The sequence below is a fragment of the Sulfitobacter sp. BSw21498 genome, assembly GCF_006064855.1.
GTDB lineage: Bacteria > Pseudomonadota > Alphaproteobacteria > Rhodobacterales > Rhodobacteraceae > Sulfitobacter.
This window is the reverse complement of the sequence record NZ_CP040753.1, coordinates 2,802,604-2,859,837: the sequence shown is the minus strand read 5'-3', so window position 1 is coordinate 2,859,837 and position 57,234 is coordinate 2,802,604. Positions and strand designations below refer to the sequence as shown.

54 protein-coding genes (2 of these 54 cut by a window edge) are annotated in these 57,234 nt (G+C 59.6%); 27 read left to right on the top strand and 27 right to left on the bottom strand.

What is annotated here, in order from left to right:
- The 4 genes in view from E5180_RS13815 to puuE are tightly spaced (at most 59 nt apart) and all read right to left on the bottom strand, a layout consistent with a single transcriptional unit that may run on beyond the window.
- Positions 1-964, bottom strand: partial view of a uracil-xanthine permease family protein gene (locus tag E5180_RS13815; protein ID WP_138924893.1) — the 5' portion only. Its footprint begins 479 nt before the window's first position; only the first 964 of its 1,443 coding nucleotides appear in the window; the start codon lies at positions 962-964; its stop codon lies off the left edge, out of view.
- 59 nt (positions 965-1,023) lie between these two features.
- Entirely contained in the window at positions 1,024-1,524 is a 501-nt protein-coding gene (locus tag E5180_RS13810) for an ureidoglycolate lyase (protein WP_254700486.1), read from the bottom strand.
- Positions 1,521-2,336, bottom strand: coding sequence for a bifunctional allantoicase/(S)-ureidoglycine aminohydrolase (locus E5180_RS13805; protein WP_138924892.1), 816 nt, complete (start codon positions 2,334-2,336; stop codon positions 1,521-1,523). The genes E5180_RS13810 and E5180_RS13805 overlap by 4 nt, the downstream gene beginning before the upstream one ends.
- Entirely contained in the window at positions 2,333-3,745 is a 1,413-nt protein-coding gene (gene puuE, locus E5180_RS13800) for an allantoinase PuuE (protein WP_138924891.1), read from the bottom strand. Before puuE ends, E5180_RS13805 begins: the two co-directional genes overlap by 4 nt.
- A gap of 595 nt (positions 3,746-4,340) precedes the next feature.
- On the opposite strand from puuE, the gene uraH reads away from it, so the two are divergent.
- The 3 genes from uraH to E5180_RS13785 all read left to right on the top strand — a co-directional run bounded on the left by uraH (position 4,341) and on the right by E5180_RS13785 (position 8,184).
- Positions 4,341-4,700, top strand: a complete 360-nt coding sequence (gene uraH / locus E5180_RS13795) for a hydroxyisourate hydrolase (RefSeq protein ID WP_138924890.1) — start codon at positions 4,341-4,343, stop codon at positions 4,698-4,700.
- A gap of 93 nt (positions 4,701-4,793) precedes the next feature.
- Positions 4,794-5,795 (top strand): deoxyribose-phosphate aldolase, encoded by a 1,002-nt coding sequence (gene deoC, locus E5180_RS13790; RefSeq protein ID WP_138924889.1) that lies wholly within the window; start codon positions 4,794-4,796, stop codon positions 5,793-5,795.
- Positions 5,796-5,844: 49 nt separating this feature from the next.
- A complete protein-coding gene (locus E5180_RS13785) occupies positions 5,845-8,184 on the top strand; it encodes an aldehyde dehydrogenase family protein (RefSeq protein ID WP_138924888.1) in 2,340 nt (779 codons plus the stop codon).
- An 81-nt stretch (positions 8,185-8,265) separates the two neighbouring features.
- Here E5180_RS13785 and E5180_RS13780 read toward each other — a convergent pair whose 3' ends face one another.
- The 7 genes from E5180_RS13780 to E5180_RS13750 form a co-directional block, all read right to left on the bottom strand.
- Complete coding sequence (locus E5180_RS13780) at positions 8,266-9,591, bottom strand: M16 family metallopeptidase (protein ID WP_138924887.1); 1,326 nt, start codon at positions 9,589-9,591, stop codon at positions 8,266-8,268.
- Positions 9,588-10,931 (bottom strand): M16 family metallopeptidase, encoded by a 1,344-nt coding sequence (locus E5180_RS13775; RefSeq protein ID WP_138924886.1) that lies wholly within the window; start codon positions 10,929-10,931, stop codon positions 9,588-9,590. Before E5180_RS13775 ends, E5180_RS13780 begins: the two co-directional genes overlap by 4 nt.
- A 92-nt stretch (positions 10,932-11,023) precedes the next feature.
- A complete protein-coding gene (locus tag E5180_RS13770; protein ID WP_138924885.1) occupies positions 11,024-11,527 on the bottom strand; it encodes a DUF3035 domain-containing protein in 504 nt (167 codons plus the stop codon).
- Between the two features lie 62 nt (positions 11,528-11,589).
- Positions 11,590-12,099 (bottom strand): signal peptidase II, encoded by a 510-nt coding sequence (lspA, locus tag E5180_RS13765; protein ID WP_138924884.1) that lies wholly within the window; start codon positions 12,097-12,099, stop codon positions 11,590-11,592.
- 18 nt (positions 12,100-12,117) lie between these two features.
- A complete protein-coding gene (gene purH, locus E5180_RS13760) occupies positions 12,118-13,704 on the bottom strand; it encodes a bifunctional phosphoribosylaminoimidazolecarboxamide formyltransferase/IMP cyclohydrolase (RefSeq protein ID WP_138924883.1) in 1,587 nt (528 codons plus the stop codon).
- A gap of 17 nt (positions 13,705-13,721) precedes the next feature.
- Positions 13,722-15,470, bottom strand: a complete 1,749-nt coding sequence (locus E5180_RS13755; RefSeq protein WP_138924882.1) for a heparinase II/III family protein — start codon at positions 15,468-15,470, stop codon at positions 13,722-13,724.
- 123 nt (positions 15,471-15,593) lie between these two features.
- The gene (locus tag E5180_RS13750; protein WP_138924881.1) at positions 15,594-16,865 is read right to left on the bottom strand and encodes an RsmB/NOP family class I SAM-dependent RNA methyltransferase; all 1,272 of its coding nucleotides are present in this window, start codon (positions 16,863-16,865) and stop codon (positions 15,594-15,596) included.
- A gap of 90 nt (positions 16,866-16,955) precedes the next feature.
- On the opposite strand from E5180_RS13750, the gene E5180_RS16055 reads away from it, so the two are divergent.
- A complete protein-coding gene (locus E5180_RS16055) occupies positions 16,956-17,234 on the top strand; it encodes a DUF1674 domain-containing protein (RefSeq protein ID WP_093734096.1) in 279 nt (92 codons plus the stop codon).
- A gap of 72 nt (positions 17,235-17,306) precedes the next feature.
- Here the strand turns inward: E5180_RS16055 and E5180_RS13740 are convergent, their stop codons facing one another.
- A complete protein-coding gene (locus tag E5180_RS13740) occupies positions 17,307-17,663 on the bottom strand; it encodes a dihydrodipicolinate reductase (RefSeq protein WP_138924880.1) in 357 nt (118 codons plus the stop codon).
- 90 nt (positions 17,664-17,753) lie between these two features.
- Positions 17,754-18,569, bottom strand: a complete 816-nt coding sequence (gene dapB, locus E5180_RS13735) for a 4-hydroxy-tetrahydrodipicolinate reductase (protein WP_138924879.1) — start codon at positions 18,567-18,569, stop codon at positions 17,754-17,756.
- Positions 18,570-18,648: 79 nt separating this feature from the next.
- Here dapB and rbfA point away from each other — a divergent pair, with 79 nt between their 5' ends.
- From rbfA to pnp, 8 genes are all read left to right on the top strand, one after another.
- The gene (rbfA, locus tag E5180_RS13730) at positions 18,649-19,068 is read left to right on the top strand and encodes a 30S ribosome-binding factor RbfA (RefSeq protein ID WP_138924878.1); all 420 of its coding nucleotides are present in this window, start codon (positions 18,649-18,651) and stop codon (positions 19,066-19,068) included.
- A complete protein-coding gene (locus E5180_RS13725) occupies positions 19,065-19,811 on the top strand; it encodes a phosphodiester glycosidase family protein (protein ID WP_138924877.1) in 747 nt (248 codons plus the stop codon). Before rbfA ends, E5180_RS13725 begins: the two co-directional genes overlap by 4 nt.
- Before the next feature lie 117 nt (positions 19,812-19,928).
- Positions 19,929-20,846 (top strand): tRNA pseudouridine(55) synthase TruB, encoded by a 918-nt coding sequence (truB, locus tag E5180_RS13720; RefSeq protein WP_138924876.1) that lies wholly within the window; start codon positions 19,929-19,931, stop codon positions 20,844-20,846.
- Positions 20,843-21,352, top strand: coding sequence for a DUF1643 domain-containing protein (locus E5180_RS13715; RefSeq protein ID WP_138924875.1), 510 nt, complete (start codon positions 20,843-20,845; stop codon positions 21,350-21,352). The genes truB and E5180_RS13715 overlap by 4 nt, the downstream gene beginning before the upstream one ends.
- A 108-nt stretch (positions 21,353-21,460) precedes the next feature.
- Positions 21,461-22,414, top strand: coding sequence for a calcium-binding protein (locus E5180_RS13710; protein WP_138924874.1), 954 nt, complete (start codon positions 21,461-21,463; stop codon positions 22,412-22,414).
- Between the two features lie 204 nt (positions 22,415-22,618).
- Positions 22,619-22,888: a 30S ribosomal protein S15 gene (rpsO, locus tag E5180_RS13705; protein WP_093731948.1), complete on the top strand. Its 270-nt coding sequence runs from the start codon at positions 22,619-22,621 to the stop codon at positions 22,886-22,888.
- Positions 22,889-22,982: 94 nt separating this feature from the next.
- On the top strand, positions 22,983-23,456 hold the full coding sequence (locus E5180_RS13700; protein WP_138924873.1) for a GNAT family N-acetyltransferase: 474 nt from the start codon (positions 22,983-22,985) through the stop codon (positions 23,454-23,456).
- A 217-nt stretch (positions 23,457-23,673) separates the two neighbouring features.
- Positions 23,674-25,809 (top strand): polyribonucleotide nucleotidyltransferase, encoded by a 2,136-nt coding sequence (pnp, locus tag E5180_RS13695; RefSeq protein ID WP_138924872.1) that lies wholly within the window; start codon positions 23,674-23,676, stop codon positions 25,807-25,809.
- An 85-nt stretch (positions 25,810-25,894) separates the two neighbouring features.
- Here pnp and E5180_RS13690 read toward each other — a convergent pair whose 3' ends face one another.
- The 8 genes from E5180_RS13690 to E5180_RS13655 form a co-directional block, all read right to left on the bottom strand.
- Positions 25,895-31,633 carry a DUF11 domain-containing protein gene (locus tag E5180_RS13690; RefSeq protein ID WP_138924871.1) on the bottom strand — a complete coding sequence of 1,913 codons (5,739 nt, stop codon included), beginning with the start codon at positions 31,631-31,633 and terminating at the stop codon, positions 25,895-25,897.
- Between the two features lie 91 nt (positions 31,634-31,724).
- Entirely contained in the window at positions 31,725-34,376 is a 2,652-nt protein-coding gene (locus tag E5180_RS13685; RefSeq protein ID WP_254700485.1) for an NEW3 domain-containing protein, read from the bottom strand.
- Positions 34,377-34,433: 57 nt separating this feature from the next.
- Positions 34,434-34,943: a hypothetical protein gene (locus E5180_RS13680; protein ID WP_138924870.1), complete on the bottom strand. Its 510-nt coding sequence runs from the start codon at positions 34,941-34,943 to the stop codon at positions 34,434-34,436.
- A 368-nt stretch (positions 34,944-35,311) separates the two neighbouring features.
- A complete protein-coding gene (locus E5180_RS13675; RefSeq protein ID WP_138924869.1) occupies positions 35,312-35,830 on the bottom strand; it encodes a DUF6505 family protein in 519 nt (172 codons plus the stop codon).
- Entirely contained in the window at positions 35,827-36,528 is a 702-nt protein-coding gene (locus E5180_RS13670) for a biotin/lipoate--protein ligase family protein (protein WP_138924868.1), read from the bottom strand. Before E5180_RS13670 ends, E5180_RS13675 begins: the two co-directional genes overlap by 4 nt.
- Positions 36,525-37,592 carry an Mrp/NBP35 family ATP-binding protein gene (locus E5180_RS13665; RefSeq protein ID WP_138924867.1) on the bottom strand — a complete coding sequence of 356 codons (1,068 nt, stop codon included), beginning with the start codon at positions 37,590-37,592 and terminating at the stop codon, positions 36,525-36,527. The genes E5180_RS13670 and E5180_RS13665 overlap by 4 nt, the downstream gene beginning before the upstream one ends.
- Positions 37,589-37,789: a DUF6494 family protein gene (locus E5180_RS13660; protein ID WP_093731957.1), complete on the bottom strand. Its 201-nt coding sequence runs from the start codon at positions 37,787-37,789 to the stop codon at positions 37,589-37,591. The genes E5180_RS13665 and E5180_RS13660 overlap by 4 nt, the downstream gene beginning before the upstream one ends.
- 36 nt (positions 37,790-37,825) lie before the next feature.
- Positions 37,826-39,778 (bottom strand): 4Fe-4S binding protein, encoded by a 1,953-nt coding sequence (locus E5180_RS13655; RefSeq protein WP_138924866.1) that lies wholly within the window; start codon positions 39,776-39,778, stop codon positions 37,826-37,828.
- A 366-nt stretch (positions 39,779-40,144) separates the two neighbouring features.
- Here E5180_RS13655 and E5180_RS13650 point away from each other — a divergent pair, with 366 nt between their 5' ends.
- The 11 genes from E5180_RS13650 to E5180_RS13605 all read left to right on the top strand — a co-directional run bounded on the left by E5180_RS13650 (position 40,145) and on the right by E5180_RS13605 (position 49,559).
- Positions 40,145-40,681 carry a DUF3305 domain-containing protein gene (locus E5180_RS13650; RefSeq protein WP_138924865.1) on the top strand — a complete coding sequence of 179 codons (537 nt, stop codon included), beginning with the start codon at positions 40,145-40,147 and terminating at the stop codon, positions 40,679-40,681.
- Positions 40,678-41,292 carry a DUF3306 domain-containing protein gene (locus E5180_RS13645; RefSeq protein WP_093731960.1) on the top strand — a complete coding sequence of 205 codons (615 nt, stop codon included), beginning with the start codon at positions 40,678-40,680 and terminating at the stop codon, positions 41,290-41,292. Before E5180_RS13650 ends, E5180_RS13645 begins: the two co-directional genes overlap by 4 nt.
- Positions 41,289-41,897 carry a TorD/DmsD family molecular chaperone gene (locus E5180_RS13640; protein ID WP_138924864.1) on the top strand — a complete coding sequence of 203 codons (609 nt, stop codon included), beginning with the start codon at positions 41,289-41,291 and terminating at the stop codon, positions 41,895-41,897. The genes E5180_RS13645 and E5180_RS13640 overlap by 4 nt, the downstream gene beginning before the upstream one ends.
- A 58-nt stretch (positions 41,898-41,955) precedes the next feature.
- On the top strand, positions 41,956-42,144 hold the full coding sequence (locus tag E5180_RS13635; RefSeq protein WP_093731962.1) for a twin-arginine translocation signal domain-containing protein: 189 nt from the start codon (positions 41,956-41,958) through the stop codon (positions 42,142-42,144).
- 98 nt (positions 42,145-42,242) lie between these two features.
- A complete protein-coding gene (locus E5180_RS13630; protein WP_138924863.1) occupies positions 42,243-45,221 on the top strand; it encodes a formate dehydrogenase subunit alpha in 2,979 nt (992 codons plus the stop codon).
- Between the two features lie 13 nt (positions 45,222-45,234).
- Positions 45,235-45,828, top strand: coding sequence for a formate dehydrogenase FDH3 subunit beta (gene fdh3B / locus E5180_RS13625; RefSeq protein ID WP_138924862.1), 594 nt, complete (start codon positions 45,235-45,237; stop codon positions 45,826-45,828).
- An 87-nt stretch (positions 45,829-45,915) separates the two neighbouring features.
- On the top strand, positions 45,916-47,118 hold the full coding sequence (locus E5180_RS13620; RefSeq protein ID WP_138925227.1) for a formate dehydrogenase subunit gamma: 1,203 nt from the start codon (positions 45,916-45,918) through the stop codon (positions 47,116-47,118).
- Positions 47,119-47,175: 57 nt separating this feature from the next.
- The gene (locus E5180_RS16015; protein ID WP_302664628.1) at positions 47,176-47,307 is read left to right on the top strand and encodes a hypothetical protein; all 132 of its coding nucleotides are present in this window, start codon (positions 47,176-47,178) and stop codon (positions 47,305-47,307) included.
- Between the two features lie 40 nt (positions 47,308-47,347).
- Complete coding sequence (locus tag E5180_RS13615; RefSeq protein WP_138924861.1) at positions 47,348-48,052, top strand: ABC transporter permease; 705 nt, start codon at positions 47,348-47,350, stop codon at positions 48,050-48,052.
- The gene (locus E5180_RS13610; protein WP_138924860.1) at positions 48,046-48,762 is read left to right on the top strand and encodes an ABC transporter ATP-binding protein; all 717 of its coding nucleotides are present in this window, start codon (positions 48,046-48,048) and stop codon (positions 48,760-48,762) included. Before E5180_RS13615 ends, E5180_RS13610 begins: the two co-directional genes overlap by 7 nt.
- Positions 48,759-49,559, top strand: a complete 801-nt coding sequence (locus E5180_RS13605) for a substrate-binding domain-containing protein (protein WP_138924859.1) — start codon at positions 48,759-48,761, stop codon at positions 49,557-49,559. Before E5180_RS13610 ends, E5180_RS13605 begins: the two co-directional genes overlap by 4 nt.
- A 100-nt stretch (positions 49,560-49,659) precedes the next feature.
- Here E5180_RS13605 and E5180_RS13600 read toward each other — a convergent pair whose 3' ends face one another.
- Positions 49,660-50,313, bottom strand: coding sequence for a peroxiredoxin (locus E5180_RS13600; protein ID WP_138924858.1), 654 nt, complete (start codon positions 50,311-50,313; stop codon positions 49,660-49,662).
- 164 nt (positions 50,314-50,477) lie between these two features.
- Between E5180_RS13600 and E5180_RS13595 the strand changes: the two genes are divergently transcribed.
- Positions 50,478-51,917, top strand: coding sequence for an aldehyde dehydrogenase family protein (locus E5180_RS13595; protein ID WP_138924857.1), 1,440 nt, complete (start codon positions 50,478-50,480; stop codon positions 51,915-51,917).
- Between the two features lie 75 nt (positions 51,918-51,992).
- Here the strand turns inward: E5180_RS13595 and E5180_RS13590 are convergent, their stop codons facing one another.
- Positions 51,993-52,640: a pseudouridine synthase gene (locus E5180_RS13590; RefSeq protein WP_138924856.1), complete on the bottom strand. Its 648-nt coding sequence runs from the start codon at positions 52,638-52,640 to the stop codon at positions 51,993-51,995.
- A 59-nt stretch (positions 52,641-52,699) separates the two neighbouring features.
- Here E5180_RS13590 and E5180_RS13585 point away from each other — a divergent pair, with 59 nt between their 5' ends.
- Positions 52,700-53,110 (top strand): nuclear transport factor 2 family protein, encoded by a 411-nt coding sequence (locus E5180_RS13585; RefSeq protein ID WP_138924855.1) that lies wholly within the window; start codon positions 52,700-52,702, stop codon positions 53,108-53,110.
- 53 nt (positions 53,111-53,163) lie between these two features.
- On the opposite strand, the gene rarD is transcribed toward E5180_RS13585, so the two are convergent.
- From rarD to E5180_RS13565, 4 genes are all read right to left on the bottom strand, one after another.
- The gene (gene rarD, locus E5180_RS13580; protein ID WP_138924854.1) at positions 53,164-54,090 is read right to left on the bottom strand and encodes an EamA family transporter RarD; all 927 of its coding nucleotides are present in this window, start codon (positions 54,088-54,090) and stop codon (positions 53,164-53,166) included.
- Positions 54,091-54,186: 96 nt separating this feature from the next.
- Entirely contained in the window at positions 54,187-54,810 is a 624-nt protein-coding gene (locus tag E5180_RS13575) for a LysE family translocator (protein ID WP_138924853.1), read from the bottom strand.
- 35 nt (positions 54,811-54,845) lie between these two features.
- A complete protein-coding gene (locus tag E5180_RS13570) occupies positions 54,846-55,301 on the bottom strand; it encodes a GAF domain-containing protein (protein ID WP_138924852.1) in 456 nt (151 codons plus the stop codon).
- A gap of 76 nt (positions 55,302-55,377) precedes the next feature.
- Positions 55,378-56,550, bottom strand: coding sequence for a thiolase family protein (locus E5180_RS13565; protein ID WP_138924851.1), 1,173 nt, complete (start codon positions 56,548-56,550; stop codon positions 55,378-55,380).
- An 87-nt stretch (positions 56,551-56,637) separates the two neighbouring features.
- Here E5180_RS13565 and E5180_RS13560 point away from each other — a divergent pair, with 87 nt between their 5' ends.
- Both E5180_RS13560 and E5180_RS13555 read left to right on the top strand, forming a co-directional pair.
- Positions 56,638-56,979, top strand: a complete 342-nt coding sequence (locus E5180_RS13560) for an STAS domain-containing protein (RefSeq protein WP_138924850.1) — start codon at positions 56,638-56,640, stop codon at positions 56,977-56,979.
- Positions 56,980-57,005: 26 nt separating this feature from the next.
- Positions 57,006-57,234, top strand: partial view of an ATP-binding protein gene (locus tag E5180_RS13555; RefSeq protein WP_254700484.1) — the 5' portion only. Its footprint extends 221 nt past the window's final position; only the first 229 of its 450 coding nucleotides appear in the window; its start codon is at positions 57,006-57,008; its stop codon lies beyond the right edge, outside the window.

Sequence of the window (57,234 nt, the reverse complement as noted above, 5' to 3'; positions counted from 1 at the left end):
TGTTGGGCAGGCCACCAAAGATGCCCGCAATAGCTGACCCGATCCCGTCGGCATAGGTCGCGCCCTGAATTTCGCTATCCGTCGCTTCGCGGCCCGCGCCGCCTTTGGTGATCCCTGCGACGTCGCCCACGGTTTCAATCGCCGAAATGAACGCCATCAAGCAAAAGCCGATGATCGCTGCGGCCGAAAATTCGAACCCGTATTTCAGCGGGTTGGGCAGTGCAAAGGCGGCGGACCGTGACCATGACCCGCTGATATCCCCAAAGCTGAGCATCCCGACGGCCAGTGCATAGACGTAGCCTACGATCAATCCGATCAGCACCGCGGAAATGGACAGCATCCCGCGGGTGAAAAACTTGACCCCCAGCGTAACAAAGATCACCACCAGCGCGGCTGACCAGTTCAGCAGGCTGCCATAGGCCGGCGTGCCAATTGCCGGCACCCCACCTGCGGCGTATTGAATGCCGACCTTGACTAAAGCCAGACCGATCATCGTGACCACCAGCCCGGTAACAAGCGGCGGCAATGCAAAGCGGATCTTGCCAATAAACAGCCCCAGAAACGCGTGGAACATGCCCCCGATCACCACGCCGCCAAACAAGGCAGCCAGTCCGTCGACACCTTTGCCCGCCACCAGCGGGATCATGATGGGGATGAACGCAAAGGATGTGCCTTGCACAATCGGCAGCCCTGCCCCGACCGGCCCGAGCGTCAGCGTTTGCAACAGCGTCGCGACACCGGCAAACAGCATCGACATCTGGATCAGGTACAGCAGTTCGGGAAAGTCAGGCGAGTTCGACCCGAAGCCAAAGCCCGCCGCACCCGCGATGATGATGGCGGGGGTGACATTTGACACAAACATCGCCAGCACATGCTGAACACCCAAGGGAATGGCGCGATGCAGCGGCGGCATGTAATTGGGGTCGCGCAGTTGTTCCGGCGTGCCGATGGCGTGGCGTGTCATAATCAATGTCCCTTGTTGATCGCTGGCCGCAGTTTGTGCGGTCCTTTTAGGCGCGGGGTTTACCCCTTGATCACATAAGGCGGGTCCAGCGGGTATTCGTCAAGGTTCGCGCTTGTGCCGATGCGGTCCACAACCGCGAATAGCCCTGGCTCTGCCAAAGGCGTAAGCACGCCGTGCCATGTCCCGCGGCGAAAGTTCACGCCCTGATGAGGCGCGGTAACAAAGGCCAGCGGCGTGCCGGGGGCATCGCCTTTGTCCGGTGCGACAATGACAAGAAACGGCTGACCAGACAGCGGGAGGAACGCCTGCGATCCTTCGGGGTGACGTTCAAGCAGGTCCAACCGGTAAGGCAAGCTACGTGCCTGCGCGTTAAAAATGCTGATGCCCGCGCGCCCCTCCGGCCCGAAATCAAGCGCTGCCAGATCATGATGCCGTCCGCATAGCCCTGCGTTGATGATACGGTCCGGTGTACCAGAGGCGTCCAGCACCTCTCCGAAGGGGGCGAAGGCGGCGGCGGTCAGCGGCTGAACGGCGATCTCGCGCATGGCAGCGCCGGTCATAGCGACAGCGGCATGTGGCGGTTCACATCCTTATACAGGAGATAGCGGAACGGCTCATCGCCCGTCGCGATACAGGCCTGCGGACAAAAAGCGCGTAACCACATGAAATCGCCCGCTTCTACCGGCACCCAGTCGCGGTTCAGCAAATAATCCGCCGTGCCTTGAATGACATAGAGCCCGTGTTCCATCACATGGGTTTCCGCAAACGGAATGCGACCGCCCGGCTGGAAGGTCACGATATTGACGTGCATGTCGTGGCGCAGGTCACTGGGATCGGCAAAACGCTGGGTTGCCCAAGCCCCATCGGTATCGGGCATGGCAATAGGCGCGACATCCTTGTCATGGGTGACGAACGCATCTGGCGCATCGATCCCTTGGGCAGGGACATACCGTTTGCGCACCCAATGGAGACCACACGGCGTATCGCCGGTGTTCCACAGCGTCCACGGGGTAGCAGGGGGAATATACGCGTAGGACCCCGCCACCAGATCGTGGGCGTCGCCATCCAGCGTCAGCCGCGCCGTCCCCGTCGCCACAAACAAGACCGCCTGCGCCTGTGCGTCCGGCTCGGGGGTGTCGCTGCCACCATTGAGGGCAAGTTCTATCGCGTATTGCGCAAAGGTTTCGGCAAATCCGGTCAGCGGCCGCGCCAATACCCAAGCGCGTGTATTCTTCCAACCCGGCAACAGGCTGGTCACGATATCGCGCTGCACCGAGGCGGGGATCACCGCATAGGCATCGGTGAAAACAGCTGTGCTTTCGGGCGACACGGATTGATCCGGCAGACCGCCGGGGGGGAAGGCATAGGTCATAGCATATCCTCTAGCCGCAGACGTGCGATCCGTTCGACCTGCGCGCATGCGGTGGTAAATTCATCTTCGGTTGCATTGGCGATACGGGTTTCGAACTGGCGCAAGATGCCGTCCTTGTCGTGATCCTTGACCGCGATGATAAACGGAAACCCGTGTTTGGCGACGTATTGGCTGTTCAACGTCTCGAACCGCGTACGCTCGGCGTCGGTCAGTGCGTCCAGCCCGGCGCTGGCTTGCTCCTGTGTGCTTTCCGCCGTCAGCCGTTTGGCCGCCGCCAGCTTGCCCGCCAGATCGGGGTGCGCGGTCAGCACGCCCAAGCGTTCCGCCCGCGTCGCCGACCGGAACATCCGCGCCAGTGCATTGTGAATCCCCGCGACAGAGTTATGCGCAGGCCCGAGTTCAAGCTCGAAGGCGCGTTCCGCGATCCACGGCGAATGTTCGAACACGCCACCGAATTTGGCGACAAAGCTGGCGCGGTCCATTTGATCCAGACGCAGGCGCGGCTGCGGCGGATGGGTCGCGCGCCAATGGTCTGCGATATCGATGCGGCGCGGCGTCCAGACGCCCTCGAACCCTTTGATATAGTCGATAAAGCGTTTCAGCGCCTGTATCCGCCCCGGGCGCCCGATCAAGCGACAGTGCAAGCCGACCGACATCATTTTGCCCTGACCTGCGCTGCCTTCGGCATAAAGCGCATCGAAGGTATCGCACAGGTAGGTGTAGAACTGTTCGCCCGAGTTAAAGCCCTGCGGCGTGGCAAACCGCATGTCGTTGCAGTCAAGCGTATAGGGTATGATCAGTTGATCGCGGCCCGCCACCTGTGTCCAGTAGGGCAGATCATCGTCGTATGTGTCAGAGATATAATCGAATTCGCCTGTCTCGGCTGCCAGCGCCACCGTGTTCACAGAGCTGCGTCCTGTGTACCAGCCGCGGGGAGCGTGACCGACGACTTCGCGGTGGAGACGGATGGCCTCGTCCATGTTAGCGCTTTCGACCTCGGCGGTGTGATCCTTGTAGTCGATCCACTTCAGCCCGTGGCTTGCGATCTCCCAGTCGGCTTGGGTCATTGCCTCTACCTGCTGGGGGGACCGCGCCAAGGCGGTGGCGACACCATAGACGGTGACGGGAATATTGGCACCGGTGAACAGGCGGTGCAGCCGCCAGAACCCCGCTCGCGCGCCGTAGTCGTAGATAGATTCCATATTCCAGTGACGCTGCCCCGGCCAAGGGGCGGCCCCGACGATCTCGGACAAGAATGCCTCTGATGCGGCGTCCCCGTGGAGCAGACAGTTTTCGCCGCCCTCTTCGTAATTCAGCACAAATTGTACAGCGATCCGCGCCCCTCCCGGCCATTGAGCGTCAGGCGGTGTCGGGCCGTAGCCGTGAAAATCACGAGGGTAACGTGTCATGAGATCGTCCTTTGGTCAGCGCCCGCCTGCAAAGGGAAACCTCGCACTGTGGGCCGATTGTTTTGTTCAACCTACAGTTTTCTGGCACTGATTTTTCGCAATGTACAGCCAGCCACCCCCTTACAGAAGGTTGGCTGGCTGCCAGATCGGCTCGAGTGGCCCTGCTCTCTTATACCGAAAGTTCTAAGGCGCTGGCCGGCCTGAAACTAAAACACATGCGGGGATAAAATCGGGCGGGAAGGTGAGTGGAAGGGGCCGCTCTTGCTGCGCTATGCAACACGAGTCCTGCCGGCCCCTGCCCAATGATCGCCGCACCAGATGCGGCTTGCCCGATCATAAGAATTCTGTCCCCCAGAATACATATTCGGATTGTATGGATCGCTGGCAGGCGACACCTCCGATTGTATGTTGTCTACCATATAGGCTCAGGATGATTCGCGGCTCAAGCAAAAACGAATCGGTATGTGCATATTTTTTCGCCGCCCCCCGAATCGCAGGCTTTTCCCACCCCTCGGCCTTCCCCGCTGATCCGCCATTGACCTGCCGTGACACCTGCCTATCGTAAGGGTTCAACGGATCAGGAAAGACCCTACTCATGGCAAACGGCTACTTGACGACGCATGTTCTGGACACCGCACGCGGACGCCCCGCAGGGGGGATGGAGATCACGCTGTACCGGATCGAAGGGACCAACCGCATGAAGCTGGTTCAAATGAGCACAAATGCCGACGGACGCACCGACACGCCGATTCTGCCCAAAGGCCAGTTTGCAGCCGGCACGTACGAGCTGGTGTTCGACGCCGGAGGCTATCTCGACGCGATCGGGGCAGAGCCCGAGTCACCGCGGTTCCTTGACCAAGTACCGCTGCGTTTTGGCATTTCGGACACGGACGCGCATTACCACGTGCCGCTTTTGCTATCGCCTTTCGGGTATTCCACCTATCGCGGCAGCTGAACGCCACTGCCAGATGTGACGTGAGGGCGCGATGCTTGCATTGCGCGCTTGCCCCGTGGCACATTGACTGTCTGATCAGACAGGAAAGCGCCCATGTCCACGCATGTAAACAACCCGACCGAACTGGCACAAAGCCACCTGCCGCAGGTGACTGAACCCCGCAATCCGGGGATGCCGCTGGATATGGATTGGGTGCGCGCCGTGCAGGTAAACACCTCTGCGGTAGAGCGTCGTGCCGCTGGCCTGCCCGCACGCCGGTCCGTGAAAAAAGACCATCAAGCCGCGTGGCTGCTGCGCGCCGTCAGCTGCATCGATCTAACGACGCTATCGGGCGATGACACTGCCCGCCGCGTGGAACGGCTGTGCGCCAAGGCCCGTCAGCCGATTGCACCCGCTTTGCTGGACGCGCTTGGCATGTCGCGGATCACCGTGGGCGCGGTCTGTGTCTACCACGAGATGATCGCCCCCGCCAAAGCAGCACTTGAAGGCACCGGCATCCCGATAGCTGCAGTGTCCACCGGTTTTCCCGCCGGGCTGTCCCCGTTCGAGCTGCGCCTGCGCGAGATCGAGATGAGCGTCGCCGCAGGAGCCGCCGAGATCGACATCGTTATTTCGCGCCGCCATGTCCTATCGGGCGACTGGCAGGCGCTTTATGATGAAATGCGTGCCTTCCGCGCCGCATGCGGTGACGCCCACGTCAAAGCGATCCTTGCGACCGGAGAGTTGGGCAGCCTGCGCAACGTCGCGCGTGCGTCGCTGATCTGCATGATGGCAGGGGCGGATTTCATCAAGACCTCGACCGGCAAGGAAAGCGTCAATGCGACCCTGCCCGTGACCCTCGTGATGATCCGCGCGATCCGCGACTATTTCGACCGCACCGGCTTCCGCGTCGGCTATAAACCTGCGGGCGGGATCTCGAAAGCCAAGGACGCACTGGTCTATCTTGCCATGATGAAAGAGGAATTGGGCGACCGCTGGTTGCAGCCTGACCTGTTCCGTTTCGGGGCGTCGTCGCTGTTGGGCGACATCGAACGCCAGCTCGACCACCATGTGTCGGGCAGCTATTCCGCAAGCCATCGTCACGCCATCAGCTGAGCCGCGTGAAACCAATGTCGGATTTGAGTATTTTGAAAAGGGTGAACCCATGAGCGTGTCCGAAATCTATGAAACCATGGACTATGGGACGGCACCGGAAAATGCCGCTGACGCGCTGGCGTGGCTGGTCGATCAAGGCAGCCGTTTCGGGCATTTCATCGACGGCGCGTTCACCGACGCACGCGATGATTTCGAAAGCCGCAACCCTGCCAACGGGAATGTGCTGGCGACGCTGACGCAAGCCAGTCAGGCCGAGGTCGACACCGCCGTCGCTGCTGCACGCAAGGCGCAGCCAAAGTGGGTCAAGCTTGGCGGACACGGGCGGGCGCGGTTCCTGTATGCCTTGGCGCGGTTGTTGCAAAAACACAGCCGGCTATTTGCCGTGCTGGAAACGCTGGATAACGGCAAACCCATCCGCGAAGCGCGCGATGTGGATGTGCCACTGGCGCAGCGGCATTTCTACTATCACGCAGGCATGGCCCAGCTGATGGAGTCCGAGCTGCCCGACGCAGAGGCGCTTGGCGTGTGTGGGCAGATCATCCCGTGGAATTTCCCGCTGTTGATGCTGGCGTGGAAAGTCGCACCTGCTTTGGCGATGGGGAACACGGTGGTATTGAAACCTGCCGAGTATACGTCGCTGACCGCGCTGCTGTTTGCCGATATCTGTATACAGGCTGGCTTGCCCAAGGGGGTTGTGAATATCGTGACAGGCGACGGTGCCGTGGGCGAGATGATTGTGCAATCGGATGTCGACAAGATCGCCTTTACTGGATCAACGCCCGTGGGCCGGCATATCCGCGAGGTGACAGCCGGGAGCGGCAAGGCGCTGACGCTCGAGCTGGGGGGCAAGTCGCCCTATATCGTGTTTGACGATGCGGATCTGGATTCAGCCGTCGAGGGGCTGGTCGACGCGATCTGGTTCAATCAGGGTCAGGTCTGCTGTGCAGGCTCGCGCCTGTTGGTGCATGAACCTGTGGCGGATCAGTTCTATGCCAAGCTGCGCGTGCGCATGGCAAAGCTGCGGGTCGGTAATCCGCTGGATAAATCCGTTGACGTGGGCGCGCTGGTCGATCCCGTTCAGGTGCAGCGCGTGACCGATATGGTCGCCGCCAACACCAGTGGCGAAGTGTTTACCGCAGGCGAGATCCCTGCGACCGGCTGCTATTATCCCCCCACGCTGATCACAGGCATGAACCCTGCCGATCCCTTGATGCAGGACGAAATCTTTGGCCCCGTGCTGGTATCCACCACATTCCGCACCCCCGCCGAGGCGGTCGAACTGGCCAATAACACCCGCTACGGTCTGGCCGCGACGGTCTGGTCCGAGAACATCAATCTGGCGCTGGATATCGCGCCCAAGCTGGTCGCGGGCATCGTATGGGTGAACGGGACCAACATGATGGATGCCGCCGCAGGCTTTGGCGGGGTGCGCGAAAGCGGCTTTGGCCGTGAAGGCGGCTGGGAAGGCCTGACAGCCTACACCCGTTCGAAAACCACGCAAAAGCCGTTGAAAGAGATCGCCGCCTTTACCGGCAGTGGCACGCCAGCGGACCCGATTGACCGAACCGCCAAGCTGTATATCGGGGGCAAGCAAAGCCGTCCCGACAGCGGCTATTCCGCACCTGTGTGGGGTAAGTCCGGCGATCTGCTGGGGCATGTCTCGCTTGCGTCGCGCAAGGATGTGCGCAACGCCGTGGAGGCCGCTCACGCTGCAAAGGGCTGGAGCAAGACAACCGGCCATTTGCGCGCGCAAATCCTGTATTACATCGCTGAAAATCTGGCCGCACGCGGGGATGAGTTCGCGCAACGGCTGGATGCAATGCAGGGTGGCAAGACCGGCAAAGCCGAGGTCGATATGGCGGTCAAACGGCTGTTCACCTATGCCGCCTGGGCCGACAAATACGACGGTCAGGTGCATGGCGTGCCGATCCGCGGGGTTGCGCTTGCGATGAAAGAACCTGTTGGCGTTATCGGCGCGCTTTGCCCCGCAGAGGCCCCATTGCTTGGGTTGATCTCCTGCATGGCCCCGGCGATTGCCATGGGCAACCGTGTCATTCTTGCGGCCAGCGGCCCCTTCCCGCTTGCTGCGACGGACTTTGTTCAGGTTCTAGAAACCTCTGATGTGCCGGCGGGCGTGGTGAATATCGTAACCGGGCCGCAGAAGGACACGGCAGAAACGCTGGCGCGGCATATGGATGTAAATGCGGTCTGGAGCTTTGGCGACAAAGCGCAAAGCGAAACCGTTGAACGGGCCAGCGCGCAGAACCTGAAACGCACATGGGTGAACAACGGCATGATGCGCGACTGGGATGGCGCAGAGGGCGAAGGCAAAGCGTTCCTGCAAGCCGCGACCTCGGTCAAGAATATCTGGATTCCCTACGGCGAATAACGTATTCTTGTCCTGCTGAAACGAAAAACGGGCGCTGTGGAGCGCCCGTTTTTTTGTATGTGTGGTTTGCTAAAGGAGCCGTCAGTCGTTCTGACCTGGTGCGGTGCCGTCGACCCCTTTGGGTTGCCCGACGACGACAAAGGCCAGTCCTTCGGGATCAAGCAACTCGTCTGCAACGCGTTTCACATCATCCAGCGTCACGGCTTCGACCTTGTCATTGCGGGTGGCGATATAGTCGATGGGCAGGTCGATCATTTGCATCCCCACAAGGATACTGGCGATGGTCTGGTTGCCATCAAAGCGCAGCGGGTAGGAACCTGTGATATAGGTCTTGGCATCATCCAGCTCTTGCTGGGTCACACCGTCGGCTGCGGCCTTGGTCCATTCCTCCTTGATCACGTCCATCGCCTGCCCGATCCGATCGTTGGCCGAGCTGACGGAGCCTTGGATCGTCTCTGCCAGATCCATAGGAACCAAGGAGGAATACACGCCATAGGTCAGCCCGCGCTTCTCGCGGACTTCGGTCATGAGACGGCTTTCAAAAGACCCGCCGCCCAAAACCTGGTTCAGTACCGTTGCAGCAAAGAAATCATCGTCTTTCTGCGAGATACCGTTCTGCGCAAAGAGCGCGACCGATTGCGGCGTCGGGAAATCCACGACCGTCGTGCCCGAGGGGATGGTCACCTCGGCACGAGGGGGCAGCGGCGCGCCGGTCTTAGGTAGATCTCCCAGCAGGTCGTCCAGCATCAGGCCAAGCGCTTCGGGCGTAATATCCCCGACCGCGCCAATGAAGATGCGGTCGCGGGCCAGAACCGCCTTATGCGCCGCGATCAGGTCGTCACGGGTCAGGGCGGTCACGGTGTCCTTCGTCCCGCTGAGAGGCGAGCCGTAGGGGTGATCGCCATAGAGCAGTTCATCCATCGTCTTGCGCGCGATATCGTTGGGGTCCTTGGCACTGGAACGGATGCCAGACAGAACCTGACCGCGCACACGTTCAATCGCGTCGGGATCAAAACGAGGGGACTGCACCGCCTGTTTCAGCAGCGCGATAGAGGCGTCCTGATTTTCGGTCAGAAAGCGCGTTGAAATTGCCAGTGCGTCATCATCCACACTGAACCGGAAACTGCTGGCGAGACCTTCGGCGGCGCGCGCAAAATCGCGGGCATCCATGTCACCGGCCCCTTCTTCGAGTAAGCCGGTCATCAGGTTGGTAGCACCGCGTTTTTCGGGCGCATCCAGCGACGCGCCCCCGCGAAACCGCAGGTCAAGCGCCACGAAGGGGATCGAATGTTCCTCTACCAGCCAAGCGGTGATGCCACCGGGGGATGTGACCTCTTGGATATCCACCTCGGCGCGGGCGGGCAGAGCGGCTAAAACCGTCAGAACTACAGCGTAAAACAGTCTCATTCTGTCACCTCTTCGCGCATCAGCCACCCTGTGACAGAAGCCTCGCGGTTAAACACATCCTTGGCGGCCTGCATGATGTCATCGGCTGTCACAGCCTCGAGCACATCTGGCCAGTCTTGCACGTCTTGCACGCTCAGCCCGATCGCCAATGCGCTGCCATAGCGATTGGCGACGCTATCGGCATTGTCGCGCGCATAGATTTGTTCGGCGCGGACCTGTTGCTTGATGCGTTCAAGCTGTTCGGCATCCACACCGTCTTTCATGAAACCGGCAACGGCCGCGTCCATTGCATCTTCGGCGTCCTGTAGGGAGACGCCGGGCTGCGGGACTACGACAATGTTAAAGGTCGTATCATCCAGCGATTGGCCACTGTAGAATGCAGCAGAATAGGTTGCAATTGACGTATCGAACTGCAGCTTTTCGGAGAAATAGGATGTCGTGCCGCCGCCCAAAAGCTCCGCCAATATCGTGAGCGCCGCTGCGGTTTGTTGATCACCGGGGTCACGTTCCTGGGCAAGATACGATCGGCTCACGTATTCCTGCGCGACGCGGTCATCGCGGAAAGTCAGACGGCGTTCAGCGGTTTGGGGCGGTTCTTGGGTGCGCAAACGTTCAGGCAGCTCGGGATTGGCGGGGATTTTACCGTAATATTGCTCAGCCAACTGTCGCACATTGTCAGGTTCCACATCGCCAGAGACGACGAGAATAGCATTGTTGGGCGAATAGTAGAGCTTATAGAAATCCAACGCATCCTGCAGGTCCAGCTCGCGCATTTCATGCATCCAGCCGATGACCGGCGTGCCGTAGCGGTGGTTAAGGTACTGCGCCGCGTTCAACTGTTCGCGGAATAGCGCGCTCGGGTCATTCTCGGTGCGCTGGTTGCGTTCTTCGATGATCACGTCGCGTTCAGTCGCGATGTTTTCCGGCGTCAGACGGATGTTTCTCATCCGGTCCGATTCCATTTGCATCATCAATTCGAGCCGATCCGCGGCAACCCGTTGGAAATAGGCGGTATAATCATAGCTGGTAAAGGCATTGTCGCGCCCGCCGTTCTTGGCAACCGTGCCGGAAAATTCACCGGCTTCCATCTTGTCGGTGGCCTTGAACAACAGGTGTTCGAGGAAGTGCGCCACGCCGGAAGACCCTTTGGGTTCATCCGCGGAACCGGCGCGGTACCACACCATCTGCTGCACGGACGGGCCACGGTGGTCTTCGACGACCACGACCTCCATCCCGTTGTTCAGCGTGAAATGTGTGACGTCTTCGTTGTCTCGCGCCAGCGCCGCTGTGGTGGGCAAGGCAAGCGCGAATAAAGCCCCGAGGGCCGGTAATCTGATCATGGTCGGTCCTTTGAGCAGGGTCCTAAGACCTCTTACTTACGCCACCTCGCGGGGCGATCAAGGGACCTAACAGAATTGTAATTCAGCCAGCGTCACTCTGCCGGAGGCGCAGAGGGTGTGCGCGCACCGGCACGACGCCAACGCGCGGCCTCGCGGGGGGCGTCTAGAATCTGACGTTTATAGGCTTGATCGTAGCGATCCGTCGGTACGATCTTGATTTGCGTGAACCGTGCCTTGCGTTTGCGGAAGGCGGCGTCGGTTTCGGCCAGTTCCTGACGGATATTATTGGTTACACCCATGCGGCTGGCCTGTTGCACCAGCGCCGCGTCGGACGCCGGAATGCCTTCAGCATTGCTTTGCGGGGTGCCGCCAAAGGCCAAGACCCCTTCGGCAATCGCATTACGATCGGTCAGGTTCGCCTGCCCCGGCGTCGGCACGGGCAGCGTGGCATAGCTGTCAGGCTGCTGAAGCGACTTGGCGGGCTGGATCATGAATTCGTCAGGCCCTTTCGCAGAGCTGCGAATGTCCCGCAGGCCAGTGTTGCCGCAGGCCCCAAGGGCAAGCGGTAGCAAGACAAGAGCGGCGACAAAGCGCATGACGGATCTCCTTAAGGACTTGTTAAGGTCTTTGTACCAATATCGCAGTCACGCGGTAATTGTCACTGGCCTTTTTTTGGGGCCTTTTTCGGTGTGGCTTTTGCCGGTTTCTTGGGGTCGCCCGTGAAATAAATCAGCCCCAACGCGCCCGCGAAAATGAAGATATCCGCGATGTTAAAGACGAAAGGATTATTGATCCCACAGCAAGACATGTTCAAGAAATCAAGTACATAGCCATAGATCAATCGGTCAACGACATTCGCCAGTGCGCCACCGATCAGCATGCCTGCGCTGATATTGGCCCAAAGGCTCATGGTTTGGCGGTTGGCCCAGACGACCACACCCACGCAGATGGCACAGGCCAGCCCGATGAGGATCCAACGACTTGCGTCGGACCCGTCACCGAAAAGGCCAAAGTTGATCCCGCGGTTCTCGCCGTAGCGAAAATTGATCAGCGGCGGCAATACGTCGATAGACCGGATGCGGCTCAGCTCCATCGCGTGCACAACAATGTACTTGCTCAGTTGATCCGCCAAAAACGCCGCGAAACCGGCCCAGAAAATAATACGCATACCGACCGCTTTCCGTGGTTAGTGGCGGAAGTGGCGCATGCCGGTAAAGACCATGGCAAGGCCGGCCTCGTCCGCTGCTGCGATCACTTCGTCGTCTCGCATGGACCCACCTGGTTGAATGAGGGCTGTCGCCCCTGCTTCGGCGGCGGTGATCAGCCCGTCAGCAAAGGGGAAAAACGCGTCGGACGCCACAACAGAGCCTTGGGTCAACGGTGCAGGCAAGCCCATGGCTTCGGCCATGTCCTGTGCCTTGCGTGCGGCGATACGTGTGCTGTCGACGCGGCTCATCTGGCCGGCACCGACGCCCACGGTCGCGCCATCCTTAACGTAAATGATTGCGTTGGATTTCACGTGCTTCGCGACGGTCCAAGCGAACATCAAGTCCGACAGCTCCTTTTCGGATGGCTGACGCTTTGTCACGACCTTCAGATCATCCATAGTGATGCGACCAACGTCTTTGTCCTGCACCAGATAGCCACCCGATACCTGACGGAACGACAGCGCCGCCTGTGCCGGATTGGCCAGACCGTTGGTGGTCAGCAAGCGCAGGTTCTTTTTCTTGCCGAAAATCTCCATCGCTTCGGGTGTGGCGTTCGGGGCGATCACGACCTCGGTAAAAATCGCGCTGATTGCGTCGGCGGTTTCTGCGTCAAGCGTCTGGTTCAAGGCGATAATTCCGCCAAAAGCGCTGGTGCGGTCGCAGTCGAACGCGCGGGTATAGGCATCGACCATTGATGTGCCTTGCGCCACGCCGCAGGGGTTGGCGTGCTTGATGATCGCACAGGCAGGCCCGTTGGCCGGATCAAATTCGCTGACCAGTTCGAACGCCGCATCGGTGTCGTTAATGTTGTTATACGACAGCTCTTTACCCTGATGCTGGGTGGCTGTTGCAACACCGGGACGGGCCGACCCATCGGTGTAGAACGCCGCTTGCTGGTGGGGGTTTTCACCATAGCGAAGGGTCTGTGCCAGCGTGCCGCCGACAGTGCGCCGACGCGGTGTGCCCCCGACCTGCGCAGCCATCCATGTGCTGACAGCGGTATCATACGCCGCGGTGCGGGCATAGGCCGTCTGCGCCAAACGCTGACGCAGTGCATAGGTGGTCTGGCCGTTATTCTCGGTAAGCTCTGTCATCACTGTCGCGTAATCTTCAACGTCGACGATCACATTCACAAAACCATGGTTCTTGGCGGCAGAGCGGATCATCGCGGGGCCACCAATATCGATATTCTCGATCACCTCGTCATATCCGGCACCCTTGGCGACGGTCTCTTCAAATGGATAAAGGTTCACGACCACCAGATCGATCGCGCCAATGTCATGTTTGTCCATCGCTGCGACATGTTCGTCATTGTCCCGCAGCGCCAGCAAGCCGCCGTGCACAACGGGGTGAAGTGTTTTGACTCGTCCGTCCATCATCTCGGGAAATCCGGTAACCTCGGATACGTCCTTGACCGTCAGACCTGCGTCGCGCAGCGCCTTGGCGGTGCCGCCGGTGCTCAGCAATTCGACCCCATGCGCCGCGAGCGCCTGCCCCAGTTCGACCAGACCGGTCTTGTCAGATACGGAAAGAAGCGCGCGGGAGACGGGGTAGAGATCAGGCATCAGGGAGGTTCCTTTGGTCAATCTTGGTCATCATATGGATCGTCGAGGGATAAATCTCGCACGCCAATCGCAGTTTCCTGCGCTTTGGACAAGGACCACCTGACCCTACTGGCATAGTCAACGACCCGCCCGCTGAGCAGAATTTGCACGGACGCACGGGGCTTAAGGCGGTTGCGCTCTAGGTAAACGCTTGGTTCCAAAGACAGTTTATGGGTCCCGTCGTGGCGGAAGACCCAGATTTCACCGCTTTTCTGCGCCATAGATATCGCCGCCCCGCCCAGATCAACAGTGGCATCCACATCGGGGTGCAAGTGAAAACGAATCTCGAACGGGATACCGCCCAGTTTCACCGCGTCCATTTCGCGATCAAAGGCGCGCTTTTCCGCGTCCTCTATGGCCAGCAGCATATCCTCGCCTGCGAGCCCGCGACCGTCATGGGCCAGTTCAAGACTGCGCGCATGGGTCAGACCAAAGCCCGCGACATATCCGTTATGCCCGCCCTGAAACTGGGTACCATCCCCGACCGACCCAATTTCCACGGGCACATAAGTCGGGCATTCAATAAGGGCCTCGGCGCTTGTGTACCGGTCCGGCTCTGCCAAACGCGCGCTGGAATACCCCCCCAGCGACAAGCCCGAATGCGACGGCGTCGCGCGCCCCGCCCGGCGCCAATCAGCACCAAATGAATCACCCGGTCCGCAGTTTACGACCAAGGGCCGACGCCCGCTGGTCAGTTCAAACGCAAGCGTAGAGGCGTGCGCATTGAACGACGCCGCCCCACCCGGAGGCGGGCTGGCGTCAACAATCACGCTGGTGCGCCCTGCTGACAAACGCGCATAGCCCATCGACAACCCGTCCGGCTGCCGTGTTTTGATTTTGGCCGTTGCCAAGGCATGATCGAGCCATCCTTCGGCTCCGCGACCGCCGCCATGGAACCGCGCCAAGCCACCGTCTGCATGGCGCAGCGTCCGCAACGTCGGGGCGATGCGTTCGATCGCTTCCATATGCGCAGCCGGCGTGCCGCGCCCTGCATCGCTAAGCGCGGCGGCGGCCCACGTCAAAAGGGTGAAAGCGTGCAATAGTTCTTCGGGGTTACGGGTGGGCAAACCGCCCTGCGCATCGATCTGCGCCTCGCACTCGCGAGCCAGCGCCTTGATTGCAGGATCGGCACGCGCCTCTTGCCCTTCGAGCGATAACCCTGCGTAAATCAGCCCTGTCAGCGCCTCGAACCGCGGCAGGCCGGGTGCGGCAGCGTGCCAACGGCGCGACAAAAAATCTGCCTGTTCCACCAGCGAACGGTAGAAAACATCGCTTTGGTCCTGAGAGGTGCCACGCAAGACAAACAGCGCATGGTTGATCCAGCGGATCAGCCGGCGACCGGTCAAATCAGGCGTCCAACCGATGCCCCGCCCCTTGCCGTAGTGATCGATCCACCCCCAAAGCCAACGTTGCGCGGTGGCGCGGGCGCGCACGTCGCCGACCGCAGCCAGATCATCCATCCAGGCAAAGCCGTGCAGATCACGGGCAAAATCCTGATCCGGCGTGGCGACTTCCCACAGGCTCGAGGCGTCCGGCGCTTCGATCAGGCTGCCTGAAAACAAAAGGTTGCCCGCGATTAGCTGCCGCCCGCGTGCGAATGACCCGATCGTGCGGGGTTCGGGCGAGGATACGAATCCCGTGGCTTTGGTACGCGTCTTGGTCGCGGCACGGGCGTGCCACTGATTTAAAAAACGCGTTTTTCGCGCATTGAAGCTGTTACTTGTCATGCGGCTGCCCTTGTACGCTCTGCTGGCGTTTCGCGGATGGTAGCCGCTGTTGCCACCTGAGTCACCGCATTTTGACAGGCCCTGTCGCGGGCGACGAAAATCCGCCCGCACATTCGGGGAAGTTTAAGCGTCCTTGCGCAGGCAGACGATGTAGAACCCGTCCATACCACCCAAATCAGGCCAGTAATCTGGACGCAAGCGCAGCCCGCCCTCTTCTGTGGTCCAAGCCGAATCTACGCCGGGCACGGCCAAGGCATCGGGGTCCACACGCATGTCAGCGTGACGCTCTAACGCCTCGTCGACCTGTACCTCGCCCTCATCGGGCAGCAGCGAGCAAGTACAGAAAACCAAGCGACCGCCAGGGTTTAGCAGCGACCAGGCATGGTCGATCAATTCCGATTGCAGTTCGATCAGGTCGCCGAATTCCGAACCATCTTTGGCATGGGGCAGATCAGGGTGCCGACGGATCGTGCCCGTCGCAGAGCAGGGCGCATCCAGCAAAATCGCATCGAACATCCCCTCGAAACGCCGCGCATCCACGACAACCGATTTGGCCGGCAGGTGTACCCGCGCGAGGTTTTCCTTGACCCGCTGCATCCGTTGCTTCGAGCTGTCAACGGCCGTGACCTGTGCACCCGCAGCAGCAAGCTGCATGGTCTTGCCACCCGGCGCGGCGCAAAGATCCAAAACGGCCTCGCCCTTTTGCGGCGCAAGAATTTTGACCGGCAATGCGGCAGCCGCATCCTGAACCCACCAATCACCTTCGGCGAAACCGGGCATGGTTGTCACCTGCCCTGCATCCACAACGCGCACCGAGCCGGTTGGCAGAACGACACCGCCCACGGCCTCTGCCAGTGCGGCGGGGTCGCGTTTGGCGGTCAAATCAAGCGGTGCACCTGCGAAATGCGCGGCTTCGATGCCGGTTATTGCCTCGGGCCCCCACGCCTCGGCAAGCGGGCCACGCAGCCACTTGGGCAAACGCGGAGAGCGCAAGGCCGCCCAGGCTTCAGGCCCTTCGGCGGCAATCTTGCGCAGCACTGCGTTGGTCAGCCCCTTGAGGTGACCCAGTTTTTTATGCGTCGCGACCAGTTCAACCATCGCATTCACCACGCCATGCGCCGCACCGCCCTGACAAAGCTCGATCGTGCCGACCCGCAACGCATTGCGCACGGTCAGCGGCGGATATTTCGAGAGGTGTTTCTGAAGCAGGCGATCCGCCCGTTCCATCCCACGCAAGGTATCAGTGGCTAGTCGCTGGGCCCGCGCACGATCATCGGGGGGCAGCTTGTCCAGCACACCCGCCGCAAGAAGTTCTGACATCAAACGTTCTTCCCCCAGGATCATATCCAAAAGGTACACCGCACTTCTGCGGGCCTGAACGCCGGTGTCTGACATGCGATACGCTTTCTTCTTTAGGGTGCCCGGGTTGTCTGGGCTTGGTTCCGGCGTATATCAAGGTGACAGTGGCCTCAAGAGGATGAGAGAATGACCGAAGCCGTCAAACGACCCATGCCAAGCCCACCCCATGATCCGACCCCCATGCCGGAGCCCGGGCCGGATATTCCGCCGCAACCCACGCCCGATCCGATGCCTATGGTAAACCAAGAGCTTCCCGCCGCCGCGCAACGCGCGCTGGCGGAGGCCGCAGAACGCCGGAAGGCAGCACAGGCGCTGGACCTTCCGACGGAGCTTGGTGGCCGCGACGGGCCAGAACCGGTCCGCTACGGTGATTGGGAAAAGAAGGGGATCGCGGTCGATTTCTAAAGTCGTCGCGCATCAGAAAATTGGATAGTGCACAGGGTCAAGCGCAGCGCAATCTGCCGAGAAACCGACGGATCACCGCAGCGAGAATACCGCCGACTGACCTGCACCCTTGTCCGAGGTGAAACGGATTTTTCCACCATTTACAGCGACTTCCTGACAATTATAGCCAAGGTCATCATCGCCCCAGGTTAGACTGCGGCAGAAATATCCACCCTTCCAGACCCATTTTCCTGACACGTCCCAAACGGCACCCGTGCCCGAAATACCGCCGCCTTCAGAAACGCGCAATTCGACCAAGGGGCGGGTCAATGTCTTACCCTCCACCACCGAGACAAAGTCGCGTTGGCTGTCCAGTTTCTGATACTCCGCCCAAGCAGGGCCGATCAGCGCCAGAAATGCCGCGCACGTCAGTAACGTCAGTTTTCTCATTACACCCTCCAACCAGATTGTTCACACGAACATACGGGGCAAAGGTTAAGATAGTTTCACCGCAGTTAAAGGACAGGGCGGCGTCGGCGTTCAGTCATTCAGCCCCAAAACGTCCAGCATATCATAAGCGCCAGCAGGTTTTCCCTGCCCCCAGAGTGCGGCTTTGATAGCACCGCGCGCAAAAACTGCGCGATCAGAGGCGATGTGGCGCAAGATGATTCGCTCCCCTGCGGCAGCAAACATCACGTCATGCTCGCCGACGATGTCACCGCCACGGATCGCCGTAAAACCAATATTGCCGCGCTTGCGTGCACCGGTGATACCGTCGCGCCCGCGATCAGAAACATCTGCCAGCGCAACACCGCGCCCTTCGGCAGCCGCCTCGCCCAGCATCAGCGCCGTGCCCGAAGGCGCGTCGACTTTCTGGTTGTGATGCGCCTCGATCACCTCGATATCAAAGTCTGCGTCCAGTGCGGCCGCGACCCGTTTGGTCAACTGGGTCAACAGGTTAACGCCCAGGCTCATGTTACCAGCCCGCACGATAACTGTCTGTTTCGAAGGCGCATCCAGACCGTTGATCTGCGCATCGGACATCCCCGTGGTGCCTATAACATGGACGACACCGGCTGCCGCAGCGATCTTCGCAAAGGCGAGGGTCGCTTCGGGTGCGGTGAAATCAATAACCGCCTGCGCGTCCCTCATCGCCGCTGCGGGATCGTCGGTAACGATCACGCCTACTGCTGCGCCGCCCATGGCCACACCGATGTCCTGACCGATCCACGCATGCCCTACCCGTTCAACCGCGCCTGCAAGATGCACCCGGTCGCTGGCAAAAACCTGCCCGATCAACATCTGGCCCATACGGCCCGAAGCCCCTGTAATCACTATGCCGGGTGTGTCGCTCATGTTATGCTCCTTATTCGGTTCCGGTTTAGCGCGTGGTGATCTGCTTGGCAAAACCTCAGCGAACCCTTAGATGAAGCGCATGGCAAAAAACAAGTTTCATGAGGGCTCAGGCCCGTCGCAACGGCAGCTTCGCGTAGGCGAAACCATTCGTCGCGCCTTATCGGATGTTTTGGCGCGTGGTGATGTCCACGATCCCGAGCTGAACCGGATGTCGATCACCGTAGGCGAAGTACGTGCCTCTCCCGATCTAAAGATCGCGACGGCCTATGTGCTGCCTCTGGGCGGTAACGGGCAGGAGGACGTGCTAAAGCTGTTGGCCCGCAACAAAGGCGAACTGCGGCGCATGATGTCCAAAAAGCTGGCGTTGAAATTTGCGCCCGACTTGCGGTTCCAGCTGGACGAGACGTTCGACCGGATGGACGAAACGCGCAGAATGCTCGCGCAGGACGTGGTGCGCCGTGACGCCGACGCCCCGGACCGCGGATCGGATGACACGTGAAACGGTTCTGGGCAGCGCTTGGTTTCATGGGCTGGGCCGCTGCGCCCGTCCATGCGGAAACATGTGAAACGCTGACCTTTAACGGCACCGGCTACACCATATGCGACGTCGACCTGACGCAGGACCGGCTTGAGCTGTTCCTGTATGACCCCGATGGCAAACCGCACGGGTATTTCAACACTCTCAACACCGCGTTGAAAAAGCAGGGCCAACAATTGGGCTTTGCGATGAACGCTGGCATGTATCACGATGACCGTGCGCCGGTGGGGTATTACCTTGAGAACGGCAAAGAGCACCAAAAGGTCATCAGCAGCGACGGTCCCGGCAATTTTGGTTTGTTGCCCAATGGTGTGCTGTGTCTGCGCGATGGTCGGGCCGATGTGATCGAGACCAAAGCGTTTGTGCGAAAGGCCCCCGATTGCCGCAGCGCCACCCAGTCAGGGCCGATGCTGGTGATCGACGGCAAGCTGCACCCGCGTTTTCTGAAAGACGGGACGTCGCGCTATATTCGTAATGGGGTTGGCACCAGCGCCGATGGCAAACGAGCGGTCTTTGCCATTTCTAACGAGACGGTGAATTTCTACGACTTTGCGCTGCTGTTTCGCGATCATTTGAAACTGCCGAATGCCCTGTATTTCGATGGCAATATCTCGAGACTGCGCGCCCCCGATCTGGGACGCAATGATCTAGGTTTCAGCCCGCTTGGGCCCATTATCGGCGTCGTGAAACCGGACGCACCGTAGCGCATAAGAGTTTTCTTGCCGTCGGCGAGGATTTTTCACCATTTGGAAGCCAGAGTCTCTGGGCAATCTCGCCGGACCTTTGATAGGAGGCCGGTAAATCAATTAAGGGCATTTGATATGGGTCGCAGGCGCAAGGGACGGGATATTTCGGGGTGGTTGGTGGTGGACAAGCCTGCCGGACCGACCTCTACCACCGTGGTGAACAAGGTCCGTTGGGCGTTGAACGCAAACAAAGCGGGCCATGCGGGGACGCTCGACCCCGAGGCGACCGGCGTTTTGGCGATCGCGCTCGGCGAGGCAACCAAGACCGTACCCTTCATTACTGATGCGCTGAAAGCCTATGAGTTCACAGTGCGTCTTGGCATTGCGACGAATACCGATGACGCAGAGGGCGAAGTGATCGCGACCTCGGAACTGCGCCCTGACGATGATGCCATCAAGAACGCCTTGGGCAAGTTCATCGGAGATATCCAGCAGGTGCCGCCGCAGTTTTCTGCCGTAAAGATCGACGGCCAGCGGGCCTATAAACTGGCGCGCGAAGGCGAAACCATGGAACTGGCAGCCCGCCCGCTTTTTGTCGAGCAACTGTTGCTGCTGGACCGTCCCGACGCTGATCACGTGACGCTTGAGATGGTGTGCGGCAAGGGCGGTTATGTCCGTTCGATCGCGCGCGATCTGGGGCAGGCTTTGGGATGTCTGGGGCACGTGCGCGAATTGCGTCGCATCTGGTCGGGCCCGTTTGAGGCGTCCGAGGGGCTGACCCTGGCGCAAATCGAGGAAATTGCCCGCACTGACGCCTTGGACGCACATCTGTTGCCGCTAGAACAGGGGCTGCAGGATCTGCCCGAGGTCAAAGCCACGGCAGAGGGGGCCACACGTCTGCGCAACGGGAACCCCGGCATGGTGATTGCCCACAATGTCGAATACGGCGACGAGGTCTGGGCATCGTTCGAGGGCCGCGCGATTGCCGTTGGGCGGTTCAAAGCCGGAGAGCTTCATCCGTCGCGCGTGTTCAATCAACCAAACCCTGCGTGATCACACGCAGCCATACCAAGGGTGATGCACCCTCGACGGCTGTCTACTCGGATTGCGAAAACTACCGCTACAGCCTGACCCGCGTGTGGAATCCCGATGCGGGGCGGGTGCTGTTTGTGATGCTAAATCCGTCAAAAGCGACAGAAATTGAGAATGATCCTACGGTCGAGCGTTGCGAACGGCGCGCGCGCGCCTTGGGGTTCGGGGGCTTTCGCGTCACCAACATTTTTGCTTGGCGCGAGACCAGCCCAAAGCTGATGCGCCAGGCTAAAAATCCCATTGGACCGGATAACGACCTGATTCTAAAAGAAGGCATCCTGTGGGCCGATCAGGTAATTGCAGCTTGGGGCACCCACGGGGCGCATCTTGGGCGGGGGCCTGAAGTGCAGGAGCAGCTCTTGCGCAGCGATAGGCCGGTTTACCATCTGGGCCTGTCAAAGGACGGGCACCCGAAGCATCCTTTGTATATCCGCTATTCTCAGGTGCCGATTGTGTGGAAGTCTTAGCGTCAACTTAACTTTATTACGTCTATGCTTGTGACGCGACCCTGGGGTACCGGGGTTTCTTCATGAGTAAGCCTGCCATTTTTGCGGGCAATAAAGTCGGGTTTTTAAATGCTATTTCTTGCTGGGTTAATGGGGTTGATCACCGTGGGGGCCGCCGCCTTTATCGACATCAGTGTCGAGGAGGAGGAAGAAGAAGACTCTGGTCTCGATGAAGATACCCCTACGTTCCAACTGATCTCTGGCACACCTGAGGATGACCTGATCACCGGCTCAGCCAGCAGCGATCATGTCGCGGCCTATGACGGCGACGATTTTGTGCATGCGGCGGGCGGCGATGACACTGTCTTTGGGGACGGCGGTGACGACACATTGATCGGCGGTTCGGGGGATGATGACCTGCATGGGAATGACGGCGACGATGTCTTGGCAGGTGCCGAAGCCGCGGATAGGCTTACCGGCCACAATGATGATGATGTGCTGCAAGGTGGGGCGGGCCAAGATACGCTGAATGGCTCTGCCGGGCAGGACTGGTTGTATGGAAACAGTGGTGCCGACGCCTTGATGGGCGGGCTTGGCGACGATGTGCTGACAGGTGGGCGCGGGGGGGATGCGCTATTTGGCGGATGGGGGAACGATACGATCAACGGTATCGTTGACCAAGACCCGCAAGACGCGCGCATCAGCGATACCGACGAAGGTGATTATCTGAATGGCGGTGGGGGTGATGATGTGATCCTTGCTGGATCCAACGACACGGTGACCCCGGGTGACGGGCGCGATGACGTGATCCTCGGTGATTGGGTCAGCCCCGACGGCATCGTCGACATTCGTGCTTTCGACATCGTAGATGACAGCCTGTTGCTGGTCTGGGACGACAGCGATGCAACCGCAATAGCGCCGAGTGTGTTGATAGAACCGGACCCGAATGATTTACACTCTCACCTGATTTCGATGGACGGGACGGTCGTGGCGAAGGTGCAATCGGAACAGCTTCTGATGCCCGGCGACCTATCGCTTATTCCGCTCAGCTCGGCCTTGGCTGCGGGACTGACGCGCGGATGAAAATTAAAATTGCACGCCCCTGCCCGTCCTTACCCCATGCGGGTTACACCTCGACCGGACAATAATGCTTTGCCAAGCGGGCTAAACTTTCCTATACGCCCCCATCGCCCGTTGATTCCTGTCAGCGGGGGATACTCCATGGGCCTGTGCTGGACGACATCCCGGCCTGTGCCATCACTTTAACCTTTCAAAAAGGAGACCCCGATGTCGATTACGCCAGAAGAAAAAGCACGCGTCATGAAGGAATTCGGCACCACAGAAGGCGACACCGGTTCGCCCGAAGTACAGGTTGCCATTCTGTCCTCGCGCATCGCAACGCTGACCGAGCACTTCAAAACCCACAAGAAAGACAACCACGGTCGCCGTGGCCTTTTGAAAATGGTTGCGACACGCCGGAAGCTGCTGGACTATGTCAAAGGTAAAGATGACGCGCGTTATCAGGACCTGATCAAACGTTTGGGCCTGCGCCGCTAACCCGCGCTGCAGTACCGCCACGATTAGAACCGCACCCTGACAACAGGGTGCGGTTTTTTCATTTCATATCTTTATGTTCGTAAAAGCCCCCCCCATGCCGATCCACCTGCGCGACCTGACCCCCATAGATACCAATGAGGCCGCCTTGCTTTTCTTTGCTGCGGTGCACCGGGGCACAGCTGATGTATATTCTGCCGCGCAGCGAGAAGCCTGGGCCGGAAAAGCACCTGCACCAGTGGCTTGGGAAAAGCGTTTCGATGGCGTTTCAGGTGTCGTCGCCGAGAGCGGTGGCGGGATGATCGGCTTCATGACCATTGATGCCAGCGGGCTGATTGATCTTGCCTTTGTGCATCCAGACCACACGAGAACAGGCGTCGGCCGATCAATGTACCATGCCGTTGAAATCCGCGCCCGTGTTTTGGGCGCGCCGCGGCTGCGGACCTTTGCCAGCGAACAAGCAAAACCGTTTTTCATTCGCATGGGCTGGACCGTCGGCGCACCTAACACGGTGATCAAAGACAAGGTCACCTTGCAAAACTACAAGATGTTCAAGAGCTTGCCTGACTGACCTCGTCAGCGTCCTCTGCCCGAGCCTGCGCAGGACGCGTGAAAGCCCCATGTCACACGGGCAACGCTTCCCTTCCCATCGCATCGAAACTGCTGTATGGCCGCACAATCTGAAAGCCGGCGCCCGGACTCCAGCGCCCGACAAAGAAGATACCGGAGTCAGGGGGAATATGCCCTCTACGCAAATGGCCCGATCCGGGCCGAAACAGGAAACGTAGATGTTTAATGTAACGAAAAAATCCATGCAGTGGGGCGAAGAAACGCTGACACTGGAAACTGGCAAAGTGGCCCGTCAAGCAGACGGTTCGGTGATCGCGACACTGGGCGAAACCAGCGTCATGGCGAACGTCACCTTTGCACGCCAGCAAAAACCCGGTCAGGACTTCTTTCCGCTGACCGTGCACTACCAAGAGAAATACTATGCCGCCGGTAAAGTACCGGGTGGCTTCTTCAAGCGTGAGGCCCGCCCCACCGAGAAAGAAACACTGACAGCCCGTTTGATCGACCGTCCGATCCGCCCGCTGTTCGTTCCCGGCTTCAAAAACGAAGTTCTGGTGATGTGTACCGTTCTGTCGCACGACCTGGTTAACGATCCCGATATGGTCGCGATGATCGCCGCCTCGGCCGCGCTGACCATTTCCGGCGCGCCGTTCCGTGGTCCGATTGCTGCCTGCCGCGTTGGTTTTGAAGGTGGCGATTACGTTCTGAACCCAACTGTCGACGACATGCAGGACCTGCGCTTGAACCCTGATCAACGTCTTGATCTGGTTGTCGCTGGCACCAAAGACGCGGTGATGATGGTTGAATCCGAAGCCTACGAGCTGTCGGAAGAAGAAATGCTGGGTGCGGTGAAATTCGCGCACGAGCAGATCCAACCGGTTATCGACCTGATCATCGATCTGGCCGAAGACACCGCGAAAGAGCCGTTTGACTTCCAGCCGGTTGACTACTCGGATCTGTCCGCAGCTGTCAAATCCGCTGGCGAAGAAGCCATGCGCGCCGCGTTTGCAATCGCAGACAAGCAAGAACGCACAGCCGCTGTTGCCGCCGCCCGCGAGACAATCAAAGCAGCCCTGACCGACGAGCAAAAAGACGATGCGAACCTTGGTTCCGCGTTGAAAGGTCTTGAAGCGTCCATCCTGCGCGGTGACGTTGTTAAAACCGGTACGCGTATCGACGGTCGCAAGACCGACGAGATCCGCGATATCGTGGCTGAAACCGGCATCCTGCCCCGCACCCACGGGTCGTCGCTGTTTACACGTGGCGAAACGCAGGGCCTGGTTGTGACCACTTTGGGCACCGGCGACGACGAACAGTTCATCGACGCGCTGCACGGCAACTTCAAATCCAACTTCATGCTGCACTATAACTTCCCGCCCTACTCGGTTGGCGAAGTTGGCCGCGTTTCCGGCCCTGGTCGTCGCGAAATCGGTCACGGCAAGTTGGCTTGGCGCGCGTTGCAGGCGGTTCTGCCTGCCTCCACCGACTTCCCCTACACCATCCGCGTTGTGTCCGAGATCACTGAATCGAACGGCTCCAGCTCGATGGCGTCGGTTTGCGGTGGCTCCTTGTCCATGATGGACGCGGGTGTACCCCTGAAAGCGCCCGTTGCGGGTGTTGCAATGGGCTTGATCCTCGAAGACGACGGCTCCTATGCGATCCTGTCCGACATCTTGGGTGATGAAGACCACCTGGGCGACATGGACTTTAAGGTTGCCGGTACCGAAGCAGGGATCACGTCGCTGCAGATGGACATCAAGATCGCAGGCATCACGCCCGAGATCATGGAGAAAGCTCTGGCACAAGCCAAGGTTGGCCGCGTTCACATCCTTGGTGAGATGAACAAAGCTATCTCTGGCGCGGGTGAATTCTCGGTTCACGCACCACGCATTGAAACGATGCAGATCCCAACCGACAAGATCCGTGAAGTTATCGGGTCCGGCGGTAAAGTGATCCGCGAGATCGTTGAAGTGTCCGGCGCGAAAGTCGACATCAATGACGAAGGCATCATCAAAATCGCATCGCCAAACGGCGACTCGATCAAGAAAGCCTACGACATGATCTGGTCCATCGTGGCCGAGCCTGAAGAAGGTGCGGTTTACACCGGTACCGTCGTCAAGATCGTTGATTTCGGTGCGTTCGTGAACTTCTTTGGCAAGCGCGACGGTCTGGTCCACGTATCCCAGATCGAAAACCGCCGCCTGAACCACCCTTCGGATGTTCTGAAGGAAGGTCAGGAAGTGAAAGTAAAGCTGCTTGGCTTTGACGATCGCGGCAAAGTGCGCCTGTCGATGAAAGTTGTCGATCAGGAAACCGGCGAAGAGATCAAGAAAGAAGAAGGCAGCGAAGAGTAATCTTCCTCCTCGTTCTGAATACAGAAAGCCCCGGCATTAGTGCCGGGGCTTTTTTGTATCCTGTCTACGATACGTGTTTGCCGTTTTATCCCTCCATAAAGCCGTCCAGACGATCCCAGAGGGAGTTGTCGAGCAGCAGCTTGAACCGAAGGTAAAGCCCTTCCTGATACAGGTCGCTGCGCAGGGAGGATTTGTTCGTCGCGCGGTTATAGCCCAAGGCGATCAACGCACCCTTGGTCGGGGCAAAGCCGATCTCTGCACCGATGCCGTTGGTCATGTTGCCTTGGTTGTCCCACAGATGCGCGACGTTCATGCCAATCTGGAACCGGTTGTTGCCAAACTCGTAGTTAAAGCCGGCCTGAAGCAGCTGGGTTAGGGCACGGGCAGAGATGCCGCCCGATGTCGTCACCCGTTGCGACTGGCCCGCGTATTTAGCGTTCAAGCGCAAATCGGCATCCATTTCGTAGGAAGCATCAACAGACCACATATGGGTCACTGACTTGGTCTCGCGCTGCTCGATGCGGTGCTCATACCATGCCAGAACTTCGAGGCGTGGATCGTGAACCGGGCGATAGGCGATCCCGGCGCGCGACCGGATACGCCGGTGGTCACGGCCTTCACGCTTGTCCAATGCGACGCGGGTGCGCCCTAACATGGTGAAGTCCGGCGTGATCTTACCCGCGATACCAAAGCTCGCATAATGGGTGTTGCCGGTGTCTTCGAACGTTGTGTCCGCATCGGCATCCCCCACCCAGCTTTGCGCACTGGAACCCCATTTCGCGCCAAGGGCCACGCTGGTCAGACGGTGATCGTCGGTTTCCATGCTGCGGGAATGTTCGATTCCGAAGCTGAAAGTCGTGTTCCCGTTCATCGCCCATTTGCCCATCATTGCTTGGGTAAACAAGGTGTCCGAAGACCCCAAGCCTTTGACGAAATCCGTGCTTCCGCGCAGCCAGTCGTTCAGGTCGTAAGAGAAACCAAGCTTGGCGTGTGTGGTCACGGTGTCGTCACCAAAGGTCATCTCGACCTCGCTATAGGCGCGCCAGCCAGGAACGGGCTCGCGGTACATGCCCAAGGTCAGCTCCGTCGGTCGGTCAGAGCTGCCAAAGGGATGACGCAGCTCTGCGGTGATGACGGTGCCGGGGCGGTTCGCCGGGGTCCAGTGGCCACCAAGGATCAGACCGGGATGGGTCTTTTTGGAGGTCGCAGTGTGGTCCAGGCGGTACTCCAGCCCGATGTAGCCCTTGAAGTTTGTGCTGAACTCCTTGGCATAGACAGCATCGACAGTCAGACGCTCTATGGCAGAGGTGCGGTCACGCACATAATCCACACCGAGCACAAAGTCGCTGCTCCCGTCGATTTCAAAACCGTAGTTCAACCTTGCACGGGTGGTACCGGGCAGCGCCAGACCACCGCGCGCGGCGAACTTGGTCCCTGTGTGCACCATTTCAAAGTTGAAGTGACCGGTTTCCTTGCGGATGTCATAGGACAGGCGGTAGGCGGTATCCGATACACCATTCGCATCTTCGGAACGCCCGGCTTCGGCTTCCCATACGCCACCCTGCGTCCCCTCGTGGCGAATATAGGCTGAATGCAGCCGCTCTCGGGCGGCATTGCCCCGTTCGGCGTCCGCATGAACAATACGCGCGCCAACGGTGGTGCGGTCGGTCAACGCGACGTTTACCTCCCCGCCATAGAGCCAGTAGCGATCAGCCCCTTCCACGTCCACTTCGTAGGTCACGCGGACCGACACAGGATTGCCCTGACCGTCGAACTGGCGCACGGCATCGTCAAAGGTGATCGAATTGCCAAAGAAATCGAGCAGGTAGTCGGTGCCACGGCGCAGTGCGGTGGTAGAGATCACATCACCGCCCTCTTCGTCACGCACCAGCAGTTCGACCCGTTCGGAGCCTTGAACATAGCCGTCCAGATCCAGATCGTAGGGGCCGGAAACACCACGCCCGGGGAATTCCTGCACGCGTTGCTCTTGGGCGGTGCGGGCACCGAAGAGTGTCACGCCGACCTTGTCGTTTTCCCAATGTGCCTTGGCACCGGTCACCACACGCCGCATCCCGTCAAGCTTCAAGGCGCTGGCTTCGGGTTCGATCGCGATGTCACCGTACAGGATATAGGAACGCCCCTTTTCGACTTTGACATAGAGGTTTTCCGAAGATTGCGCGTCAAAGCCGCGTTCGGAGTTATCGCCATAGACCGGATAGAATTCATCGCCGCGGATGTCGCGGAACAGGCGATCTTCGGTGTCGCGGTCCGAGCTATACCGCAAGGTCAGCAGCGCATCGCCCGAGATCACGCCCTTCAGATACACTTCGCCGCGCAGACCGGTGGTGGTATCTTCGAAAGAGCTGAAGCGGTCCGCGTTCAGCAGTTCGCCCTTCGCACCACCCAAGGCCACGGCTCCTTCGATCACGCCAATCATGATGCGTTGGTCCAGATCAGGTGTGAACGTGATGGTCTCTTCGGCGCGACCAAAGGCACCGCTGATGGTGATACGGTCCGTGCCGGCAACCTGTGGCGGGATCAGCCCAAAGGTCGCCTCGCCGTTGTCGAGATAGACCTGCACGCCGGGGGTGCCTTCGCGGATGTCTGCTACGTCCCAAAGTGCCAGCTTGGCGCTTAGCGTCACGGTGCCGGAGGTAGGCACAGGCAGGCCACGGGCATCCAGAACACGCACCACAACCGGGATCACATCGGTCGGCGATGCAGGTGCGGTGGCGGGCAAGATCACCTCGAATTTTGCGGGCTTGCCGGGGGCAACAACAGTGATCTGCTGGCGCACACGTTCGATGCCGAAACCGTCACGGCCAACCAGTGTCAGGGTGTTTTTCCCCGCGTTCAGCTTAACCGCCACGAAATCCAGCGCCTGCGTGTTGTTTTTTTCGAAGCGCGTACGCTCGCCCACTCGGTCGCTGCTCAGCTCGCGTCCGTTCACCAGCAGGCCCAGCGACAGTTCGCCCTTCCCTTTGACCCGTACACTTTGGGTGCGGCGGTCTAGCGTCTGCCCGTCGGTCAGGTCAATAAAACCAGGCGCGTCGTCGAGGGTCTTGATCAGCAGCTCAAGCGATTGGCGCTGTGCCCTACCGGACGCTTTTTCAGCAACGGAGTTCGCCGCGCGGCTTTCGTCCAACCGCTGCATCAAGCGCGGTGTCAGCTGAGTGGTCGTCGCCACGCCGGCTTCGCTGCGCACGGAACGCACAGGCGCACGCTGACCTTCGATGGGCAGATCGGCCGCCGTCAGCGCATTGGATTGAGGCTGCTCTTCGAAATCCTTGCGACGCTGCGCAACTTCGGCCATCGCTTCGGGGGTGCAGTCGCGCACAGCAAAATGTTCGGCTCGCAGTTCCCCCTTGCGCAGCGGGATCAACCGCGAACCACCGCGCAGCAGATCGTTGGTGCGTGTTACGGTCACTTCGGTGCCTACGGGCAGGGTCTCTTCCTGCACCAGAAACGCATGGGTGATAGGGCGCAGGCCGAACAGAGAGTATTTACCATCCATATCAGTCACGACCGACAGGCCTTCTTGCGTCACGATACGCACGCCGGGGATGCCTGGCTCTGTGTGGTCGCCGCGGATACCGTTTTTGTCGCAATCCAGAAAGACCGACCCGATTACAGTCGCTTCGCGGGCGAAGACGCCACCGCTGTTGTTCAGCTTGACCATCGCACGGGCGGTCTGGGACTGGATCACAGTCCCGGTGCCGGCCTGACGCCCGATCAGCACTGCCGTGTTCTCGTTGCGGCCTTCGCGGGCAGCTGCGGTGAACTGCATGACATAGCTCACCTCGTGGCTCGAGAGCGGTGCAAGCGGCCCCAAGGCATAGGTCATGTCACCCGATGGATCGATCGTGAGGTCTTCGATAGGTTCACCGTTGAAGGTCACCGAGCCTGCAACCAATTGGCTGCCATAAGGCGGGCGATCCAGGATCTCTGCACCGATCAGCGCTTGGTTCATGTTATTAGAGAAATTCAGGGTATAGACGACGAACTCGCCTGCGCCGACCGTGTCTTTGTCTGCCTGCTTTCCGAGCGTGAGTGGCAGGCTGTAGTGCGGATCCGCAGGGATATCCGATACCGCCAGCATACCGCCGCTATGACGGAAGCTCGCCATGAAACCGGCACTGGCAACGCGACGGTTAAAGCCCGGGAAATCGGCACGCACCGAAGGCACGTCCCATTCAGGGGCGTTCATGACTGCGAACTGGAACTCACCCCCAGGCATCACCCCGAAGCTAAAGAAGCCGCGGGCATCGGTCATGCGACGCGCCATTTCAGCGCCCGTGTTCATATCCATGAGCGCAATGGTCACATCGCCAATCGGCTCGTTGGTCAGGGAGTTGAACAGAAAGTTACCGGGAGTGATCAGCAATTCATCTTCAAGCGCGGCATCGGCGCAATCAGCGGTGGCGATCAGGCGGTCCCCATCAGTGGTCGCAACGACATTGTCACCGGACGCAGGCATGTCCATCCGCGCCATGGGTACGGCCGGCGTAAGGAAAATGCCGCTGTTAGGCTCTGTTTCGGTCGCGGTCACACGCTCTACGTCGCCGGTCAAAAAGCTGCGCAGGGTAACGATCACACGGTCCACCGACATCGTGTCGTTGCAAGCACCCGCGGTCAGACGTAGGCGCGTATCGCTATTGGGCACAGCATGAGGCTGGTCCTCTGCGGTTTCAGGATGCTCGAACCGCAGGATGCCCGCGCCAGATGAATCGCGGCGATAAACAGTAGTGTTAGAGTCTATATCGACAGTGCGATCTTCCATTTTCATAAAGCTGCGGGCGGTGTTGGCGACCTCTATATCGCCCAGGCCCATGGGCGCGCTCACCATAAAGGCGGGGTCGCGGGCAAACCCGATTTCGTAGTCACCCTCGTGAAAGAACGCTACTGCGTCGACCTCGCCGGCGGGGCGCGTGGTCTGGTAGTCATGACGCGCGTCGCCCGCTGCGTGGTACAGTGCAACCATGGCGCTTGGATCGGTGATGCTGTGGAAGCGGGCGTTCAGCGGGATCTCGTCGCGCAGCAGAACCCCTGTGGCACCCGTCCCGTCGATGCGGATCTGCGCCCCATGCACGTCACCATAGGCCAGCACGTCCCCGTCAGAATCGTTGCGCAGGCGTAGCGTGTAGGTCAGCTGTGTCTCGACCTCCATCTCGCGAATGGTCTGTTCCTTTTGCAGTTCAAGCGTGCTGCCCACAATGGTGGTCTTGCCAACCGCTGCGCCCGACAGGATGCGACGGCTGGCGATGCGCGTGGCGCTGGTGGCCGACACCGACAACACCGACTGCATCAATGTGGCAGGCGTGGCGTGAAACGAGGTGCGGAATTCGTAGATAAGCTGAGCAGTGTCGCCCACATCCATAAACATCGGCGCGCCGGAGTTCATCGTGGCCTCGCCATTGTCGATGCGCCCGTTGGCATTCGCGTCATGGACAAGACTCGTGTCGTTCATCATCGCCGCCCCGGTCTGGTGGCTCATGGTCATGTCGGCGTTCAGCGGCACGTTTCCGATGTTGGTGACCTCAAAATAGTATTGGGCCATCGCGCCGCGGGTCAGCATCAATTCAGAGTATCCGTTTACATCCAGCGCAGGCACTGCGGCGACTTTGGCGTCCACGGCATTCGAATAAACCGTTTCGATGATGCCCAGCGCTTCGTTAAAATAGATCGTCTGCGCGACGTTGCGGATAAGGGTTCCTGCGGGGACCTGCTTGGCAGCGGTACCTTGTGGTAGAAGGGAGATCACCAGCGCGAAGGTCCAGAAACACGACATCATGCGCAGAGCGGTTTTGTGAACGGTGCGGCCCATTTGATCTAACCCTGTTTTATTTTTGTTAAGAGGAAATGCGGCCCCCCGGAGCGAGGGGGGGGGAAGGTGCTCCGGGGGACCAAAGGTACGCTTACTCGTCCACCTGAACGGTGAATTCGAGTTCAGCGGACCAACCCGGAAGAACCGTGCCGTGGTCACTCGAGATGTTGCTCGGCGTGACTGTGGCGGTGCTGCCTGCCGGGATGAGCGTCTCGCTGCATGTGCCGCCACAATCGACAATCGACGTGTAGGCGGGTGCGGCATCAGAGATGATGACGTCTGCAGCGGGAGAGGAGCCGGTGTTTTCAGCTACAACCTTGTAGCGGATACACTGACCTGGTTCGACGTCTTGACGGGTCTTGGTAAAGGTCCCGACAGCGCCAGTGCAGCCGGCGTCGATGTACTGGAACTTGCTCAGCGTGATGTCACCAGAGATGATCACGATACGGTCTTCTACTGCGTTGTCAGTCGCATCCGCGTCGGTCGCTGTGGCATTGTTCAGCGATGAACTAAGCGTGATAACGCTGTTCTCGGTCACACCGCTTGTCGCTGTCGATGGCGTCTGGACACGGTAGATCACCGAGATGCTGTCACCGGGGGCAAGCCCGTTCACACCAGCCGATACCCCGTCCGTTAGATCATCAAAGTTGTCGATCACCAATTCGGTGGGGTCGATCACACCGTTGCCATTGGCATCCCAGAACAATGCGCCCGAGAAGTTGTCTAGCCCTGCGTCATCGATTGCACCCTCGGTGATAGCAACGTTACCGGTGTTGGTGATGGTGTGGATCATATCGACGATCCCACCGGGCGAAGCTTGAGCCGTCTGATCGTCGATGATCTCTACGTTGTAGACTTCCCTTACGGTGACTTCGTTGACGATCCGGTCGCCTTGGCCCGATACAGAAGAGACCAACGCGATGTCTACCAATGTGTCGCCGGGGACCTGATCTTCAGGCGGGGTGATCACAACGGTGAAGGTATCGCTTGAACCAGCCGGGATGGTCCCGGTGTTGGTAATCGCAGACCCGTCAGCAGAGCGGAATTCGACGGTCCAGCCAGCGGGCAAAGCTTGCGCAAGCGAGAGGTTGTAGCTGTCGGATACCGGACCGTTGTTTTGAACGACCATGTCATAGGTGACCGGCGCACCGGGATCGGTGGGGTAGTTCACCCAGGGCGCGCCACCGTTGGTGGGGTCAAGGCCATCGCCTTCGGACCCTACGACCGCGTTCTCAAGATCAACTGACGACGCGAGGATGGCACCCGTGAATGTCGCTGTCGATATATCCGAGACACCCGACGCATCCGACGTGGTTGTCACGGTCGCGCTATAATTGGCAGCGGCGGTTGGTGCGACGTCTGTTGGCAGCGTAGCGATCAAGGTGACCTTGACGCTGTCACCTGCAGCTATCGGGCCTACAGAACCGATGATCGGTGTCACCCCATCTGCGCCTACAAACCGGAAGGTTGTGCCGTCTGGGTAGGTATCGGTAAGGGTGTCAACGTCGAGCGTCAGGCTGTCGGTCTGGTTGGAACGGTTGGTCAGAACGAACTCGTGTTTGACTGTGCCACCTTGGGCCGCATCGCCGGTCTCTGTCACGATATCGTCGTTCAGCCCGTCATCATCTGTTCCAGAAGCTGTGGCTGGAACCGCAGCACCGGCACCGTCAATCGCTGTATCAGAGATGGAAACTGCGAACTGGTCATCTACGATGATCGAAGCTGTGTTCGATGGCGGGAAGTCGACGGTGTCAATTACCTGTGTCGCGACGTTTTCGATGATACCCGCATCCGCAGTGCCTAAAATCACCGCTTGGAAGGTCACGCTACCAGAACGGCCGGAGCCGATGCGCGAGATGGTGAAGTTCACGCTTTGACCGGCGTTGTCAAAGGTGATTTCGTCCGGCGTTGGACTCGCACCGTTTTGATCGTCGACTTCAGAAGACGGATTGGTGTCATCTAGCGGGTCAGCGACGTCAGACCACCGAGCCGAGCCCGGGACGTATTCCAAGCGGCCGTCAAGGATGTCGTCGACAACATAGTTTTCCGCTGCAGCAAGACCGGTGCTAGAGTAGGTCAGCTTGATGGTCACTGTGTCACCGGCGTCGACGATGTTTGTGTTCCCACCGGAAGCGGCATCCGCAACCATAGACTTAACCAGTTCGACAATCGCACCGTTAGAAATGGTCAACTTATCAGTATTGAGGGCTGTCTCGGTGCCATCGAGGTTCGAGACCGCAGTGACGGCGATGTTGTCGGTGCCTGTTGCATTCGATGGGACAGAGACCTCGATGACGACGCCGAACTGTTCGCCCGGTGCTAATGTTGGCGTTTCGCTTAGCGGCGTGGCGCTATCGGCGACACCATCCATGTTCGCATCCGGATAGAAGACGATGTTAGAAGTCTGGAGCGTACCAGTATCGGTTTCAGCGGCCGCGAGTGTGAAAAAGTCTGCGCCGTTCCCGTCGTTGGTGATGATGTGCGGTAGGAAGGCTTTGCCACCAGGTGCGATGGTTTCGATGTTATTCGACGTCATCGTGACGCCAGCAACCTGCTGCACGATCGTTTCAACTGTGTTTGACGTGACCGTAATGGTATCGCCAGCTTCGTTTGTATACGTCGCAACCGCTTGGTTGCCGATCACGGACCCAGCATCTGGCGAGGCAGCCATGGCGACTGCGCCAAATGCGGCTGTGACCGCCATCGCGCTTGCAGAGCGCATGAAGAATGATTGATGTTTCACGTTAGTCGTTCCTTTGATTTAATTTGAGATAAGCAAATTGGATCAGGTTCCCCCCGATCAGTTGACGCGCACCCGGTAGCTGTTGAGTGCGATTTCGCCTGACTCCAAAGGTTCGCTTAGCGTCCAACGGACGGCAGCGATCTGATCCTCAGGAAGCGGTTCTGGTTGAAGTGTGCCATCTGCACCGGCGACCATGCGTGTGGCGGGGAGTGTGGACCATTCGAGGCCATCGTTTTCAGGGTCGAGGTCGGCCTGCACTTCGAACACAGCCTTGATGGAGGTGCTTTCGGCGCCCAGCGTCAGGGTCACCCCTTCGGGTACCGGCGCCGCAATGACGATCCCTGCAAGTGCTTGCTCGGTCGTGTTCTCGTGCTGCAGCTGGTATTGAATGACCTCGCCGGGGCGTACCGTACCCCGTTCGATCAGAGCTTCTTCGCCCTCGGTTGCTTCAACGATACGGAAGGAAAAGGTGCTTGAAAGTGCGTCCGCAAAAGCCGGCACACCGGCGACAGAAATCGCAACACCTGCGAGCAACGCACGGGCAATCTGGTTGGTTTTAAGTGACATATTGTTTCCCCTGTAGACCGGCCCTCGCCGGCAGTTTTGATGAACTGTCCCAGTGGCTGGGCTGTCCTGAATTCATCATCACGGGAAATATCTCGCGGTGCATTCTCGCTTAGGGTTAGATTTTTGATCTGCTGGGCAGCCCTCTACCCGTCCGTATATGCGGCGCTATCAATTCGAGGGCACAACACGCAATTCGCGCGGTGATTGCAGCTGCAATCCCGCGCCGCACTGCGCAAGGCAGGCGGTTCGCCCGCGTGAAACAGGGCGTTGATTCTATCTATTCGGGGGGATTATCGCCCCGATCTGGGGCGAAGAATATGCGACACCCCGTCCGGATAACTGGACAGGGTGTTTCGTATAGTTAACGATTAGTGAGAGTGACCGTGCCCACCGTGGTCGTCCTCATCCAGCGATCCGTGCACGGCAAACTGGTCAATCCCCGCATCCTGCGGTTCGATGAAACGATAGCTTTCGCGCACACCACTGTCGGACAGTTCGCGTGCGACGGTCAGCAGCGTGTTGGGGGCGTGGTCGGCGCAAAGCTCCATCATCTGGGCGACTTCTTCTTCCGCCACAGGGCGCGCGGCTTCGGGAGAGGGGGCACCATAGATCTCGACGAAGTGCTTCATCAGCTGCAATGTGATTGCCTCGACCTCAAACGGTTCCGCCTTGGTCACCGCGACAAATGTCACGCGGCCAAAGGTTTCCACGCCCATCCAGCCATTCGCAAACGCCTGGCGCGCCTTGCCGGTCAGATCGCCTTGGGACCAGTTTGAAAACTCGAACCCTCCGGATACGCACCATTCGCCCGTACGCGCCGGAGAATGAAATACATTACGGTCGCTTTCATCAAAGTGGATGGCGCGGGCGAGGAATAGATCACTCATGAGGCTGGCTCCAGCAGGTCGGTCAGTGGAATAAGATGCGTGGTCGAGTCGGTTTTCAGCAGCAGGCCAAAGTTTTCGTCAACACCGGTAAAGCTGCCGGTCAGGTCGCCATGGGTCATCTGCTCTCCCATGGCCCAGGCCAGCCCCGTCCATTCTTTATGGAGCGGGCCCGCGCCGCCATCCATCCAGCGGTTCAGCGCAACCAGCATATGCCGCGCCCAGGCCTCGAGAAGGTCGACCGGGCTCACTTCGGCACAGCCTTCGCCATACAGCGTGGTGACATCCGGCGTGTCGCCTGGCGTGTCATTTTGCGGCAATAGCTTCACGTGAAACGCTACAACCAGCCAGTCAGGCACTTGGGTCGGATCGCTTTCAGAGGACGCTGCACGCATCTGCCCGCAAATCGCGCCATTCAGCCGCAAATCACCGTTCCATGCCAGATGTACGCCCACCTCGGGCGGCGCTAGCGCGCCAAGGGCATTCTGGAACCCCACGGCGCAAAGCGGCAGCATCGCCATTGCTTGGGCCAGCGGCACCTCGGGCGCAAAGACGATAGCGGCCTGCAAAACGCTTGACCCCAGATCATACAGCACCAGCCCCGCATCACACCCCTGCCGCGCCTCTGCGCAGGCCTGCGCGAAGGGGTCATCAGCCTGCGCACCCGCCAGCAAGGGTGGAAAAACGGGGCTGTCGCTCATGCGTAACCGCCTGCGATCAGCGCTTTGGCGACCTTGCGGAAGCTTTCAGCCTGCGTGCTGTCGGGTTTGGAGACGACAATCGGCGCGCCGCCGTCAGCGGCGACACGAATGTCCAGATGCAGCGGTATCTCTGCCAGCAGCGGCACTCCCAGCTTTTCTGCCTCGGCGACGACACCGCCATGCCCAAAGACATGTTCCTCGTGCCCGCAGTTGGAACAGATATGGGTGCTCATGTTCTCGATCATCCCGATGATCGGAGTCTTGAGCTGGTTGAACATGTCGATTCCCTTGCGGGCATCCAGCAGCGCTACATCCTGCGGCGTGCTGACAATAATCGCACCGTCTAAATGGGCTTTTTGCGCCAAGGTCATCTGCACATCGCCGGTGCCCGGCGGCAGATCGACGATCAACACATCCAGCGCACCCCATTGCACCTGCATCATCATCTGCTGCAACGCGCCCATCAGCATCGGCCCGCGCCAGACGACCGCCTGATCGTCATTGGTCATCAACCCGATCGACATCATTGTCACGCCAAAGTTGCGCATCGGCAGGATCGTCTTGCCATCAGGCGACGCAGGCCGTCCGGAAACACCCAGCATCCGCGGCTGCGACGGGCCGTAGACATCGGCGTCCAGCATGCCCACGCGGCGGCCTTCGGCGGCCAGCGCACAGGCAAGGTTCGCAGCAACGGTAGATTTTCCGACGCCGCCCTTGCCTGACGCGATGGCAATAATCCGGTCCACGCCCGGAATTTTCTCTGGCCCAGCGGGTTCGGATTTGCGGCCCAGTTTCAAATCGGGCGGCGGTGCCTGTTTCGAATGGGCGGTCAGCACAGCCGAGACAGAGGCAACCCCCTCAAGCGCTTTGACCGCGGCATCTGCCTCGTCGCGCAGCTTGGCGTAGGCGTCAGCATGGCTTGGGTTCACCTCAAGCACAAAGCGCACCGCGCCCTCGTCAACGGTCAACGCTTTAACGAGGCCCAGTTCGACGATGTCCTTGCCGGACACGGGGTCATTCAGGGTTTTCAGGCAGGCCAATACGGCATCACGGGTGACGCTCACGCTTCGGACTGCCCTTGGATTTTGCCGGTCACGACATGTTCAAGGTCCAGCCCGTCAACGGTCAGCACTACTTTGGCCTCGAATGTCTTGCCGCCGGTATCCCCGTTCTCGCGCATCGCTTCTTCGATGGCTTGCTGCGAGGTCACGCCGACCTGCTTGAGGAACTTGCGCATCGACATGTTGAAATCATCGCTCATGATTTTCTCCTGTTCTGGGGTGGGTCTGCACAGCGCCTAGTGGTCTTTGCGCTTGCTAAAATAGTCTTCGGATGTGCGTACGCGGGGGCGTTCTTTGCCCGCTAGCGGATTGTTCTGCGCGTGGTACTGCGCGTTGATCCTGCAATTGTCGCACATCTGGATCATCTTTGCCGCCTCGGACGAGGCGAACATAGCGTGCTTGCCCGCCAGCTTTTCGGTGATCTTTTCCACGGTGGATTTCACGCCGAACAGCGACCCGCATTCGATGCAGGCAAAGGGTTCTTCCTCGTGCAGCACCACTTGGGTAAAGGCCTGCGCGGTCAGGTTCAGCTGGGGTTTCAGCGTGATCGCGTCTTCGGGGCAGATATTGGCACAGAGCCCGCATTGCAGGCAGGCATCTTCTTGAAAGCGGAGCTGCGGTAGATCGGGATTATCGCCAAGCGCGCCCGACGGGCAGAGCGACACGCACGACAAGCACAGCGTGCAGGCATCCGTATCCACCAGCACGGCACCATAGGGAGCGGCATCGGGCAGATCGATCACCTTGGCCTCGGGCTGCAAGGTCTTGCCCGCAAGCCGCGCGACCTGACGACGGGTGCCCATGGGCAGCAGGGTGTCATGCGCGGGTTGCAGCGTTTCGGTGACCAATGCGGTTTCCAGCGCATCGGGATCGGCAACATCAATCAGGCGGATTGTATCAGTGCCACTGATGGCACGGGCAAGCTCGGCCTGAACCTCGATCACGTCGCGCTCTGTGCGGGGGGACAGCAGCACATCGACATGCACAAACCCGCAGCCAAGTGCGGCCAACATTTCAGCATGGCCGAACCCTGCAAGCGCATCTACGGCCAGCGGGATAACATCAACTGGCAAGCCAGCGCCGAACCGCGCGTAAAGGCGGATCATCTCGGCCCCGTGGTCTTCGTCATGTACCAACAAGCGCGGCGCGTTGCCGCCTGCCTTGCGATAGGTCGATGCCAGCGTCGACACCCGGCGGAACAGCGTATCCACGGGCGGCGCGTCATAGGTGATTGCGCCGGACGGGCACACGGCCGAACAGCTGCCACAACCCGCGCAGATCATCGGGTCGATTGCGACATGTTCACCAGCAGAGGTAATGGCCCCCGTCGGGCACAAGTCCAGACAGTTGGAACAGGCGGGCTGTTCGGCCCGTGAATGGGCGCACAGGCTTTCGGTCAGCCGGACATACAGCGGCTTTTCAAAGGTCCCGACCATCTGCATGGCGTCGCGCACGGCCTGCGCCACGGCGGGTTTGCTGCCCGGATCGGCCCGCAAATAACCGTCACGTTTGTGCGGCGCGGGGAACAGCGATGTATCTCCCGTCAAATCCAGAATGATATCGCATTGCGATTTTGCCCCGTCCCGCGGCGCGGTAAACGACGGCGCACCCCGTCCACCGGGGATCAGCATCTGCAAGCCATCGAAGGTCAGGTTGAAATTGCCTAACGCGCCCGACGCCTTGCGCAGGTCGCCTTTGACCACGTCGAAACGCGGATCAACCGCCGTGTCATAATCACCCTGCCACAGCACCGTCACGGCCAATGTATCGGCCACGGTTTCAGCCACCTCAAGCGCGAGGGCGGGGGGGGCCATGATCAGGCAAGTGCCTTCGGACACCACATCCAACACACGCGGAGCCGGCACCGCTAGTTGCTGCTCTGCCAAGAGCGCCGCCATCTTGGGCGTCGCGTCACCCTTGTCATCATGCCAGCCGGCGCGGTCACGGATGTCGACGAACTCGGGCACTTCTGCCTCAATCTCGGCGGCAAGCTCTTCAAAGCGGGGGCGCTCTTGCTGGCAGGCGATCACAGTGTCACCCGCCGCTATCGCCTCTGCGGCAATGCCGATCTGATCTGTACACAGACAGTTATACACTTTCGAACAGGGCAAACCCGTCGCCTTAGACAAGGCAGGCGCGTCAATATCCTGACTGCCCAAACAGTCGCAAAACAGAAAAGTCTTTTCCATAATCTCCTCAGGGACAGCACCGATGGGTATCAAGCAAGCGTCAGGGTGCTGTCAGCGCTTGCCGGACAAGCTAGTGGTGTTCGCGACCCGCCGCAAACCCCTATTTACCCCCTTTGGCCGCGAAAGGGACATTTGCATCCACAGCATGAATTACCCAACAAAAACAGTCAGAAAGGGCCAAGCCCCAAGCAAATATGGTAAATATTGACGTTCGGTAAATGCTGCATTGCGGCATTTACAAAACTGTGTGATTCAGCCCTAGAATCCTCTTTGATCCGCGTTATGATTACGTCAGTATGGGGCCGGAAACGCCTGAAACATCATTGGAAACTGAAATTGAACGCACCGCTTAAATCAGCGCAAACGATGCCCGTCGGGGTTGTCCTTCGCAAGTCACCCGGCGTGACGCGGTGGGCGAAAGTCGTTTGGCGTGCGGTTTGTGTTCTGCCGGGTGCCGACCCTGCCGACTGGAAGCTGCTGCGCACCGAAGGCGGCGTTTCTGATTATCACGTGACCACCGTGCCGCTGACGCTGTACCGGTCGGATACAGAGGCTTATGTTCATGGCCTCGCCGCCAATGTGCCCTGCCTTTACATCATCTGCCGCGAGACCCGCGACGCCGACCGCCCGCTTGACGTGGTGATGGTCACCGCATCGCCCTATGAGGCGCAAGACTACAGCGACAATGGCGAAGACATCGTTGAAAAGGTGATGATGACGCCACAGGTTCACGCGTGGATCGGCGCTTATGTCGACACGCACCACGAAGAAGAAGCCTTTGTGAAGCGGCGACGCGACAAATACCAAGAGCCGAAACAGGACGGGATCGGGGATGCGCGCATCTCGCAGACCTCTGATGTATACCGTGCGCCGCGTACGGTCCGTTCGGGGTCATCGCAATGACCCGTCAAACCTCTTTCTGGGATCGTCGCCGCGCTGCCGTCAAAGCAGAGCAAGCCGCCGAACAACAAGCCGCCGTTGCGCAGGCCGAGGCAGAGCATCAGGCCACGCTGGCAGAAAAGACCGACGAAGACCTGCTGGCAGAGCTTGACCTACCCGATCCCGACACGATGAAGTCCGGCGATGATTTCTCGGCGTTCATGGCACGTGCCATTCCTGAACACCTGCGCCGCCGTGCGCTGCGCAAGCTGTGGGTGTCTGATCCGGCGTTGGCCTGTCTGGATGATCTTGTTGATTATGCCGACGACTACACCCAAGCGTCTGCAGTAACGAATTTCACCACAAGCTATGAGGTGGGCAAGGGCCTACGCCGCCATATCGAAGATGTCGCACGCAAAGCGGCGGCATCGCTAGAAGCTGCATCTGATACGGCAGAGGCTCCTGCGATCGACGAAGATACACAGCCCGCTGCACCGGTAGAGATCGACGCGCCCGCCGCAGTCGCCCAAGCGGACGCCCCCGCAGAAACCGCTATCGCCGACGCCGCGATAGAGGAACCCGCCGCCCTGCCCCCGCGCCGGATGGCCTTTCGTTTTGAGGAGCACCGCGCATGACCGCTGCCGCCCAAGCCATACAAGTCACTGCCGAAGATCGCCTGCGCGCCGATTTGTACAACTATCTTGGCGTGATGCTGGCACGGCCCGCCGACCAGATGCTGCTGGACCAGACCGCTGGCCTGTCGGGGGATGACAGTTCCTTGGGCGAGGCGATCAATGGGCTGGCGCGTGTGGCCAAGGCCGTCACTCCCAAAAAGGTGCAGACCGAATTTAACGCGCTGTTCATCGGGCTCGGGCGGGGCGAACTTTTGCCATATGCCAGCTATTACCTAACGGGTTTTCTGAATGAAAAACCACTGGCTGCCTTGCGCAGCGACATGGCCGCACAGCGCATCAGTCGCGCCGAAAACGTCTTTGAACCCGAAGACAACATCGCCTCCCTGATGGAGATGATGGGCGGCATGATCGTGGGCCGCTTTGGTACGCCCGCCAGCGACGCCGCGCAGCGGGCATTCTTTAACAAACACATCGCGCCTTGGGCAGGTCACTTCTTTACCGACCTCCAAGGGGCCAAAAACTCCGTCCTGTATGCAGGGGTTGCCGCTGTCGGCAGCGCCTTAATGGACATCGAACGCGAAGCATTTCGTATGACGGCGGGATAACCGCACAACATCAGGCGGGGCCTTACCCCCCGCGCAACCAAGGAAAGGGGTTTAACCCATGACCCAGGATACCAAAGGCACCAACCGCCGCAATTTCCTGAAACTGGCAGGGACCGCTGCACCGGCAGCCGCCGTCGCCGTGGCCACCAGCGGCACCGCCGCAGAAGCGCAGCCGGTCGACCTGCAGTCGGACCGGATGCAGGATACCGCGCATACCCGCGCCTATCTGGAAAGCACACGCTTCTAATTCAGTGATCAACGACCCGCGGGCCCAACCGCGGGAGGAAAACTTAGCCCCGATCCGACCCTCGCGGTCAGAGCACGCGGGCCTCTAGGGAGACTATTATGCTTCGGAAAAAAACCAACGGGATGGCACGGCGGCCCCAGCGGGCGGGCATGCTATCCGACATCGCGGAAAAATCCGTTGACCGCCGCGCATTCCTGCGCGGGTCCGGTCTGGCCATCGGTGGCCTTGCGGCCATCGCAGCGACTGCGGGCTCTGTTACACAAGCGTCGGCAGCAACAGCCGTCAGCGGCGCGGTAGAGACCATCAAATCGGTCTGCACCCACTGTTCGGTTGGCTGTACGGTCATTGCCGAAGTGACGAATGGCGTCTGGACGGGTCAGGAGCCCGGTTGGGACAGCCCGTTCAACCTTGGCTCGCACTGCGCCAAAGGGGCCTCGGTTCGCGAACACGCCCACGGTGAACGCCGGCTGAAATACCCGATGAAAAAAGAGGGTGGCCAGTGGGTTCGGATCAGCTGGGAACAGGCGATCAACGAAATCGGCGACAAGATGAACGTGATCCGCGAAGAAAGCGGTCCCGATTCCGTCTATTGGCTCGGCTCGGCCAAGCATAACAACGAACAGGCGTACCTGTTCCGCAAGTTCGCGGCCTATTGGGGCACAAACAACGTCGACCACCAGGCACGTATTTGTCACTCCACCACGGTTGCGGGCGTTGCGAACACATGGGGCTACGGCGCCATGACCAACAGCTATAACGATATCCACAACAGCCAGGCGATCTTTATCATCGGCGGCAACCCTGCCGAGGCGCACCCTGTATCGCTGCTGCACCTGTTGAAAGCGAAAGAGCAGAACAACGCGCCGCTGATTGTCTGCGATCCACGCTTTACCCGCACGGCGGCCCATGCGGATGAATATGTCCGCTTCCGTCCCGGTTCGGACGTCGCATTGGTCTGGGGTATTCTCTGGCACATCTTCGAAAACGGGTGGGAAGACAAAGAATTCATCCGCACCCGCGTTTGGGGCATGGACCAGATCCGTGACGAAGTCGCGAAATGGACACCAGAAGAGGTCGAACGCGTTACCGGCGCACCCGGCTCACAGCTTGAGCGCGTCGCGCGTACGCTGGCCAACAACCGCCCCGGCACCGTAATCTGGTGCATGGGTGGCACACAGCACAGCAACGGTAACAACAACACCCGCGCCTACTGCATCTTGCAGCTGGCCCTTGGCAACATGGGCACCGCTGGCGGCGGCACCAACATTTTCCGTGGCCACGACAACGTGCAGGGCGCGACCGATCTGGGCGTTCTGGCGGATACGCTGCCGGGCTACTACGGTCTGTCCGCAGGCGCTTGGGCACACTGGGCACGGGTTTGGGAAGAAGACCTTGAATGGTTGCAATCCCGTTTCTCCAAGGCGTCGTTCAACGACACCTCGATGATGAACCTGACCGGTATCCCCGTCAGCCGCTGGATTGACGGTGTGCTGGAAGACAAGGAAAACATTGACCAGCCGGACAACACCCGTGCGATGGTTCTGTGGGGCCACGCGCCCAACTCGCAGACCCGTCAAAAGGAAATGGTCACCGCGATGGAAAAACTCGACCTTATGGTCGTTGTCGATCCGTACCCAACGGTTTCCGCCGTTATGCAGGACCGCCAAGACGGGCTGTATCTGTTGCCCGCAACGACCCAGTTCGAAACCCGCGGTTCTGTCACGGCGTCCAACCGGTCGCTGCAATGGCGCGATCAGGTCGTTGAACCCCTGTTTGAATCCAAGCCTGACCACACGATCATCAAACTGTTCGCCGACAAGTTCGGCTTCAGCGATCGCCTGTTCAAGAACATCGCGCTGGACGGTGACGAGCCCAACATCGAGGACCTGACCCGCGAATTCAACCGCGGCATGTGGACCATTGGGTACACCGGTCAAAGCCCTGAACGCATGAAAATGCACATGGCCAACCAGCACACCTTTGACCGCACCACCCTGCGCGCCAAGGGCGGCCCTGCCGATGGCGATTTCTACGGTTTGCCATGGCCTGCTTGGGGCACACCCGAGATGAACCACCCCGGCACGGCGAACCTGTACGATATGTCCTTGCCGGTGGCCGAAGGTGGCCTGACCTTCCGCGCCCGTTTCGGCGTAGAGCGTGACGGTGAAAGCCTGCTGGCCGACGGCGTTTACAGCGCCGGGTCCGAGATCAAGGACGGCTACCCAGAGTTCACCATGTCCATGCTGCGTGAACTGGGCTGGGAAAAAGACCTCACCGACGATGAGATGGCGGTGATCAACTATGTCGCGGGCTATCCCGAAGGCGCACCGGCGAATGCAAAGCCGAACGAGGAAGTCGGCGAGACATCGCAAACCGGCGAAACCCCGTCGGATTACGTTGCCGATACCGGTGGCGTGAACTGGAAAACCGACCTTTCGGGCGGCATCCAGCGCGTCGCGATCAAGCATGGCTGCGCCCCCTTCGGCAACGCCAAGGCCCGCGCCGTGGTCTGGACCTTCCCCGATCCGGTGCCAATCCACCGCGAGCCGCTGTACACCAACCGTCGTGATCTGGTCGCCGACTACCCGACCTATGACGACAAAAAGTTCTGGCGCCTGCCCACAATGTATAAGTCCATTCAGGAAAACGACTTTTCCAAGGACTATCCGATCGTACTGACCTCTGGTCGGTTGGTCGAATACGAAGGTGGCGGCGACGAAACCCGGTCCAACCCTTGGTTGGCCGAGCTTCAGCAAGACATGTTCATCGAAATCAACACCCGGGACGCCAACGATCTGGGCGTGCGTGACGGGGCCGATGTCTGGGTCGAAGGCCCCGAAGGCGGCAAGGTCAAAGTGATGGCGATGGTCACGGAACGTGTCGAAAGCGGCGTGGCATTCATGCCATTCCACTTTGGCGGCCACATGGAAGGCGTTGATTTGCGGGACAGATATCCAGACGGGGCTGACCCTTATGTCTTGGGTGAATCCACCAACACCGCGCAAACATATGGCTATGACTCAGTAACTCAGATGCAAGAGACCAAAGCGACCCTCTGCAAAATCTGGACAGCGTAAGGAGACCAACAAGATGGCAAGAGCAAAGTTTCTCTGCGACGCCGAACGCTGCATCGAATGCAACGCCTGCGTCACAGCCTGTAAGAACGAACACGAAGTGCCGTGGGGCATCAACCGTCGCAAGGTCGTCACGATCCAAGACGGCCAACCCGGCGAACGGTCGATTTCAGTCGCGTGTATGCACTGCTCAGACGCGCCTTGTATGGCCGTCTGCCCAGTAGACTGTTTCTACCAGACCGACGACGGCATTGTCCTGCACTCCAAGGATCTCTGCATCGGCTGCGGCTACTGCTTCTACGCCTGCCCCTTTGGCGCACCGCAGTATCCACAGGCAGGCAACTTCGGATCACGTGGCAAGATGGACAAATGTACCTTCTGCGCCGGTGGCCCCGAGGAAAACCACTCCGAAGCCGAATTCCAGAAGTACGGCCGCAACCGGATCGCCGAAGGCAAGCTGCCAATCTGCGCCGAGATGTGTTCAACCAAAGCGCTGCTGGCCGGTGACGGCGATGTCGTTTCGGGCATCTACCGCGAACGCGTTGTCGCGCGCGGCTTTGGCTCGGGCGCTTGGGGCTGGGGCACGGCATACGAGCGTAAGGGCGGCTAATTCCCTTACTGCATATTGATGCTTTCCTTGGCCCGCTGGCACCTGCTGCTGGCGGGCCAATTTATCTTTATCCTGTCGGAGGTCCCGATGACATTGCTGCGCGTTTTGCTGCCTCTCATATTCCTTGTTTCCTTTGCCGGCCTCTCCGCCGCTCAGGACACCACCGGCGATGCCTCGGTTCTGACACCGGGCCAACAATCGCTCGATGACATCATGGCCCGCCAACGCGGCGAAGACGTGCCCTTTGGGGCCGAGCTTCCTTTGCCGCTCGAGGGGGACGCCCCACCGGCGGAAAGCCACCTCGGCCCGCTTGGCGCATCCTCTGATGCCGACCTGTGGCGTGAAGTTCGCGCTGACGCCCTGCCCGATGCGCGGGCCAGCAACCGCGGCCCTGCCGCAAAGGTGCTGATGCAGGACGGTGGCATGTGGTGGCTGAACTTCCGCCACGGCCCCCTACTGACCTATGGCAGCCTGCTGTTGGGCGTCACAGTTGTGCTGATGGCGATCTTCTATCTGATCCGCGGGCGTATCCTAATTGAACACGGGCGCGCGGGCATCACGATTGAACGGTTCAAGTTTATCGAACGGTTTGGACACTGGCTGATCGCCAGTTCCTTTATCCTGCTGGCGATCACCGGTCTGGTGTCGCTTGCCGGGCGTAAACTGCTGATTCCGCTGTTCGGCCACGAGGCGTTTTCGACCTTTGCCATCGCGGGCAAGTGGGTGCACAACAACGTCTCATGGGCCTTTATGCTGGGGCTGGTGATGGTGTTCGTCATGTGGATCGTCCACAACCTGCCGGACCGCACTGACATTAACTGGATCCTCAAGGGCGGCGGTATCTTCGGCAAGGGCCACCCGCCCGCCAAGAAGTTCAACGCCGGTCAAAAGCTGATCTTCTGGGCCGTGATCATTCTGGGCACCTCGATCTCTGTCTCGGGTATCTCGCTGCTGTTCCCGTTCGAGCTGACCATGTTCGAACCCACGCTGGCGCTGCTGAATGATATGGGCGTGCCGCAACTACTGGGCCTCGGCACAGTGGATGCAACGCTGACCCCGCAAGAGGAAATGCAATACGCCCAACTGTGGCATGCCGTTATCAGCTTCGTCCTGATGGCTGTGATCATCGCGCATATCTATATCGGGACGCTCGGTATGGAAGGCGCGTTCGAAGCAATGGGATCGGGAGATGTCGACCTTGAATGGGCACGCGAGCACCACAGCATCTGGGCCGACGAAGTTGTCGCCAAGCAGGGTAAACCTGCCTCTGGCACACAGCCGGCAGAGTGATATGATGCAAAAAATGCCCCACACCCAGCGTGCCGCTGCGCATCAACGAGGTACTGAATGAAAGCTTTTATCACTGCCATCGTCGCCTTGGTGCTCCTTGCTGCGGGCATGAACTTTGCGTTGGACAACGCCGGGTTCTCCGCCGCCGAACAGACCTCTTCGGATCGTAATGTCCGGCTGGGCGACTAAGACCGCATCCTATGCATAGCAAACTCCGACGGCCCGCCCGATGAATGATATCTGGGCGGGCCTTTCTTCTGCGTTCTGGCTGGTTGTCACCGGTGACCCTGATCTGATCGAGATTACGCTCAGGTCGTTGCAGGTCAGCCTGACCGCGCTGGTGATCGCTTCAGCCATCGCGCTGCCGTTTGGCACATGGCTGGCCATCCGCCGTTTTCGCTTCCGTCGCACCGCGATTGCCGTGTTGAACTCCCTGATGGGTCTGCCGCCCGTCGTGGTGGGGCTGATCGTCTATCTGTTGTTGTCGCGGTCGGGTCCCTTTGGTGTGTTGGGTCTGCTGTTCACCCCCACGGCGATGATCATCGCGCAGGTGATCATCATTACCCCGCTTATTGCCTCTATTACCCATCAGGCGATGCGCGATCTTTGGGCCGAATACCATGATTTGCTGATCTCGCTGAACACCACGCCGACGCGGCGTATCCTGACGTTGATCTCTGACGGGCGGCGCGCCTTGCTGACTGCGGCGCTGGCAGGCTTTGGCCGCGCCATCGGCGAGGTCGGCGCGATCATGATCGTGGGGGGCAACATCGACCACGCCACCCGCGTGCTGACCACCGCTATTGCGCTGGAAACCGGTAAAGGTGATTTCGCGCTGGCGCTTGGGCTCGGCTTTGTTCTGATCGCGCTGGCGCTGACCGTTAACCTGATCATCCACGCACTGTCCCGTACCGAAAGAGAGGGCAGATGGTGACCCCCTTGCTGCCAGCCCATATGCGCGATGTGACCGTCACCCGTCAGGGCAAACAAGTGCTGGGGCCTGTGGACCTGACCCTTGGTCGGTCGGGGTTCACGATCCTGCTGGGGCCAAATGGCGCCGGCAAGACGACCTTCCTCAAGGCGTTGCACGGGCTTGAACGGCTGTCGACGGGGTCGGTCACATGGTCCGCGCCGGATGAGGTCGCGCAGATGAAGCAGGCCTATGTCTTCCAAAGTCCCGTGATGCTGCGCCGGTCCGTGCGCGCCAATCTGGGCTATCCGCTTGCGATTCTGGGCCAACCAAAGGCGCAGGTGAATGACGCGGTAGAGGCATGGGCCACACGCATCGGTCTGACGGCGGCGCTGGACCGTCCTGCGACGGGGTTGTCGGGGGGGGAAAAACAAAAGCTCGCCCTTGCCCGCGCATTGATCCGCGACCCTGAAATCCTGCTGTTGGACGAACCCTGTTCGAACCTTGATGGCCGATCCGTGAAGGACATCGAAGCTTTATTGACCGCCGCCCATCAGGCCGGGACCCGCATCGTGATGGCGACCCACGATCTGGGTCAGGCGCGGCGGCTTGCAACTGAAATACTGTTTCTATTTAAAGGTCGTATTCACGAGGCAAGCCCGGCGCCCGATGCGTTTGACGCCCCGCAGACCCCGGAATTCAAATCCTTTTTGAACGGAGACATTTTGATATGAAATCCTTGATTACCGCCCTTGTTGTGGCGCTTGGCACCACTGCTGTTCAGGCCGATACGATGAAAATGGCCGTTACCACGTCCTTTAACAACTCTGGTCTGTCCGACGTTCTGCTCCCCGCGATCAAAGAAGATCTGAATCTTGACGTACAACTGCTGATCGTCGGCACGGGTCAGGCCTTGCGTTTGGGCGAAGCGGGTGATGTCGATGCGATCCTCGTCCACTCCAAGAAGGCCGAAGAGGCGTTCGTCGCCGACGGATATGGCACCCACCGCCGCGAGATCATGTATAACGATTTTGTCCTGATTGGCCCCAGCGACGATCCCGCCCAGATCAAGGATGCCGAAGCCGCCAAAGACGCGCTGGCCAAGATCGAAGAGGCCCAGGCCCCCTTCGTTAGCCGTGGCGATGACAGCGGCACCCACAAGAAAGAGCTGTCCCTTTGGGCCGGCGCCGATCTGGATGCCGCAATATTCGGTGAATGGTACAAAGCGGTCGGCGCGGGTATGGGCGCGAGCCTCAACACCGCTGCGGGGATGGGGGCCTATATCATGTCCGACCGCGCGAGCTGGCTGAACTTTGACAACAAGGCCGACTTGGCGATCCTGTTCGCGGGCGATCCGGTGCTGTTCAACCAATACGCCTATATTCCGGTGAACCCTGACAAACACGCGCATGTGAACAAGGACGCCGCGGCCCAGCTGGAAAACTGGTTGGTCGGTGACCGCGCAAAAGACCTGATCGACAGCTATACGATCAATGGCGAAAAGCTATTTACCTTTAACGCACAGCAGTAATCCGCGCCTTTAGAAGGCTACGTTTATCGCTCCGGTAAAAACACCCGTATCGGCATATCGCTGATACGGGTGTTTCATTTCAGGGGCTTTGACCCCGGCTTTAGCTCGGCGCTTTGGTGGTGCGCAGATAGGGCAGGATTTTGTTGAAGTCACCGAATTTCGCTTTGGCGTCATCGTCCGACAGGGTTGCGGGGATGATCACATCGTCGCCGACATTCCAGTTCGCCGGCGTTGCCACGCCCTTGCCTGTCGAGGTTTGCAGCCCGTCCAGCGCACGCAGCACTTCGGCAAAGTTGCGGCCCACGGTCATCGGGTAGGTCATTGACAGTTTCAGCTGCTTGTCAGGACCGATGATAAACACGGCGCGGACTGTGGCGCTGTCATTGGGCGTGCGGCCGTCGGGCAGATAAGCGTCGGCGGGCAGCATGTCGAACGCCTTGGCCACGGTCAGATCGCTGTCGGCAATGATCGGAAAGCCCGCTTTGGCACCCGCAAAGGTCTCGATGTCGGCTTTCCATTTCTTGTGCTCTTCGACGCCATCGACGGAAATACCCATCACTTTGGTGCCACGTTTTTCCCATTCATCGGCAAGCTGAGCAACAGCGCCGAATTCGGTTGTGCAAACGGGGGTGAAATCCTTGGGGTGCGAAAACAGGATCGCCCAGCTGTCGCCAACCCAGTCGTGCAGGCTGATCGTGCCCTGGTCGGTTTCGACGGTCAGATCGGGGATGGTATCGTTGATGCGCAAGGACATAATATACTCCGGCTTCATGGTTTCGGTTTGTCGTTCAGTACTTATGTAAGACCTTGCGCTGCCGGTTTCACCCCCTCACTTGCGGGTCTGCAAATGTGGTGACATGGTACGCGCAACAGGTTGGGGAAATGTCCCCGACACCGCATGACAAAAGGAGTTTTCCCATGCTGGAGAAGCGCGAGTTTTACATCAACGGTGAATGGGTATCCCCCGCCAAGCCGAATGACTATCACGTGATCGACCCCACCACAGAGGAGCCCTGCGCGGTCATCTCTCTTGGCGATCAGGCAGACACCGACGCCGCAGTTGCCGCCGCCAAAGCGGCCCTGCCCGACTGGATGGCGACCCCTCCAGCTGAACGCATCGCGCTTTTGGAAAAGCTGCTTGAGGTCTATCAGGCCCGTGCCGAAGATCTGGCCAAAGCAATGAGCACCGCCATGGGTGCGCCGATGGATCTGGCCCGCACCGCGCAGGTCGGTGCCGGCGCATACCATCTGGGCAACTTCATCAAAGCCGCGAAAGAGTTCAAATTCGAACAGCCGCTTGGCGATCACGCGCCAAACGACCGGATCATCCGCGAAGCTGTTGGCGTCGCCGGCCTGATCACGCCATGGAACTGGCCGATGAACCAGATCACGCTCAAGGTCGGGGCTGCGGTCGTATCCGGCTGCACAATGGTGCTGAAACCCTCCGAGGAAAGCCCGCTGGACGCGATGATTTTTGCCGAACTGATGGACGAGGCAGGCTTCCCCAAAGGTGTGTTCAACCTTGTGAACGGTGACGGCGTCGGCGTTGGCAGCCAGATGTCGTCGCATAAAGATATCGACATGATCAGCTTCACCGGATCGACCCGCGCGGGCACGCTGATTTCGAAAGCGGCGGCCGATACGCTGAAAAAGGTCCATCTTGAACTGGGTGGCAAGGGCGCGAACATCGTCTTTAACGATGCGGATGACAAAGCCGTCAAACGTGGCGTTCTGCACATGATGAACAACACCGGCCAGTCCTGCAACGCCCCCAGCCGTATGCTGGTGCAATCCGATGTCTATGACAAAGCCGTCGAAGAAGCAGGCGCTGTTGCGTCGCAGGTCACTGTTGGTCCTGCCTCCGAAGATGGTCGGCACATCGGCCCCGTTGTGAATGAATCGCAGTTCAACAAGATTCAGGACCTGATCCAGAAGGGCATCGACGAAGGTGCGCGTTTGGTTGCGGGCGGCACCGGACGTCCCGACGGCTTGAACCGCGGGTTCTTTGTTAAGCCCACCGTCTTTGCCGACGTGACCCCCGACATGACCATCGCCCGCGAGGAAATCTTTGGCCCGGTTCTGTCGATCATGAAGTTCGACAGCGAAGAGCAAGCGGTCCAGATCGCCAACGACACGGTCTATGGTCTGACCAACTATGTGCAGTCGCAAGACGGCGAGCGCCGCAACCGTCTGGCACGCCAGCTGCGCTCGGGCATGGTCGAGATGAACGGCCAAAGCCGCGCCGCGGGCTCGCCCTTTGGCGGCATGAAGCAGTCGGGCAACGGGCGCGAAGGCGGCATGTACGGGATTGAGGACTTTACCGAGATCAAAGCCGTCTCGGGTTGGGCCGCTGAATAATCAGCCCCTCGGCATCCCCCACAAACACCAAGGCCACCCTGCGGGGTGGCCTTTTTCGTTCGCGCAACTGTGCCTTTAAAACGGCGCTTTGGCGCGGACCTTGGTCGAATGCCCGCCCTGAGGGTGGTTGAACCGCAGTTCTTCTGAATGGAGCATCAGGCGTGGATAATCCAACGCTGGACCCGTGGCATAAAACGGGTCCCCCAGGATCGGATGCCCGAGGCTGAGCATATGCACCCGCAGCTGGTGGCTCCGCCCTGTCTTGGGGCTGAGCCGGACGCGGGCGGTGTCGCCTTCGTCTTTCAGCAAGCGCCAGTCGGTTTGCGCGGATTTGCCCGTGTCGTGACACACCATCTGGCGCGGGCGGTTGGGCCAGTCCACGATCAACGGCAGGTCGACGGTGCCGGTCTTTTCTTGCGGCACGCCCCAGACCCGCGCCACATAGGTTTTGCGCGTCATCCGCTTTTCGAACTGCAACCCCAGATGCCGCTGCGCATAAGGTGTCAGCGCAAAGATCATCACGCCTGAGGTATCGCGATCCAGACGATGCACCAGCAATGCGTCAGGAAAAACATCCTGCACCCGTGCGATTAGACAATCGGCCAGATGCGGCCCCTTGCCTGGCACCGACAGCAAGCCTGCGGGTTTATCGACCAGCAACACTTCGGCATCTTCATGCAAGATCACCAGCGGATCGTGGGGCGGATTATATTCTGTTTCCATAGGTGTCCGTCTCAGATGTAGGGTGGTTTTTCAACCCAATCTGTACCAAAGGATCCGGAATGCACCCTACTATTACCCAGATGATTGATGTGGTCGCCAAGGGAGAGTCAGACAAGATCGCCCCGCTGCTCGCCGAGGACGTCACCTTTATGCCGCCGACCTACTACAAAACATGGACCGGTCGCGCCCCAGTGGCCGCCGTACTGGGCCACGTTGGCAATGTCTTTAGCGACTTCAAATACCGCCGGATCATGGGCGAAGGCACAGATTGGGCGCTGGAGTTTCAATGCAAGATCGGAGATCTGGATGCCGTTGGCGTCGATCTGATCACCTTGGGTGACGACGGTCTGGTCGCCAAATTCGAGGTGGTGATGCGCCCCTATAAATCCATCGGCGCCCTACGCGAGGCGATGAACGCGCGCGTGATGAAAGACCCGAGCTTTCTCGCGTTCAAAGACGCGCTGTCCTAAACCCCCTACGCAGCAAACGGAGGGCACCGCAGCTGAGGTGCCCTCCGCCCCGATCACGCTCGCTTGTGACGCATCTGCTGGAACAGCGAGATCGAATAGATCACCAAAGCCGCCCAGATCAATGGAAACGCAATCATACGTGCCCGCCCGAAGGGTTCGTCAAAGACCAGAACCGCGCATAGGAAGATCATCGTGGGGGCGATATATTGCAAAATACCAATGGTAGACAGCCGCAGCCGTTTGGCCCCATTGGCGTAGAATATCAACGGCACAGCCGTGACCACGCCGCAGCCCACCAGCATCCATGTATCGAACGAAACGCCCTGACCAAAGTGGTTCTGCCCTGTCATGATCAGATAGACCAGATAGGCAAGCGCGGGGGCAAGCAGGATCAACACCTCAAGCAGGAAGCCTTGGTTGGGCCCGATGGGCAGCCGCTTTTTCGCCAGTGCGTACAGCCCGAAAGTCACTGTCAGGCTGAGGGCAACCCAAGGGAAACGGCCTGAATCGAGGGTCAGGATCGCAACGGCCACCGCCGCCAGCCCAATCGCCGCCAGTTGCAGCCGCGACAGACGTTCCCCCAGCAGCAGCGCCCCCAGCAGAATGCTAAACAGCGGGTTGATATAATAGCCCAAGGCCGCATCCAGCGCGTGACCCGAGTTCACCGCCCAGATGTAGATCCCCCAGTTGACCGAAATAAGCGTCGCCGTGACGCAGCCCATCGCCAACGTGCGCGGAGACCTGAACGCCTCGCGCAGAGTGGCGGTACGGCCCAGCAAGATCAATACCAGCGCGCCCACGGGGACGGACCAGATGACCCGATGCACCACAATTTCAGCCGCAGGAATATGGGCCATGGCCTTCATATAAAGCGGCAAAAACCCCCACAGACCATAGGCCCCGATGGCAAAAGCAAGCCCTTGGGGCGTGTCTTCGGGCGGGGCGGGCTGGTTGGCGGATAGGGTATCGGGGTTGCGCATATCGTGTCTCCTTGGGGCCTGCTTACGCCCGCAGGATCACAGGGACCAGAGGGAAACACGGGGCCCCAAGGCATTCACGGGCCGCGCCCGCCGTGGTCAGCCCTTGAGCGTCGGCGTATGAGCACTGCCCAATAGCACCCCGTAGATGATAAAGCTGACAGCCATCACGCGGCGGAACCAGACGTTAAACACCGCGCCCAATGCCGCGCGCCCCAGTCCGGCACCAAGCGCGGTAAAGCCGGTATAGCTGGCTGCGGTCAGGGTCAGCGCGGTGGGCACAATCACAATCATCTGATCCCAGATCGGGACATCCGGCTGCACGAACTGGCTGAAGGCCGCAAGGTATCCCGCAACGGATTTCGGATTGATCGTCGCAATCGCAAAGGACCGCCAATAAATGGACGCGGCGGGACGGTCATCCATCACCACGGGTTTGCCCGCCATGATCAATCCGCGTACGCCGAGGTAGATCAAAAACCCCGCCCCGATCATCTTGGCCACAAAGAACGCTGTCGCCGAGGCCGTCAGCAGCGCCGTCACACCGACTGCAGACAGCGCCAGAAACAAAGACGCTTGCGTCAAGATCCCCAACACCCCGACCATGGCCCGCGAAAAGCCCAGGTTCATACCGTTGCTGATGCAGTTCACCGCATTCGGCCCCGGCGTGGTGACAAACACCACCCAGAACAGGGCGAAAATGATCCATGCGTCAAAGCTCATGGAGTTTCCTTTGATCAATGGGCAGGTTCACTGGCCTAGACGTTCGCAAAGACAGATTTCAGGATATCGGCGAGTTCGTCTGCATCGGTCTGGTCAAATGCCGCCGGTTGGTTGCTGTCGATATCGAAGACACCCAGCAGCTCCCCTTTGCCGTCCCAAACCGGCAAGACAATTTCGGACCGCGTGGAAGAGGCGCAGGCGATGTGCCCTGGAAAGGCATCCACATCTTCTACCAGTTGCGTTTCGCCAGTGCGCGCCGCAGCACCGCAGACACCGCGCGCGAAGGGGATCACCAGACAGCCGTGCCCGCCCTGATACGGGCCAATTTTCAACAGCTCGGGGTCTGTTACCCGGTAAAACCCCGTCCAGTCGAAACGATCATCGGCATGGTGGACCTCGCAGGCGACGGTGGCCATCAGTGCCACGCTGTCGGTTTCCCCTTCGGTCAAAGCCTGTAGGGTTTTGGAAAGGGTCGTATAGTCAACGCGCATAAAAGTGCCTTTTGTTACTGTCGGACCGGGGGGCTGTCTGCCCCCCGACCCCCGAGGATTTTGTCCATTTGGAAATTCAGGGCCGCTCGATGGCGATCGCCGTGCCTTCGCCGCCGCCGATACATATCGCCGCGATCCCCCGTTTCAACCCGCGTTTTTCCAAGGCATTCAGCAGGGTGACGATGATGCGCGCGCCCGAGGCTCCGATGGGGTGCCCCAATGCGCAGGCACCGCCATTCACGTTCACGATGTCATGGGACAGCCCCATCTCGTGCATGAAAGCCAGGGGGACGACGGCAAACGCCTCGTTCACTTCCCACAGATCGACGTCATCTTTCTGCCAACCCAACCGGTCCAGCAGTTTTTGTGCGGCTGGGATCGGTGCCGTCGTGAAAAGCCCCGGTGCCTGCGCATGGCTGGCATGGCCAAGGATATGCGCGCGCACGGTCAGCCCTTGGGCCCTGGCCGCGGTTTCAGAGGCCAGCACCAAAGCGGCCGCCCCATCCGAAATAGAGGACGCGTTCGCCGCCGTCACCGTGCCGCCTTCGCGGAAGGCAGGTTTGAGCTGGGGGATCTTTTCGGGACGCGCGTTGCCGGGCTGTTCATCCGCCGAAACGGTCACGGAGCCCTTGCGCGTTTTCAAATTAAGCGCTGCGATCTCCCCGTCGAAGGCACCGCTATTTTGCGCCTCGAGCGCGCGCGACAGGGAGGCCAGCGCATAGTCATCTTGCACGGCACGGGTGAATTGAAATGTCTCTGCGCAGTCTTCGGCAAAACTGCCCATCAGCCGGCCCTTGTCATAGGCGTCTTCGAGCCCGTCAAGGAACATGTGGTCGATCACCTGCCCGTGCCCCAGCCGCGCGCCGCTGCGCATCTTGGGCAGGACGTAGGGCGCGTTTGTCATGCTTTCCATGCCGCCAGCGATCATGACGCCGGTGTGCCCCAATGCGATCTGATCAAAGGCAATCATCGCCGCCTTCATGCCAGAGCCGCACATCTTGTTCAGTGTCGTGGCTGGAACGTCCTCACCCAGACCCGCCTTGAACCCCGCCTGCCGTGCCGGTGCCTGTCCCTGCCCCGCAGGCAGAACGCAGCCCATAAGCACCTCGTCCACGGTGTCCGTTCCGGCCCCGTCCATCGCGGCCTTGATCGCATGCCCCCCCAGATCGGCGGCGGTCAGGTCGGCAAAAACCCCCTGAAAACCGCCCATCGGTGTCCGCGCGGCACCTGCTATCACGACTTTTTCCATTTCGTCCCCTCCCCGGGAAATGATCATCTTTTGGTAAGGTATCGGCGTTATGCATTTAGGCATCAGGGAAACCTTGGAGATGACCATATGAAACTCTCAACCAGAACAGAAGGGCAGCTGCAAATCATATCCGTCATGGAAGACCGCATCGATGCCGCCGTTGCGCGTGCCTTTAAGGAAGCGATGCGTGACTTGGTCGAACACGCGCCGCCTGTCGTTATTCTGGATCTGGGGCAGGTATCGTTTATTGATTCCAGCGGGCTTGGGGCGGTTGTTGCCACGCTGAAACTATTGCCCCCGGGCAGTAAGTTGTCGCTGGCGGGCCTGACGCCGGCGGTGGACCGGGTGTTTCGGCTTACGCGGATGGACAGCGTCTTTTCGCTTTTTCCGACGATGGATGCAGCCATGGCCGGGCGCGCAACGGCATGAGCGCCCTGTACCGGCAAGGTGACGCTGTGAGACGGGCCTCCGCACCCTATGGCTTTGAGGTCACCCTTGAAGCATCCCCCGATGCGGTATGTGCGGCCCTTGGTCATATTCGCGCAGAAGTGGCCCGACACCGCCTATCCCAAGAGAACCTGGAGGTGATCGAACTGGTGATGGCAGAAACATTGAATAACGTGGTCGAACACGCTTATGCAGGCGCGCCGCAAGCAGGGCTGATCGGGGTGCGGGGAATATATG

What these genes read in the sequence shown, in the direction of transcription:
- E5180_RS13810 (WP_254700486.1), bottom strand. Translation starts at nt 1,524, where the DNA reads ATGACCGGCGCTGCCATGCGCGAGATCGCCGTTCAGCCGCTGACCGCC.
- E5180_RS13805 (WP_138924892.1), bottom strand. Translation starts at nt 2,336, where the DNA reads ATGACCTATGCCTTCCCCCCCGGCGGTCTGCCGGATCAATCCGTGTCG.
- puuE (WP_138924891.1), bottom strand. Translation starts at nt 3,745, where the DNA reads ATGACACGTTACCCTCGTGATTTTCACGGCTACGGCCCGACACCGCCT.
- uraH (WP_138924890.1), top strand. Translation starts at nt 4,341, where the DNA reads ATGGCAAACGGCTACTTGACGACGCATGTTCTGGACACCGCACGCGGA.
- deoC (WP_138924889.1), top strand. Translation starts at nt 4,794, where the DNA reads ATGTCCACGCATGTAAACAACCCGACCGAACTGGCACAAAGCCACCTG.
- E5180_RS13785 (WP_138924888.1), top strand. Translation starts at nt 5,845, where the DNA reads ATGAGCGTGTCCGAAATCTATGAAACCATGGACTATGGGACGGCACCG.
- E5180_RS13780 (WP_138924887.1), bottom strand. Translation starts at nt 9,591, where the DNA reads ATGAGACTGTTTTACGCTGTAGTTCTGACGGTTTTAGCCGCTCTGCCC.
- E5180_RS13775 (WP_138924886.1), bottom strand. Translation starts at nt 10,931, where the DNA reads ATGATCAGATTACCGGCCCTCGGGGCTTTATTCGCGCTTGCCTTGCCC.
- E5180_RS13770 (WP_138924885.1), bottom strand. Translation starts at nt 11,527, where the DNA reads ATGCGCTTTGTCGCCGCTCTTGTCTTGCTACCGCTTGCCCTTGGGGCC.
- lspA (WP_138924884.1), bottom strand. Translation starts at nt 12,099, where the DNA reads ATGCGTATTATTTTCTGGGCCGGTTTCGCGGCGTTTTTGGCGGATCAA.
- purH (WP_138924883.1), bottom strand. Translation starts at nt 13,704, where the DNA reads ATGCCTGATCTCTACCCCGTCTCCCGCGCGCTTCTTTCCGTATCTGAC.
- E5180_RS13755 (WP_138924882.1), bottom strand. Translation starts at nt 15,470, where the DNA reads ATGACAAGTAACAGCTTCAATGCGCGAAAAACGCGTTTTTTAAATCAG.
- E5180_RS13750 (WP_138924881.1), bottom strand. Translation starts at nt 16,865, where the DNA reads ATGTCAGACACCGGCGTTCAGGCCCGCAGAAGTGCGGTGTACCTTTTG.
- E5180_RS16055 (WP_093734096.1), top strand. Translation starts at nt 16,956, where the DNA reads ATGACCGAAGCCGTCAAACGACCCATGCCAAGCCCACCCCATGATCCG.
- E5180_RS13740 (WP_138924880.1), bottom strand. Translation starts at nt 17,663, where the DNA reads ATGAGAAAACTGACGTTACTGACGTGCGCGGCATTTCTGGCGCTGATC.
- dapB (WP_138924879.1), bottom strand. Translation starts at nt 18,569, where the DNA reads ATGAGCGACACACCCGGCATAGTGATTACAGGGGCTTCGGGCCGTATG.
- rbfA (WP_138924878.1), top strand. Translation starts at nt 18,649, where the DNA reads ATGGCAAAAAACAAGTTTCATGAGGGCTCAGGCCCGTCGCAACGGCAG.
- truB (WP_138924876.1), top strand. Translation starts at nt 19,929, where the DNA reads ATGGGTCGCAGGCGCAAGGGACGGGATATTTCGGGGTGGTTGGTGGTG.
- E5180_RS13710 (WP_138924874.1), top strand. Translation starts at nt 21,461, where the DNA reads ATGCTATTTCTTGCTGGGTTAATGGGGTTGATCACCGTGGGGGCCGCC.
- rpsO (WP_093731948.1), top strand. Translation starts at nt 22,619, where the DNA reads ATGTCGATTACGCCAGAAGAAAAAGCACGCGTCATGAAGGAATTCGGC.
- E5180_RS13700 (WP_138924873.1), top strand. Translation starts at nt 22,983, where the DNA reads ATGCCGATCCACCTGCGCGACCTGACCCCCATAGATACCAATGAGGCC.
- pnp (WP_138924872.1), top strand. Translation starts at nt 23,674, where the DNA reads ATGTTTAATGTAACGAAAAAATCCATGCAGTGGGGCGAAGAAACGCTG.
- E5180_RS13690 (WP_138924871.1), bottom strand. Translation starts at nt 31,633, where the DNA reads ATGGGCCGCACCGTTCACAAAACCGCTCTGCGCATGATGTCGTGTTTC.
- E5180_RS13680 (WP_138924870.1), bottom strand. Translation starts at nt 34,943, where the DNA reads ATGTCACTTAAAACCAACCAGATTGCCCGTGCGTTGCTCGCAGGTGTT.
- E5180_RS13675 (WP_138924869.1), bottom strand. Translation starts at nt 35,830, where the DNA reads ATGAGTGATCTATTCCTCGCCCGCGCCATCCACTTTGATGAAAGCGAC.
- E5180_RS13670 (WP_138924868.1), bottom strand. Translation starts at nt 36,528, where the DNA reads ATGAGCGACAGCCCCGTTTTTCCACCCTTGCTGGCGGGTGCGCAGGCT.
- E5180_RS13660 (WP_093731957.1), bottom strand. Translation starts at nt 37,789, where the DNA reads ATGAGCGATGATTTCAACATGTCGATGCGCAAGTTCCTCAAGCAGGTC.
- E5180_RS13655 (WP_138924866.1), bottom strand. Translation starts at nt 39,778, where the DNA reads ATGGAAAAGACTTTTCTGTTTTGCGACTGTTTGGGCAGTCAGGATATT.
- E5180_RS13650 (WP_138924865.1), top strand. Translation starts at nt 40,145, where the DNA reads ATGCCCGTCGGGGTTGTCCTTCGCAAGTCACCCGGCGTGACGCGGTGG.
- E5180_RS13645 (WP_093731960.1), top strand. Translation starts at nt 40,678, where the DNA reads ATGACCCGTCAAACCTCTTTCTGGGATCGTCGCCGCGCTGCCGTCAAA.
- E5180_RS13640 (WP_138924864.1), top strand. Translation starts at nt 41,289, where the DNA reads ATGACCGCTGCCGCCCAAGCCATACAAGTCACTGCCGAAGATCGCCTG.
- E5180_RS13635 (WP_093731962.1), top strand. Translation starts at nt 41,956, where the DNA reads ATGACCCAGGATACCAAAGGCACCAACCGCCGCAATTTCCTGAAACTG.
- E5180_RS13630 (WP_138924863.1), top strand. Translation starts at nt 42,243, where the DNA reads ATGCTTCGGAAAAAAACCAACGGGATGGCACGGCGGCCCCAGCGGGCG.
- fdh3B (WP_138924862.1), top strand. Translation starts at nt 45,235, where the DNA reads ATGGCAAGAGCAAAGTTTCTCTGCGACGCCGAACGCTGCATCGAATGC.
- E5180_RS13620 (WP_138925227.1), top strand. Translation starts at nt 45,916, where the DNA reads ATGACATTGCTGCGCGTTTTGCTGCCTCTCATATTCCTTGTTTCCTTT.
- E5180_RS16015 (WP_302664628.1), top strand. Translation starts at nt 47,176, where the DNA reads ATGAAAGCTTTTATCACTGCCATCGTCGCCTTGGTGCTCCTTGCTGCG.
- E5180_RS13615 (WP_138924861.1), top strand. Translation starts at nt 47,348, where the DNA reads ATGAATGATATCTGGGCGGGCCTTTCTTCTGCGTTCTGGCTGGTTGTC.
- E5180_RS13610 (WP_138924860.1), top strand. Translation starts at nt 48,046, where the DNA reads ATGGTGACCCCCTTGCTGCCAGCCCATATGCGCGATGTGACCGTCACC.
- E5180_RS13605 (WP_138924859.1), top strand. Translation starts at nt 48,759, where the DNA reads ATGAAATCCTTGATTACCGCCCTTGTTGTGGCGCTTGGCACCACTGCT.
- E5180_RS13600 (WP_138924858.1), bottom strand. Translation starts at nt 50,313, where the DNA reads ATGTCCTTGCGCATCAACGATACCATCCCCGATCTGACCGTCGAAACC.
- E5180_RS13595 (WP_138924857.1), top strand. Translation starts at nt 50,478, where the DNA reads ATGCTGGAGAAGCGCGAGTTTTACATCAACGGTGAATGGGTATCCCCC.
- E5180_RS13590 (WP_138924856.1), bottom strand. Translation starts at nt 52,640, where the DNA reads ATGGAAACAGAATATAATCCGCCCCACGATCCGCTGGTGATCTTGCAT.
- E5180_RS13585 (WP_138924855.1), top strand. Translation starts at nt 52,700, where the DNA reads ATGCACCCTACTATTACCCAGATGATTGATGTGGTCGCCAAGGGAGAG.
- rarD (WP_138924854.1), bottom strand. Translation starts at nt 54,090, where the DNA reads ATGCGCAACCCCGATACCCTATCCGCCAACCAGCCCGCCCCGCCCGAA.
- E5180_RS13575 (WP_138924853.1), bottom strand. Translation starts at nt 54,810, where the DNA reads ATGAGCTTTGACGCATGGATCATTTTCGCCCTGTTCTGGGTGGTGTTT.
- E5180_RS13570 (WP_138924852.1), bottom strand. Translation starts at nt 55,301, where the DNA reads ATGCGCGTTGACTATACGACCCTTTCCAAAACCCTACAGGCTTTGACC.
- E5180_RS13565 (WP_138924851.1), bottom strand. Translation starts at nt 56,550, where the DNA reads ATGGAAAAAGTCGTGATAGCAGGTGCCGCGCGGACACCGATGGGCGGT.
- E5180_RS13560 (WP_138924850.1), top strand. Translation starts at nt 56,638, where the DNA reads ATGAAACTCTCAACCAGAACAGAAGGGCAGCTGCAAATCATATCCGTC.